The sequence below is a fragment of the Sphingobacterium sp. UBA7625 genome (assembly GCF_002484085.1).
In the GTDB taxonomy this organism is placed as follows: domain Bacteria; phylum Bacteroidota; class Bacteroidia; order Sphingobacteriales; family Sphingobacteriaceae; genus Sphingobacterium; species Sphingobacterium athyrii.
Genome location: NZ_DLJD01000024.1, coordinates 45,037 through 102,707 on the forward strand (window position 1 = coordinate 45,037; position 57,671 = coordinate 102,707).

The following is a 57,671-nucleotide window of genomic DNA, read 5'->3' on the forward strand; positions in this document are numbered from 1 at the left end:
TCAGAATTAGATAATCAATATTCATATATTGGGGCTTCTTCAGACCATAAAACACCAAGTATTGCATTTCAAAAAGCAGATTACCTTGAAAATTATGTTAGTAGAGCCTTGGTTGTATTAAAATTTCTTCGAAAACAAAAGTGGGCAGACAACTCAAAGTTAATTGTCGCAGGGCATTCGCAAGGCAGCAAAGTGGCCTCTTACATAGCTAATAAGGATAAACATGTATCAAAGCTTGGCCTTTTTAGCGCTAATCCTTATGGAAGAGTTGATGAACTCGTTCGTAATTACAGAAAACAAGCCGAACGAAAGGAAATATCCTGGGAAGAGGCTAACAAACAAATAGAAAAGCAATATCAGTTTTATAGAGATGCAAATGATCCAAAGAAAATCAGTAAATATCCTTTTTTGTTGGCATGGAAATCTTTTTCAGAACCACTCATTGACGATTGGCTTTCGTTTAATAAGCCAATTTATATGGCCTACGGGACAAATGACCTATCAAGTGATCTTTGCGACCTAGTACCTCTCCTATTTATTGGCAATAAGAAACAAAATTTAACTTATAAAAGATACCTCAATCTTGAACATAACTTTTTTGAAGTTGACAGCGCTGGCACGGTAAATCACTCCAAACCGCATTGGAAAGAAGTAATGTCATCTTTTGTAAAGTGGACGATAGAATAACCATTTCCTCCTTCGTATGTCATGTAATACTATTTTTTACCGGAACCCTAAGTTTACGCCGTCAATATCACATCCGGATTTACTGCGCTTATAATCTGTACAGTATAAGGTGCTCCATTCTCGCCATCATTTGCTCAGTGCAATATATATTCTATGCCGTCACCGCAAAAGTTTCAGGTCTCCTGTGAGTTTCGCAGTTAAAATAAACATATACCAGCATACAAAACTCAATAAAAGCACCTTTTTATACAAAAAAATAAATCGCCAGTAAATAAGTCCGGTATTTGGATCTTTTCAATATATTGTCTTCATTTCTCAAAATCAACTTTTTGCTGCTTAAAGCTGGAGTCATTTAAATTTATTTTCTTATATGATTTAGAACCTCTCGCATAACCACATGTAGAAATCTCTGCGCGGCCTCCCCTTACCTCTACAAAAATATCCATATTACTTTTTACGCGTCTCCCGCCTTGTGTGGCTGCCTTCCAAGATTTCCCTAAACCGACCGACCATTTTTTCAACAGATTCTCATAGATGCTATTATCACCGATAATAGTTTTAATATTATTTAGACTGCCATCCTCTTTCACAAGACCTTGGAATAGAAATACACTACCATCTTTAGGTATTTCACTTTTTTCCAGAATCTGCATAAAATTCGTAAAATCCTGCTGCAGTTTTTTACCTCCTCGCAAATAATTCGCAGAAAATGTAACCGCCATAGGTTCTCTAAAAGATGGATCGCTCTCAACTTCGGTTATTATTGTTTCATATTTAATGGAGTCACGATAAAATATTGCACGGGTGTCTGCTTTTCTTTTTTTTACTAGTTCCTTATTAGACGATGGAAGCATTAAAGTGGCTGTTGGGTAATCAGGAATATCAAATCTCCCAAAATCCAAATTCAATAAATAACGGTCACCCGGGAAATCAAGAAAATAAAAATCTTCAACAGGTCGTTTAATACCATCTAGATAATAAAAGCGCAGAGAAACAGGAAGACGCTCCTTGTATGCAATAATGACACTATCTAACTGTATATCTTTTTTTAGAAATGTATTGTAACCACCATTCTGTTGGCTTACATATACGCTGCCTATATCATGCATAGATTGAGCACAACAGCATTGAGAAAAAATTACGTAAAATACAAAAATGATAAAGCTTCTCATATCTTTTCAAGCTTTCTAATTATTAAAAATTGTATTTATAATCTGCTGTTTCATACGAATAGAGGTTTGGATCGCTAGGTGGATCTCTATCAATAAATCCGCCAAAAGTCGGTTTGAATCTTATATTAAGAGCTGAAAAAGTCAATAATATAAAATCGGCTACAAAAAAAAAGGCTTTTAAAGAGCTATTAGTCAAAATCGACCTCACATGAACTACGGAGCACCGATTTATTGATAATGCAGTATGATATAGTCAAAATAAAAGCTAATGCATTTTAATGAGCAAATTTTATGTGAAGAGCAATCCTTTCTTCTATCGGAACATCTAGTTTACGAACACAGACAGTAAAAAATTGAGCTGCTAAAAGTACTCATTCTAAAAATAGCGAGGCGATGAGAAAAACTGAAACGTGATTTCAAGAATGGATAAACATAACTACAAGATAATATTTATAGAAACATAACGAAATAATTACTTACAATTTCCTTTTTTCTCGTATTATTGCAAATAGAGATTTGCAGCAAAACAATTATAGCCTTATCTAAAACCTTTCTTTTAAATCATTATGGACAACAGCTTAAAAAGTAAATTTAAAATTTCACCAACTGCCAGCTTAGTACTTTGTTTAGCAAGCGAAATTTATCAAGATGGAAAAACATGCCAGGCATATTTAGAAAATATTGAAACATCAGAAGGGGAATTGCTTTTAAAGAGTTTTAAACAAATTTTCGAACACTCCGAATCAATCGCTGTGCTGAGAAAGAGATATATCCGCAATCTTTTCGACTATTACGCTAATGAATTCACACAATTTCAAGTCTGTATTTTGGGAGCTGGTCTCGATCCAATTTCACTCTATCTACTAGAACAATACGACCATCAAATTGAAACGATCTTTGAAGTTGATATTGAATTTATGGATGAAAAGCGAGCTCTCTATACAGAATTGATCGGTGATCAGAATAAAGTAAGGCTAATCACTCATGATGCTACTGATATTGACCCCTTGTTGGATGAACTAAAAAGATTGGGGCATCATTCATTAAGTCCGACGATATTCTTATTGGAAGGTTTTGTCTATTACATCAGCCGGGATAAGTTCAGTACATTGCTTGAAAAATTAGCTACCGCTGATGGAAAAAAAGTGGTCATACTAGACTACGTTTTACCATTTGAAACCATTCATGAAAGCAATCGGGAGAAATCCCGTCTCATGCTCCGTTCCCTAGAACAGGGCTTAGGCTGGCCAATCATGGTCTATCATAAATTTGATATCATCGGATTAATCCAATTTTTTAAAGGAGAAATCGTAACGTCTGATTCGACACAGTCGATGGAGAAAAAACTATATGGAGAAAACGAAATTTACATCTACCCAACTAGCGGCTTTATGGAAATGATAAGTTTTCAGTTTTCATAAAAATCCTGAATTTGACAAATTCAGCTGGGATGCCAGCTTTTTAAGGGTCGGATTATCCCTATCAATGAAAACCAAAGCAGCAACGGGCAATTTTAAAGCGGGCCGTCTCAAAATTTAGTGGGCAGCTTTTAGTACAATAGATTGGAAAATTTCAATTACTGCTATCGCAAAGACGAGGTACTGGTTGATGATGGCGCTATCCGAGGAAGACAATGTGTATGTATGCGGTATGTGGGAAGGAAATAAATTATCAAAAAATCATAGCGCTCAATTCGGCTAAATGCTGCCGTGAATGAAAAAACGTTAGTGCAGTATATGAGGCTGAAATTTAACCTAATATGATTTATCATATATAACTGACCATTAAATATTTGATGACTAAATTATCATTCAATCTCGCAATAATCATGTGATCACAAAATTTCAAATGCCAAGAAAAGAAACTATGCACCATTATTCTTTACATTAAAAGTGCAGTATAATGAGAAAGCAATACAACTTAGATTTTCTAACGGTGCACATCCGCTCGTGATTAAAGAGATGTTAAGTATTAAAGATAAATTAGATTTTAACTAGTATATGATGATCTTAACATTGAAAACCCTGATATACCCATCATGATCCCCATCATGATTAAAATACAAAGAGCACCACCCGAACTTTCAGATCCTAAAAGCAAAGTATCTCACGATCTATATAATTTTAAAGGAACACAAGCTTTTGGAGAGTTTGCTTTTACCCCTCGTTGTCCTTGTTGTGGTAAACGAATAAAATATTAAATAATGAAAACAATCAAATTTATACTGCTCATCCTCTATGTCATGATCAATAGCGTATACGCTCAGGACAAGGGAGAAATCGATAACTACAAGAAGTTTGAAAATTCTTTCCTTAGAAATTTCAAATACGCAGCTCAAGGTCTTATCTTTTATAATTAATATCTTTGGGGTATGAATATCGAACACATCGGACAGCCTTTCCTCAAAAAATTCCCTGGAGATTTTTCCAATAATCCTCTACAGAGAAATACGCCAAAAGTTTTGTTTGCCACGGTTAAACCTGCCGAGTTTTACAAGCCTCATTTAATTGCTTTTAACGAAACGCTTTCTGAGGAAATTGGACTGGGAAAATTTGAGGAAAAAGATCTTAATTTTCTTGTGGGTTCTCAGCTTCCCGACAATATGCAGACCTACGCTACAGCTTACGCCGGACATCAATTTGGTAACTGGGCGGGCCAGCTGGGAGATGGAAGGGCTATTCTCGCGGGAGAAATTACCAATGCAAACGGCAAGAAAACAGAGGTCCAGTGGAAAGGGGCCGGTGCAACCCCTTATTCAAGGCGTGCCGACGGAAGGGCCGTGTTGAGGTCTTCGGTACGCGAATACCTGATAAGTGAAGCCATGTATCACTTAGGGGTACCCACCACCAGAGCGTTAAGCTTGGCCTTTACAGGAGAAGACGTCATACGGGATATCATGTACAACGGCAATCCTCAGTACGAAAAAGGGGCCGTAATCATAAGAACGGCCGAAAGCTTCCTTCGTTTCGGGCATTTTGAGCTGATGTTTGCCCAGGGCGAACACAAGCTCTTGCAGGAGCTGCTTGATTTTACAATTGAAAACTACTTCCCTGAAATTGTTTCATCCGATCATCAGAAATATAAAGATTTTTTTGAAAACGTATGTACCCGCACGGCAGTCCTAATGGTAGAATGGTTCAGAGTAGGTTTTGTTCATGGTGTAATGAACACGGACAATATGTCTATCCTAGGTTTAACGATTGATTATGGTCCTTACTCCATGATGGATGAATATAATTTAAATTTCACGCCGAATACAACGGATCTCCCTGGAAGAAGATATGCATTTGGGAAACAGGGACAGATTGCACACTGGAATCTATGGAAACTTGCGAATGCCCTTCAACCGATAATCAACGATGAAAATTTTTTGGAAAACACGTTAAATGATTTTGGAATTTATTTTTGGGAAGCCCATGATAAAATGCTCTGCAAAAAATTCGGATTTGACGGGCTCAAGAAAGAGGACGCAGAGTTTTTCACCAACTGGCAGAGCTTAATGCAGGAGCTGCAATTGGATCACACGTTATTCTTCAATCAATTGGAAAAAATAACACCTGATACAAATTTAAATGAACATTTCAGCCCGGTCGCTTATACTGTTTTCAATGAAGAAAAAATCAATAAACTTGAAGACTTCATTGAACAATACCGATCCCGTCTGCATTCGAATTCGATTTCAAAGCAAGAGTCCCTGAAATTAATGGAAACGACAAATCCTAAATTTATACTGAGAAACTATCTACTCTACGAGTGTATCGAAGAAATTAGTAGTGGAAAAACAGAAATGTTAGTTAAACTAACTCAGGCATTAGAACATCCATACCAGGAACTATTTCCGGAATTTTCCAAAAAGCGCCCGTCCAGCTATAACAATACCGCAGGATGTTCTACGTTATCATGTAGCTCATAACAACAGAGATTTATTGTATTTGACACACTTAATGAGACAGCCTATTGTATGAATTTGAAATGGCGGCAGTCACACTCGGCATAGCCTGACTTATAAGTTTTAGGAAGCTGTCGTCAGCCATTTCAGGCTTCCAGTATCTAGTGAAAATTTATAACCGCCAAATAGCATTGCAATGTCCCAGTAAAATATTCGGCAATGCTAATATCAATAAATATAGAAGTTACTCATTTTAAATAGTTGTTTATTCAACTCGATACTTTAATAAAAATAAAATAATAATTCTGAATCGAACTAGATGTTGTTATGAATGAATTTATAAATTTTCAAATAGATCCAACAATGAGCACGCTGATCAAAATATAATCTACTGAAATAATAGCGCAGATTTTGCCTTTATGGTCGGAAATATATTACTGCTCATTCGATGGTTTTAAGTCGAAGAGAATTGCATTATCTTCCATCGAGGACGGGGCTCTGAATTGTATTCGATTAAATTGCCGCTTCTAAAATAAGATCTGGTACAAACCCAAACCAGGAGCAAAAAAATACGGCTTATCTTTTAATATTATGATTTTCGGCATGGTCATGTCATCGCACTTAAAGCGTTGTTTTTTCAGTTCGTAATAAGCCAAATAATCCGGACTGGGCAGTTTGCCATTATGCCAGCCAATCAAAACATCGTCATCGAATTTAGGAATTTCAGTTTTTGGTATATCGAGTTCGCTTTTAAAAAGGTCTGTTTGTCTAACGACCAAAGTCTGATTGATCACTTTAAATACATCGCAGCGCTCTGTATTCACGATCGTGTAAGGACAAGGCTTTAGCCCATACGGCTGCAGTATCTCCAGCTCGTATCTATTTAAAGCTTTCATCTGCAGACTATCGTTCAGATCTTTCAATTCTTCCGACTTTCTCCGCAGGCTATCTGTGATAACGACCGTTTTAAAATCTTCTTGTTTTTTATAATCCGGATAGAAAAACTTCTTGCCGTTGAGATATAAATTCCCTTGTGTATCAATATAAAATGGCTGTTCCCAGTCGTAAATCTTTTCAAACACAATATTTTTATCCACATCAATAATTTTTACGGGCGAATTACTGTTGCTGGGCTTTAAAAGTATTCTGTCATCATTTAAAAAAACAAGACTGCTTAAGCCTGTCATATCGGTAACTTTTCTGAACTTGCATTCGTCTTTTAGCAACTCGATCAGTTGAGGCACATCGGGGTGTTTATCTTTTTTAGGGATAGGATTACAGCCTAAAAACACAAGTAATACAAAGAAAGGAAGGTATCTCATCAGTTATTCTTTCGTATAATTTGATTTTCTGTTTATATCAACCGGCTCACCTAAATACTTTGGTCTTCTGTTTCTTATCACATCTAAAACGGCTTTGCTAACCGATAGTTTTTCCCGGGATGCATAGTATTTATAACCTGGATAAACGCCCCTATCTGCACTATAACCGAATGATTTTATACCCAATTTATCGCCCAGATAAATACATCTGTTCAGGTGATATTTCTGAGATACCAAAATTGCTGTATCAACATAAAAAATATGTTTTGCACGGTACATGGTCGAGTAGCTATCAAACCCAGCATAGTCGATGTAAATTTTTGTGGTATCGACGCCATTTTTCTGACAATATAACTTCATTACTGTAAGCTCATCGTATTCATCTCTACCGTTATCTCCTGACAGCAATATTTTATCCACCTTGTTGTTTTTGTACAGCGAAATCCCGGCATCCAGCCTATCTTTTAGATACCTGCTTGGCTGATCGCCGTTTATACCGGCACCAAAAATGATGGCGACCTTCGTTTTTGGCACATCTTTAAGTTCGGTGAAAATCAGCTTTTCTGTTTCGGCCGTTACGTTGCTGTTGGTTACTAAAACAACAAATAGCGCTATTAGGCATAGAATGATAAACGACAAAAGGAACTTTTTAATCTTTTTCATACGCTTGATTTTACAACAATTTATAAAAATCGGTTTTCTTTATCTCTCCGGCAAAACTATTTTCGTTTTTTTGAGACCCCGGCAGAATCCGCCCCCTCAAACCCCATAATGTATTTGATGTTTTCTTCTTCTACAGTAGTGATAAAAGGTGTTACATCTTTAAAATGGTTCCAGCGGTAACTTGGTTTTTTATTGAAATACTGATACCACTTCCCATCTTCCTTAAAAGCGTAATTGTAGCGGGCGTAAACTTCGTTACGCATTTCTGCAAGTTGCTGTTTACTGTATTTTTTCACGTCTGCCCATGTAAAAATACGAAGTGAAATATCCGTAAAATTCCCTTCAGGTTTCCAATAAACCTTCCTATAGAAACGCTCTCTAGCTACATCGTGAATACCGAATTTACTTTCTTTTTCACATTTGTATAGACGATAAAAATGAGACTTGTCTACTCTAAGATAGCTTTCATCCACAAAAAAATCAGAAGCCACATATTGTTTGTTAACTGCCTTTACAGGTGCGAAAATATGGGTACCGATCCAACCGCCATCATGTACGTTGGGCAAACTTTCGCACAGGGTGACCTGTTTATTGATCAGTCCTTGTTTGCTAAAGCTCAGGTGCTGATAGTAAACAAAAGTACAATAAGACCTTGGGTCGACTATGATTTTGATCTGATAAAGCGAATCGCGGTCTTCGGCAAGATACACACCGTTTACACTGTAAGCAAAGTTGTTGACATCGGTTTCTGTATCGTAGCCTTTTTCAAGTTCAGGTGTCCATACATTAATATCCGATTGGATTGTACACGGACAATTATTCACTTTTTTCGATTGAGCGAAAGTGGTAGAAACAAGTGGCAGCATGATGAAAAGGAGTTTTTTCATAGTTAAAGACTTTATGGAAAATACCGTACATGATCATAACAAATATGGTATCGGGTAAACCCAGGTGTGATGTTTACGGAAACCTCGCTCCCATTTCCAAAGAACTGATCTTTTTTCATCAAAAGCTATTTAACAAACATTCCAGAAAGCAACATATTATCATTAAAATTCAAGGTCACTTTATAAGGTGAAGTTTTAATTTCGATATAATTGGCAAAATCAACTGGGTGATAGTCTATTTTGAGCTTTTCCAGCAACTTGAGCACTTCATCAAATTTTAAACCCGGTTTTAAACCATTTTCAAAGGAGATCTCCACCTTTCTAAAGTCGTTGATGGCGAAGCCGTTAATGAAATTTTCCTTTTGATTATCGGGATTGCTGTTGCTTACAGCAAAGTAAAAGTAGAAATCATGATAGTTATTCTGATAATAGATTTCATTTGTTTTTGCCGTGGTCCCATCAATTTCTGCTATTCGTTCAAAACGCTTGTTTGTAGCTGATTTTAGAAAGTCTTCTTCTGTTGTTTTACCAACAATCAAACCATTAATGTTCCAGTTTTTATCAATTTTTATAGTAGGTTTCTCTTTAACATCTTCTGGCCTGGTTGCATTTTTCACCAAATCTGCCATGTACTTTTCATTATCGCATCCGCCAAAATCAATTAAACCATTCATAATATCCCAATAGCACGATTTGGACAGATCCGTATTGTTCAAAATGATTAATCTTCTGTAATCTGGAGCATAAAAAACAAATTTATTTTGAGCCTTTATATTCCAGTACAAACCGTTGTCAGTATTCGGATTTTTAGTGCCCTTACCGTATTTAGCCTCTAGTTTCTTTAAAATATTGGCCTGCAGTTCTGGCGTTTTCAACTCAATTCTTACGCCGTAGATCTTACTTTCAGCATCATAATTTTTTAAAGCCTCATTTAACTCATTGATATTTTTAGCCTGTTTGAGATCGATATGTCCACCGCCTAATCGTGTAATGCTATCTGTTTTCAGTTTCTCCGATTCAATTTGAAAAATAATCCGCTGGCCTTCCAGATCAATTCCGTCAAAACTGTATTTCTTCGATTTTTCAACCTCCAACAACAAACTAAAAGGATATTCTACAGTTTCTACACCGATCAATAATACGTCATCAAAACTGCTGATTTTTTCAATCGGCTCGTTTAAGTTCAAGGTTGCCAGATCTATTTTCTCTTGACTTTTACAAGAAAAAATTAAGGGTAAAATGGCTAATAATAGTCTATTCATATACGATTATTCTAAAATGGAATGTATTAGTTGATGATGTCAGCTTTATTCTATACTCAAATTTAACTGTAAAATCTATAAGAAATTAAACAAATTATAATTCGCTGGCGATGGGTTATCATTCGTAGGCATTTGCGGTTTTTTCGGAATTATCGCACCTTAAAAAATATATAGTTGCTTTCGCCGTATCACTTTCCATCTGAGTTAATGGCTGGAGTGAACATCTATACTTCCCAAACTTTTCACTACCTGCTGAATGGCTTCCTCAACTGTGATCCCTGAGCACTCCGCTATTTCTTGCATCATTCCTTTTGCACCATATTCCCTGCTTACCACCTAAAGTGGAAAATAGTCTCTTTGAACTTGACAAAACGTTAATTCCAGTAATTTCTATATTGGAATCACGGGGTGACGAAAAACAGGAACAATTACGCGAATTGATTAAAGTAAGTTCCATTCTCGCACATGAAGGCTGGTAAAAAAAACAAGAATCAAAATTAAATCAGCTTGGAAATATTCATCATGAGCTGAAAGTGTAATTTCTATTGACTTAAAAATGCTTCCGTCCGAATATTTCGTTTATGCATTTTCCCCCAATCCGAAAGTGCTAAAATAACGTTCTTAAGGGTTCTGCTGTAATCTGTGGAAATATACTCTACGACCACTGGCGTTTGCTCGGCGTGCACGACCCTTTTGACAAAACCGTTTAATTCAAGATCTTTCAATTCATTTGAAAGCACTCGCGCTGAGATGCCCCTAATATTTCTTTGAAGCTCATTAAATCTGATATTCCCGCTTTCCTGCAAAACAATAATAATCTTTAATTTCCATTTTCCGCCAATAACATAAATTGCATCTTCAACAGAAGAAAGATTTTCAGAACATTTTGCAGCCGTGATAGGCTCCGCTAAATCAATTGTATTTTCCATGGGATTCAACATTATACTAACCTAAAGGTTACTACTAACCTTTTGATTACTACTAACTTTTAATAAGCGAATATACATAATTTTGCTAAAGAAATTTTAACAAAGAAAAATGAAAAATATACTTCACATTATTTCAAGTCCACGAGCAGAGGTATCTGCAAGTAGAAAATTAGGAAATGCTGTTATTCAAAAAATTCAGGAAAAGTATTCCGATACCATTGTAAAGGAACGCGATCTGACAAAAAGTAAAGTTCCACTTTTGGAGGAGGTACATATAAATACGTTTTTTACACCCGCTGAAAATCATTCTGAAGAACAGCAATCAATTAGCAAATATTCGGAAGGTCTAATTACGGAATTAAAGGAAGCCGACATTATCGTCATTGATTCTCCAATGTACAACTTCTCAGTTCCAGCGACTCTGAGAGCTTATTTCGATTTTACTTCAAGAGCAGGATATACCTTCAAGTATGATGAAAATGGACCAAAGGGCCTGTTGAACGACAAGAAGCTCTACGTCGCTTTTACCTCTGGAAATATCTATTCGGAAGGCCCATACCAAATATATGACTCCAATATTCCTTACATCAAAAATATCTTTGGATTTTACGGTGTTTCTGACATCAGTGTTTTCCGCGCAGAGGGTCTTTCAATTCCCGGGATAATGGAGACATCACTAGAAAGAGCAATTGAGAATATTGCCATTGATTAATATAAAGATCTGATCGGAAATTAATCCTTGTCATTTAAATTTTGGCAAGGATTTTTATCTGGCAGAGAAATCAGCATTTAACAGGAAAATCGCAAATGTATTCAATACAGTTTCCTCTTTCCATAGAAATGCCGAGATAGGAAGCGGTCTTAACATAACTTTTGTTTAGGGAAGATAGCGGATCAGAAAATGGGAAAAATAAAAAGTCCACTGAAATCGGAAAGTTTTCCGGTAAACGTATTGTGGAATGCCGCTTTCAGAAAAAAGTCATTGATAATTAACAGGAAAAGAACAAAAATAAAAAGTGGCGAAACAAGATACTTTAAGCGTTCATACATATTTCAGCGTCTACGTTTTCTATTGATACCTATTTGTACAACTTGGCAACCTGCCAACTATACCTGACTCATTAAATAGCTAAAAAACGGAGGCCAGGATAAGCTAAATTTCACTGCTTCAGTAATACTCTTCCTCGATAACAATTGGCGCATACATTAAATTGATAACATAAAAATACATTCAATTTTTGCCCGTCATTAAAATTTAGCGAATTTATCCTATCTTTAATACTCGAAATATTTAAATTTTATGAAGGCACATACATACGAAACGCAGTCAACAATTACTCCTGAAAAAGCATTAGACTTCTTAAAAGAAGGAAATCAGCGCTTTGTCAATAATCTAAAAGCAAACCGGGATCTTCTCGAACAGGTAAATGCTACCCGTGAAGGGCAATGGCCGTTCGCTGTAGTATTAAGCTGTATAGATAGCCGTACTTCTGCTGAGCTTATATTTGACCAAGGTCTGGGTGATATTTTCAGCATCAGAATTGCCGGAAATTTTGTCAACCAGGACATTCTAGGCTCAATGGAGTTTGGTTGCAATGTAGCCGGTTCCAAACTCGTTGTTGTATTGGGCCATACCAAATGTGGCGCCCTGAAAGGTGGATTGGATGCTGCACAAATCGAAGGATTGGGCATGGACAACCTGAACCATTTAGTTAATCATTTTGATGCTATTATCAATGAAGTGATAGATAAAGACGAAGAACGTTCATCAAAAAATAGCGTATTGCTGGAGAAATTAAACCAGCAGAATATTAAACACGCCATTAAAGATATTCGCAGACAAAGTTCAACTCTTCGGAAGCTTGAAGAAGAAGGCAAGATCAAGATTGTCGGTGCCAATTACGATGTTGAAACTGGAAGCGTAAGTTGGCTGTAAAGCTATCGCTGAAATTGCTATCAACTCTTTTTGAATATAAAATTCTGATCATTAATTCAAAGGAACAGTATGCTATATAACTAAAATATACCTTATGCTATAAAAGAAAAATGGCCGCCGGGAAAGTATCCGGACGGCCATTTTTCTTTTATAACCTCAGGCTTTTTTTCCTGCGTACTTCTTCGCATACTCTCCGCATCCCGTTTATTCCTTAAACTTATATTACATTGTACATCTCACGTTCCTCATCCTTTAGTTTACCTTATCAGCCAGCTTAAGCAGTTTAAATTGGCATCCACAGATCAATAGAAAGCCCCTTCGATGAAGACCTATTTTAGGCTACACATGGCTGTAGTTTTACTGACCTTGGTATATTGATTAAAGCCTGTCGACCGCTACCTGAATAAGAAGTGACTTCCTTTTCCTCACTATCTCTCTTTTACATGCAGCCCAGTAACAGCGTCTTTCTCGCACTATTCGACCTGCATCCGAGCAATCAGGATTAGGTGCTGGCTTCGTTATCTCCACGATAAGGAAAGGCAATAGGAAAAAGTGGGCGAAAGATGATTTCACATCAATGAGTATCAACTTTTGAAATGAATAAATATTTGGTATATCAAAAAAGCTGTAAAGAGATTCTTTGCAGCTTTTTTGATGCAATTATATCCTTAGCACTTCGTCTTCCGGCTATAGATTGTTTCGAAGGTAACCCTGAAAGTTATCCTGAAACTGAAGGCCATTGCCCAGCCTATATTTGCTTAATTTGTTATTTAGCGCCAACCCCCAAAGGATGAACTCGCTCAAAAAATAACGATCTTCGGATTTCGTTTGCGGTTGGTATTGCTCAATCAATGTTTGGATAGCTGTCACTTGGTCCAATTGGCGTTTGTAATCTGCATCTGTAAGTTCATCGGACAGCTCAATGCCTTCCGATTCTGAAAACCAGCGAATAATATCGTCGTAAGGATAGCGCTCGTTGTCCCTTTCCAGTTTTTCAATTTTAGGAAATAAAATCGGGAATAGGCTTTTTACTGCATTTTCGATCAACTGCAACGCGACGGTAGCAGCTCCCTCCTGTTCACCTTCGTAAACGAGCTCAACTTTTCCGGTGATAGCCGGGACAATACCCACAAAATCGCTCAGGCGTACTGACGTCTTTTTTGATCCGTTTTTGAGCATGCGCAGTTCAGCTGTGCTTAATAGGTTCTGAAATGCTGTAATGCTCATCCGTGCGCTGACGCCACTCTTTTCATCAACATATTCGCTATTTCGGGCTTCAAAACTGATCTGCTCAATTAATTCACGGGCCAGTTCAGGAACGTATATTTGCTCTTTCTGTGCCGCCTCCAAGTTGGATTCCTGGGCAGTAATTGCCTTCGCGATCTCAACTGATTCGGGATAATGTGTCAATATCTGCGATCCTATCCGGTCTTTCAGTGGCGTCACAATACTCCCCCTATTGGTATAATCTTCCGGATTTGCAGTGAACACAAACTGTATATCTAAGGGTAGGCGCAATTTGAATCCACGGATCTGGATATCCCCTTCCTGCAAGATATTGAAAAGTGCCACCTGAATCCGGGCCTGAAGATCAGGCAGTTCATTAATGACAAATATCGAGCGATTTGCCCGCGGAATCATACCAAAATGAATCACGCGATCATCGGCATAGCTCAATCTCAAATTGGCTGCTTTGATCGGATCGACATCACCGATCAGATCGGCTACGGTCACATCTGGTGTAGCAAGTTTCTCGGCAAAACGTTCACTTCGATGAAGCCAAATTATCGCAGTGTCGTCACCTTTTTCCTTCAGGAGCTCCAGGACATAGCGGGATATGGGGTTATAGGGGTCGTCATTAATCTCAGAACCCGCTACTACAGGCACATATTCATCCAGCAGATTAACCATGAGCCTAGCCAGACGTGTCTTTGCCTGGCCACGAAGACCAAGGAAATTAATATTGTGTTTGGAAAGAATAGCTCTCTCAAGTTCGGGAATAACGGTATCCTCATAACCATGTACTCCGGTAAACACGGTTTCGCCCTTCCTAATTTTTGTAATCAGATTCTGACGCAATTCTTCTTTTATCGTCTTAGGCTTGTAACCTGAGTTTTTCAGTGCACCAAATGTTGTAATCTTTGTGTAATCCATGTCTTCTGATGATGAGGCGCAAACCTTGCGCAAGATTTATATTTTATTGCCGCTAAATGAATTGTTTATCGTATTCTTTTTTTGCGATTTTCTTCATAGTCTTCAAAAATCATTCCGCCCAGATCTCCAAGCCCAGTGTAATAAGCCTTGCCCTGATTTGAAGCCGTAAATTCGTCGATAAATTGCTGCAAATAGGGATCTGAGGTGATCATAAAGGTCGTAATAGGTATCCCCAATTTTCGGGCCTGCGCGGCCATGCTATAGCACTTTCCGGTGATAAATGGATCTAAGCCCATTGGATTCTTATAGTAGGTCCCATCCGGCATGTTTAAACAGCTCGGCTTGCCGTCTGTAATCATAAATATCTGCTTGTTTGCATGCCGCTTGCGCCGGAGTATATCCATTGCTAACTGTAAGCCAGCGACAGTATTGGTGTGAAACGGACCCACTTGCAGATAGGGCAAGTCTTTGATCGCTATCGGCCAGGCATCATTACCGAAGACAATAATATCAAGCGTGTCTTTGGGATACCGTGTAAGGATAAGCTCCGATAGGGCCATGGCTACTTTCTTTGCAGGGGTAATCCGATCTTCGCCATATAGGATCATGCTATGGCTGATATCGATCATCAGCACCGTACTCATCTGCGATTTAAACTGTGTATCTTCTACAACCAGATCATTTTCTGACAAACCAAACTCGCCTATACCATGATTGATCTGTGCATTTTTCAGGCTTTCAGTCAAAGCAATTTTCTCGAGGCCATCTCCATACTGATAATTTCTAAAATCGCCCATGTTTTCGTCACTCTGGCCTTGTTGGCTGGTTTTATGATTACCGGACTTTCCTTTTCGCATCTTCCCAAAAATCTGGTCCAATGCATTTTGTCGCAAGGCCTTTTCCATCTTTGAGGTAATGTCTACGCCACCGTTGCCATCAAATTCCATTTTTTCCCTGATATATCCCTTATTCTTCAGATCGGCAATGAAATCATCTATGGTATATTCTGGAGTGGTCAGTTTGAACTCCCGATCCAGTTCACGCAGCCAATCAATGGCTTCATCAAAATCACCCGAGGTATGGGTAATCAATTCTTTGAAAATATCAAATAATTTTTCAAAAGGTGTCTGGAACGGCTCGTCATATTGCTTGAAGAAAAATCCCCTATTTCGTTTCGTGCTGCTCATACGTTCATTTATTAGGATGAAGAAGCTATTCGCCTGTTAAAACCAGAATAGCTTCATAAGATAAATTTACGACATAATAATCCATATAAAGAGCCATTCCCCATTAACACTGGAGAATGGTTATCGTCTGCGGTCTGACAACAAGTGGTCGTTTATTTACTCGCTTCGTTTAAAAGGCCAATATCTTCAGCATCCAATGGCAGTTTCGGAGCAGCAAATAAGGTCTCCAGTTGCGACGCACTGGTTGCGCTCACAATCGGAGCAGTGACCAATGGCTTTGCCAGAAGCCATGCTAGCGCTACTGTAGCCTGTTTAGTATCGTACTTTTCAGCCACCATATCCAAAGCTTTCAATACACGTTTACCTTTGTCATCAAAATATTTCTTTATGCCGCCACCTCTGGCGGTATTGTCAAAATCTGCCTCGGTACGATATTTTCCAGTCAAGAAACCCGCCGCAAGAGACCAGTATGGGAATACACTCAAACCATAGGTTTCGGCTATCGGGGCGTAGTCATTTTCAAAACGGCTGCGCTCAACCAAATTATAATGAGGTTGCAATGCGACATATCGAGGTAGACCATTTTTTTCCGCACTATCAAAACTTTCAATAAGCCGTTCAGGAGAGATATTTGAGGCAGCGATAAACCGAACTTTACCGGCCTTTATTAGTTCATTGTAGGCTGATAAGGTCTCCTCAACAGGTGTAACGTTGTCATCAAAATGGGTATAGTATAAATCTATGTGATCTACCCCCAAACGCTGCAAGGACTCGTCAGCTGATTTCAAAATATGTTTCCTGGAAATATCAAAACCATGTTCCTTCGTCTCAGACCCAACCTTAGTCGCCAGTACAATGTCGTTGCGATTACCGCGATTTTTTAACCATTTACCAATAATTTCTTCAGATTGGCCGCCTTTCCCGTTTACCCACCAGGAATAGGTATCCGCAGTATCTATAAAATTAAATCCGGCTCCTACAAATTTATCCAGAATCTCAAATGATTTCTGTTCATCAAGTGTCCATCCGAAGACATTACCACCAAAGTTGATCGGAGCAATCTCTAAATCTGTGTGTTGTATTTTTATCTTTTTCATCAACATTAATCTTTTGTTGTTCGCTTGTAAAAAGGTGCTTCTCAGTCATCAATAACCAGTACCTAATCTAAAGTTACAGCAATTAAAATAAAAATAGGATATGAAGCTGGAACGATCACCATATATTGCACAAGATAGACATAAAGGTATCAAATCCATGCCTATTAGTTGTTGTTGCGATAATGTTCCAAAATAATAAAAGCCTTAGCTACAATAGCAGACTATTTTTTTTATGAATCCGTCAATCTGTTGCAGATGGTGTTCTCTCACATCGTCTATTGCCAAAGTTCCTCCAAGGATGAACATTTCCTTGTGCTTAAAGCGTTGCCCCAATCGGTCGTCAAGCATAATATGCTGCATACTCCGTGCAATCCCGATTTCCTCTAAAAAGTTGTTAGGATGGCCTGCTGTACAGATAACTAATCCATAGTTGATCGTTTTCATTTTTGGCAAATCTGGCTTTTGACCATAAGCATAACCAACTGCATATACCCGATCAAACCAACCTTTCATCATAGCCGGGCAATCGCTCCACCAAACGGGGTAAAGGAAGATAATACAATCTGCGTTTCCTATCTTTCGATGTTCTTCAAGCACATCTTTTGGGATAGGCAATAACGTTTGAGAAAACCCTTCTCGCAAGTATTCTTCTGCGGTCATATTGCTCTGAAAATTATTAGCATACAGATCGGAAACCTCAATATTCCAATTTTGTGCCGACAGAAGGGTCTTTAAATGGTTGAAGATCTCAAAAGTATAAGATCTCTCACTCGGATGACAGTAAACAATTAAAATATTCATAATATTCTGAGGATTACTTTTGTTATTCAAAATTTCATTATAAGTTCGAATCACTTTTATTTGATCAAAACAATATCGGCAACTGAACGCTTGCTATCATGATCAAATAATTTATTGTCTGAAGGATAATTAACAATTCCATTTGCCATAGCCTTTTTAATATAATAATGTTCGGCCCGAAAACTAAATTAACCATTTTTCAGGTAAAACAGAGTCGTTTCTTTACATACATACGGTCCGAACCAATCTGGTGCATGCCTATAAACTGAACTAGTTAAGGAAATTATCCAAGAAATCCTTAAAGCATCTGTTTATCTGTTTCATAAACCGACCATACACTGCATCCGGGACGATATAGGAGTGATTGCGAAGAGAACAATCACCCAGTATTTCGGATCCGTTACAGGTAAAATAATAGCCTCCGAAATTAAAGCACTACCAACCATTTGTTCCTAGCCGTAATGCTCGCTGCTTCAGTCGGCACCCCGAAGGTATTCGCAGCAAAATCAACATTCGCTTTTGTAATAATTTACTAATGACCCAAAGTTAACATCGGCTTCCTAAGTTATTCCGTTACGAATGAATCAGCCCACCAAGCTTAACCCTATAAAAAAAATGTTGTACAGCAGACAGCCAAGTTTTTAAGGATAAATTGTTATTTTAGCGATAGCATATAATAACCGGATGGGACAAAAACGGATGAGATACCGACACAAGTAAACATCTATAGCGAGCAAAACAGAGCTAGTCTAAAAAACTTATTATGATTTATGACTCAAATAAATTTATCAATTGAAATATTAAACTATGGCCTTCAACTATCTATGGAGTTTGGACAAAATTGGTTAAAACCAATTAACGAAAGGTTGGCTACTAAATTTCCAGATCTGCTCCCGCAGCAACTGGAGGAATGCAATACTCTCTGCAAAAAAGTACATCAAATTGCACACCGTTTTATAGTCGAGAATCCCATTCGCTCCGATACAGGAATTGAATTTGTAGATTTCTACCAATTTAAACAGTTTATATACAAAAAATATAGCTGGCTTTCTTCAGCAAATTTACAACGCCTTTACAGTCAAAGCTGTTATTACGCCTATAAATAAAAGCTTGGTCAATAAAAATTATTTCCGGGCACAATTTGGCATACGCCGTGGTCTTCGGCCCAAACGCCGCAGCCTTACTTCTTTTCTGTGAATATAGTTGCTTTACGTATGGTAAAAGGACTCGCATTTCGAAACTGGGACAATTTAAATGGGCAATGAAAGATATTAATATTTATACCAGCACAAATGGCACAAGCTGGACCTTGATTAAATCCGCCCAATTGAGCAAAGTCTCCGGTTCCTGGATCAATGTTAACCTGGATGCAACGATCAGTACCCGTTATCTTAAAGTAGAATCGGTGAATTCCTGGGGTGATTTCTTTTATTCACATCTTGCTGACTTTGGGGTCTTTTCTAATTAGTTTGCAGTAAAGTAAAGCACAAAGAGTAGCCATTATGAAGTAGCTGCTCTTTGTGCTTGATATAACAGTATATTTCCCAATCTATCAGTTTAAAACATAACGGCTAGAATGCCGTTGGAAATTGACAAAAACAGCGATAATGGAGTATAAATATAGGTGTCCCGTGAGGCAAATACAGTATTCCTATACTTCTTGAATACGCCGACATATTTCAGATCCCCGATAAATCGAACAAAGAAAATACCACTGATCATATACATGCCATAACCCGCGTAGTTGTTATCAAAAGGTCCTTTCAGAACGCCAATTGCACAGAGGTTTGTCAAAGCAAAAAATATTAATCCAATCGCAACCAGTAACGTACCGGGCCGGCCTGGATTAAATACCCTTCTTCCATTGAGGTCTGTGGGTATAGTAGCACTTATCCCCCACTTTCCCCCAAATACCCAAAAGAGATGAAGCAACGCTAACAAAATAAAAATAGTGGCAATCACAATTGATAATAAATGTTCCATTGAGTAAATATAAAATATTCTTTACGATCTTCGTACGATTCAATTTTTATTATTTTGACATTATGCGGTATCTTGTAGATTTCATCTTTCGTATAGTTATAGCCCGCTAAATTTGCATTTTCTTTACCAGGCTTTCTCTGAAGTTCAACAAAATAACGCAGTGTAATGGCATTGCCCAAACTGTTCTCCGTTTTCAAATCGGATTTTTCCAATCCAGTTGATGCGATGTCCACTCGAATAAATATTTCCCTGTATCCGAAATTTTAGATTTTCAGCAGCTTTGGAAAGCATAAAAATTTGGTACGGGAGCCGCTTTGCAACATTTATTTGTTACAGTTGGAAAGTTAACACGACAAAAACAACATCTAGCCGCACAGAAAAACAATTAGAAACCGAACTTTAACAACAGGTATTTCAGTCACTTATTGACAAAAATGCCTCTAAGACTACTTTATATAAAATACACGCATTGTTTCCAATATTTTTGTATAATAGCTATATTTTAAAAAAATAGCTAGGTAATGTTATCCATCGAATATTATTTCAAAACATATTTTCTACAGCTCTGTACATTTGCCTTTCCATGGGTCAACTCGGAGGAAATAGCTAAGGATATTGTACAGGATGCTTTTATTGTCTTGATGGATAAACCAGAGCTGTTGGAGAAGGGAGAACGTGTTATCAAAAGCTTTCTCTACACCTCAGTAAAAAATATGGCAATGAATGCCAAACGGCGAGATAGGGCATTTGATAAGATACGGGATGCTATTACCATACCGGAGTCTGACGATCGGAATATCTTAGACGATCTTATCAATGCCGAACTGATTGGTGCATTACACCGTGAACTCGACCAATTGCCTGAGGGCTGTCAGCGGATCTGCCGTTTAATTTATTTGGATGGTATGAAATATGATGAGGTCGCACAGGAATTAGATGTTTCCGTCAACACCGTAAAAACGCAGCGTATGCGTGCAATAAACCTTTTGAAAACCAAATTCCTGAATTTAGTATTGAACTTCCTTTTATTTTAAGGATCATTTGCCCTTCTATTTTTAAAAAAAATATTTTTTTTCATTTGGAGTCACCCATTTTGATTCCTCAAGTTATTTAGTTATTGAATTATGATAGAAACAGATAAAATAGTCTTGGCTGAATTAGCTTCATTACTCCTGAAAGACGGACAACTACCTACTGCACAAGAGAATGAACTAAGACGTTTGCTGGAAAAATATCCCGATGCAAAGGATAGTTTACGCCACCGGCTTGCCAATACAGATATCCATGTTCCATTTGATTTACGTACCACTGACCTGGATCAGGAGTGGAAAATTTTAAAAACCAAATACAATGAACGAAAAATTGCACCAAATTATCATCGGTTAAATGGGAACTGGAAACCCGCTATTAGAATTGCTGCCGCACTATTATTGCTCTTTACTTTTGTCTGGATCTGGAAATCTTATTTAAAACCTATCAATTATCTTATTCCGGACAAGGTCTATGGACAAAAAAATGATGTTCTTCCCGGAGAAAACGGTGCTATCCTGAAGATTAAAGGACAAGACGAAATTAACTTAATGAATAAACAAGTTGACGGAAGTCTTCCTCAGGGGATTATATTAAAAGATGGTAAATTGCTGTACTCACAGCTCAAAACCGAAGAGTCTAATCCGATCCACACCTTAATTGTGCCCAAAAGATCTACCATAGCACTAACACTAAGTGATGGTACACGGGTATGGGTGAATTCGGAATCGGAATTGACCTATAAGGCCAATTTCGAGAAAAACGAACGGAAAGTAAGATTAAAGGGTGAAGCCTATTTTGAAGTTGCCAAAGACACAAAGCGCCCATTCGTGGTGGAGGCCAATGACCTTAATGTCCAAGCTATAGGAACAGCCTTTGACATCAATTCCTATAAACCTAATGCTAAAGTTTTACTTACAGAGGGACGCCTAAAAGTCAATGGACAGGAAAATGAGATTTTTATAGATGCAGGAAATGGGGTAAAAATGATTAACAGTCAATTGGTAGCCTTTCCGATACCAGATATGGAAGAAGCAACGGCCTGGAAAGATGGTTACTTCTATTTCGAAAATAAGAGTATGCAACAGATTCTCGATGAGCTAAGCCGATGGTATGGTATCAAAATTGACTCCAACGTCTCATTGGATAAAAGACGTTACAAAGGTGGCATAAAAAGAGATGTGACCCTTGCAGAGGTCTGTAATCTACTAAAAGACCTGACTGGTTATCAGCTGACAATCGACAAAGAAAAACTAATCGTTAATAAGCTGATCGACAAAAAATAAATAAACTATCTAACCAAGAAAAGGAGGGCTTAAAATATGTAAGAAGAAAAATACCTAAATATTGTATAAAAAAGAATGCAGAAGTACTCCAATACTCCTGCATCTGATTGAATTAACAACTGATCGTAAACTATTAATTCTCTACCAAATTATGAATAATTTATTTTATTCAAAAGGAATTCTTTGTCCTATAGACAAGGGAAAATTTTTGAACAATCTAATCAAAATGAAACTGACAGGAATATTATTAGCAACATCCATGATGGGTGCCTATGCTTCAAGCTCTGCTCAGATTACACTGCACGCCAAAAACGCCAAGATCGAAACCGTCCTCAAAAACATCACCAAACAGACAGGAGTACGTTTTATCTTTATGGAGGGCTTACTGAACAATGAAAAAGCAAATCTTGAAATAACAGATGCACCCCTGAATAAAACACTTGATCAGCTATTTAAAAATAGTGCCTTCTATTACATGGTACATCGTGGCACCGTAGTCATAAAAAGAAAACAGGACGATGCCTCTGATGATCGGTCAGGCAGCGAAAAGCTGTATCAGCAACGATCCATCAGAGGGAAAATACATGACACAAAAGGGAATCTATTAAGTGCGGTCAGTATTTTGCTCAAAGGGACAAACATAGGAACCTCGACAAATACCAGGGGTGAATTTCAGCTTTCTCTACCAGACGGGAACAAGGGCACATTGATTTTCAGCGCGGTAGGCTTTAAACAGCTTGAAATTCCTATCAACAACAAAACTGAGCTCAATATCGTCATGGACAACGACGAAGTCGGGCTTGAGGAGGTTGTGGTGGTCGGATTTTCAGAGGTCGATAAAAAGCACCTGGCTTCCTCCGTATCCCAAATGGATATGGAAAAAGTAAAAAACCGGCCCATTTATAAAATGCAGGATGCTTTTTCAGGAACAATTCCCGGTGTTACAATGATGCGGGGAAATAGTCTTCCCGGCAGTGTCCCCGGGACGATTTCCATTCGTGGTATCAGCACCTTACAAAATGCCGATCCTCTGGTCATCGTGGATGGAATGGAACAAAGTATTCACGATATCGATCCTAACCAGGTGAAAAGTATTACCGTACTTAAAGATGCGGCTTCAGCGTCTATGTATGGCTCACGTGGTGCCAATGGCGTTATTATCATCGAAACAGAACGTGGGCAAACGGGTCAATTCAAGGTTTTTACAAATAATTGGTATGCCATAAACAAACCGATAGATCTTCCTGAATTTGTAGGGGCAGTTGATTTTATGAAATTGCGAAATGAAACACTGGTCCAACAAGGACAACCTGCGATCTATTCGGATGAAACAATTGAACAATATGCCAGCGGAAAAATAAAAGGGGTCAATTGGTTGGACGAAGTAATGGAACGAACCTCCACAGCAATTAACAACAACGCCAGTATTTCCGGTGGCGGCGGTGTGGGGACCTTCAACCTTATGTTGGGCCATATTAAGGAAAATGGACTTAATAACATCGAAGGAACACAGAAATTTTCGGCACGATTCAATACCAATATCAATATTGCTGATAAATTCGTCCTCATGGCTGACTTCTATGCGCATCGCTTGCAAGTAGACCGTCTCATGGCAAACGACGATGGTCACGGGCTTTACCAACAAGCCTGGCGCCTGAATCCAACACAACAGATTTATTATAATGCTGACAGACCCGAACCCTTCATCCTCCATAACAACATTAATCCTATAGCTTCGATTAAACATGGGGGAACCAAAAACTATATGCATGATCGCAGTACCATTAATCTTCGCCCCAAATACAATATCAACAGCAATCTAAATATTGAAGGAAACGTGTCATACATGATCAACAAATCTGCTGACAAACAAAGGCGGTTAACCTACAAATTCTTTGATGAAAAAGGGGCTCCGATCAGCATATGGGGAAATGATGTGGATGCTTCACAAGGTGTAAGTGAGAGCCAGCTGACCGCGAGGGCGTTGGTAAATTATAACAAAGAACTACGTCAGGATAAAGACAAAATCTATCTCACTGCCGGTTCTGAGATCATGAGCTATACCTTCACTGATTTTAGAGAAATTAGCAAGGCTTCTTTTTTCGGTAAACTGAACTATTCATTTGATAACCGTTATATATTTGAATTAACAGGTCGATCGGATGGAAGCAGTAAATTTGCACCGGGTCGTCGCTGGGGATTCTTTCCATCGGGAGCTTTTGCCTGGAATTTACATAATGAACGCTTTTTCAAACCTATTCTCGAATCCGAGGCGATCAGCAATATTAAGATTCGTGCGTCATACGGGTTGATTGGTAATGAAAATGTAGCGCCTTATTTATGGCAGGAATCTGTCAATACCTGGGGATGGACGATGCGCGTCCCTAATTCTAATTTTTCCTGGGAGAAACAAAAACAATGGAATCTTGGCCTCGATATGAATGCACTCAAAAATAGACTTTCTCTTACAGCGGAGGTATACCATAAGAATTCGTATGATTTAATCTATGATCAATTTGCTGTCCCACCATTAACGGGTTCATACACCTTAGTATCCGCAGTAAATATTGGCGCGGTAGAGAACGATGGTTGGGAAGTCTCGGTAAACTGGTCTGACAAGAAAGATGATTTCTCCTATAAAGTCGGTGCAATGCTTTTTAACAATCGTAACCGCATACTCAAGGCTGGCTATAATGAAAATGACCGATTGATTTTCAAAGGCAACAATGACCAGATATGGTATAAAGGGATCCCGATCAACAACTATTACGGTTTTCAATCAAATGGTTATTTTCAGAGTCAACAAGAAATTGATGAAACCGCAGCGAAAATGCCCAATTCCAGACCTGGCGATATCCGCTATGTCGATCAAAATCAAGATGGTTTAATTAACGACAATGACCGCGTTTACCTCGCGGATCCACTTCCGTATTACAATTACGCCATCAATATGGACCTACATTATAAACGCTGGGATTTTTCAGCACTGGGTCAAGGTGTGGGCAAAAGAACTGGCCGATTAGCCGGTCAGGAAGCTTATCCAGTTTATGTCGATGGAAACAGTAATGACCTGGGGGCACCACGTGTTGAATATGTTGCCGACCATTGGAGCCCAGAAAATCCAAATAGCCGCTTCCCGCGTCTCTGGACAGGCTCCACGCCCAATACCCTTTTAAGTAATGTATGGCTCAGCAATGCAGCCTTTTTTCGTGTTAAATCACTTCAACTCGGCTATACTTTTCCATCCATTGGCAAAAGTGTTAAAAACTTACGGATTTATGTAAACGCGCAGGATGTATTCACCATAACAAAGTGGGAAGGTTTGGACCCTGAGCGGATCGAAAGCGGTAATGGAAATTATCCGCGGATGGCAACATATAGTTTTGGATTAAGCGCGAGCATTTTTTAATATCATCACAATGAAAAAGAAAATTATTACCCTTATAATAGCTTTGGCAACCCTCAGTAGCTGCGAAAAATTTCTTGATAAACGAGATCCAACAGCAACTTCTTTTGATGAGTTTTTTAACACAGAAGAAGATTTGCGTCGCGTGGTCTACAGTAGCTATTTAGATGCTTTTATGGGGCCAGGTGAACGTCGCCTCCTCTTTTACATGACCGAAGGTCGTTCGGACAATGCCTATGCCCGCATTGAGACAGATCATCACATGATCATCGCCAACGGCAATATGACTAGTAACTCCGCTTTGGCCGTTTATTACTGGAATTTACACAATCAGCATATAGGCCGTATTAACACCTATCTGGCAAATGTTGGGGTGCCATATGTCGAAAATGAATCTACGCGACAACGGTATAAAGCAATTCTCGAAGGTTTGCGCATCTGGCATTACTTCAGGATTACAGAGTTCTGGGGTAACGTCCCTTTTGTGCTAACTCCTGTCAAACTGGAGGAAGCAACACCACCGGTGACACCTAAAGCCGAAATCCTTGACAAGCTCTTTGAAATGAGTGAAGATGTTGCCAATAGACTTCCAGAAAATGAAGGCACCACAAACGCATATATGTTCAACAAGTATTCCTTTAAAACATTGGTCATGCGCTACGCACTCTATAATGGAAGGTACGAACTGGCGGCAAGACTTGCTAAGGAGATTATGGATAGCGGGAAGTATCAACTTCATCCCCAATACGCCAATCTATTTAATTATCAAGCAGATAAAACCAACAAAGAATTTATTATCAAGTTTGATATGGAGAGCCATAACAATTCAGCAACGGCGTCATTTCAGCATCTCGCTCCACAATACCGAACCGGAAATGGCCAATCCTATGTTGTTCCCTTAAAAGCGCTCGTGGATAGTTATTGGACGTTACAGGGCCGATCAATTGATAAATGTCCGCTACATACTAAACAAGAATATGAGCTTAATCCAAAATTAAACCGTGACCCACGGTATGAAGCTAGTGTATTCGGTCATGGCGATCTCTTCAACAATGAAAAAATAGATATCTATGATGCTAAAAGTGCTTTTTATTACCAAAACCTACGTAGCAGTAGATCAGGATACTGGTTCAAGAAATTTGTCGACCAAGCCGATGCGTTTCGTACTGGCGGAAATATGCATTTTCCCTTGGCTCGCTATGCTGAAGTCCTGTTAACCTATGCCGAAGCAAAGATCATGTTGAATGATATAGATGAACTGGCTAAAAGTTGTATCAACCAGATTCGTAAAAGAGCCGGACTCGATATGACCATTGCTGATGTCAATTTAACAGCAAAATCACAACAGGAATGGATAGTGCTCATCCGCAACGAAAGGAGAACGGAATTTGCTGGCGAAGGATTACGTTATAGCGATATCTTGCGATGGAAAACAGCAGAAACAGTCCTTAATCAACCCGCTCTCGGTCATATGCGTCTGAATGGAGGTGGACAATCCGAAATACTCAAAATTGAGGACCGAAAGTTCTTAAACCATCAGTACTTATGGCCGTTTCACGAAAGTAGTTTTCAGGTGGAGCCCAACTTGGTGCAAAATCCGGGCTATTAATCAAATACAACGATATTCTTTTGTCCAATATTGCAAGAGCGGTATTCCTTAGGGAATGCCGCTCTTGCATTTTTTTTTGTTAAACACAACTTTTAACAGGAATAGCCTACCTAAGTGAAAAGATAGATATTTCCTATAAATGGCAGGAAGTAGAACACCCTTATATGCGCAAATAGCATAGAATTCTTTATTTTTTGCCAATAAATAAACCATCAAGAAAAAGGTATCTGTCTCTGAATTTCTCTGGAGATGCCTGCGCTTCGATATTGAGGTCAAGTATATTCATCACCTTGTCTGTTGCTGTAGTTTTTGGCCACACAGCAAGATTTTTCCCATTCGGATTACCAGTCTTAATAAAATTGATGAAGTAGCGCTGTCCCAGTAGTGAAGCTTTGTAGTCATCCTTCGTCCAGGCAAAAACATCGTTGCTCTTCAGATTTCCCAATAGATATTCAATATCACTGGCATGGAACGCTCCTGGGAGGACGGGTGGCAGATTCTCTTTGTCTGCAGTGGTAGATTTTTTCTTATCCCACCAGCAAGCCCTGTCTCCACATTGTTATAAGCTGCTTTCATCGGTGGCCGTGCTTTGCTAAAGGTGTAGACATAAACAGGTTGGCCGCTGTTTATTCGTTGCAAATCGAGCCATTTCCAAGTACTGTAAACAATAAAATTATCACTGGCTAGCGCGGTCGCCGATGTGATGACTTCACTTTCTGTTTTCCCCGGATACAATTTGAGCACTTCATCAGCCCTAGCACCGAATTGCTCGCGTACTAATCTCTCATAGTTGTCCGGTGATGGATAAGACTTGCCGGTGAAGGCAGTATAAGGAGCCTCTGTAGACGTCCAGCCTGCAAGTAGAGAAACTTTGGACTGCTCCCCTGCTTCAAATATTCCCAACGGTGATTTGGGGAGAAAATAACCATCTATGATCAGACGTGTCATAAAGGCGCCGGGCTCACTGGCCCGGTCAAGTAGTTCTGCGGCGGGAATTTTACGCAATTGGTCAAGGTTGCCTACATTGACTTTGGTAGCAAAAGCTACACCTTGTTGTTCTTGCTCCCCAAGGGAAATAGTGCCATATCTTAAATTAAAAACACTTCCGCTCTGACCGATAGCACGCTTAAATAACCCTTTGGAAAGCAGACTACTCATCTGGGCGGAAACAGACATGCTTCCGGCAGATTCTCCACCTATGGTAACCTCATCAGGATCACCTCCAAAGGCAGCTATGTTCTTTTTGACCCATGCTAATGCCGCATATTGATCCAGGAGACCATAGTTCCCTGACGCATTTTTTGGTGATTCTTGGGTTAGTTCCGGATGCGCAAAGAAACCAAAGATGCCCAGACGATAATTGACGGTAACGACAATAATGCCTTCCTTGGCAAAACTCTCCCCATCGTAACGATTTTCTGATCCATCACCGGCATTGAAACCGCCACCATAAAAATAAACTAAAACAGGAAGTTTATCGGAGCCCCCAGCCTTTGGTCGCCATACATTCAGGTAGAGGCAATCTTCACTGATACCCGGAGAGCGAAATCTCATGTCCCCATAGATCGGTTTCTGCATTGGTGAATTTCCAAAGCGATCTACCTTGCGGATCCCTGTCCAATGATCGGCAGGTTGTGGTTCTTTCCATCGTAAATTGCCAACCGGTGGTTTTGCAAAAGGAATCCCACGGAATGCCTGCACGCCGCTGGATAACGTAATTCCTTCCATTATACCCTCTTCAACCTTTACTTGGGGCTGTTGGGCAAAAACAAATGATATAACCAGGAACGCGGCGACGGTAAAAAAAGTCTTTATCATAATAATGTTGTCAATATTTTACACGGGACTGTTCCAATTAAATATAGAACATTTTTTGCATTTGCCCCAACTAGCTAAATGTTGCAATTGCACGATTGCGAATCTCTGAAACATTCAATCCCGCACCTTCAAGTTTTTGTGAAGCCTGTTTTTCTATTAAATCTTTTAACATGACAAAGGTCTGATCAAATTGGACATGCCTACCAATCACAAAAGACAAATCGTATTCGATCTCCTCCCAGGTAGAAATATCAGCATGATTATGCTGCAATTGAACTTCTAATTTATCAATAGCATTAGCCACCTTTGCTTCGAAGGTATTCTTCTCCTCAAACTCATAAAAAAGATCATATATCTCCTGACCATTACTTGCTGTAAGCAGCTCTCTAATTCTAAGAATTGCCTTCTCTTCATTTTGTTGTTTGATTTTTTTGATCTCTGGGTTGCGGATCTGATCCAATACCGATACGTCACCAGCTTCGGCTTCAACAAGATCATGGATAATAATCATTTTCAATAGGCGGGCGAGATCAACTTTTTGCTCTAAAAGCGGTTCAATCAAAACGGCCATCAACGACATCCGCCAAGTATGTTCTGCAACGCTCTCCTGACGACCATTAGACAGCCAGCTATGTCGCAATTCGAATTTTAGTTTTTCAGCCAGCTTCAGGACATCTAATATCGCCGATAACTGCTCCAGTTTTATTTTATTAATCATCTTATATATATGAAACTTTACTTCCAATCTGATATATTTATATTCTAATTATCAACAGCTAATTTAATATTTCTTACTTAGGATAAAGTAGATCTTCAACGAAAAAAGCTGTTGTCATCAAATACTGACACAAACTTTCTTGTTTTAATCGCGTCTAAAATCGACTAATAAAATTCTTGGAATAGTTATTTAGAACAGACACCTGAGACTATTTATAAGAGCTATTATTCACATTCAAATGCACTCTCGATAAGAGAATATTACAATTGCCACCGAATTGCCGATTACTCTTCCTACCTTTGTTTTCAAATTAAACACATATGCCAAAAGAAACAAAAGCGGGACTTTATCAAGGAATCATAGAAAAAGATGCAAATGGAAATTACTTTTGTGGCCCTTATCTATTAGATTACCAAACCGTAGAAGCTTATTTTAAATTGGGTGATCGCGTCAGCTTAAAAAGTATTATCAAAAATACCAGCCGCATGAGTATGGAAACTTATCCTCAAAAATCAATTAAGTTTTCATTTGCAACCGAAAATCATGACAATGATTAGCACAATGTAAGCTAGATCTTAGAATACAGAATTCATATTGAATTCAATTGTCTTTATATGCGGTCACTTAAGAGCATATGAAGACAATTGAATAAAATCACCATGGTGTAAGCTCTCCGCGCACGCATAAATTGACATCGACTTTTGGAGACAACAATATCCGGATAAACAATTTCGAATGTATACTGTTAGTTAGAGAATAGATTATACTACTAATGCCTCATTTTATTATAGACTGTTCGCAAGATATTCTTCAGACAATCGCTCCTGCTGAGCTCATGGGAGCTGTATACGAGACAGCTGCTGCTGCAGGAATTTTCGCTGCTAATGACATAAAGGTTAGAATTCAGCCTTACCAATATTATCGACTCGGAAACAATAAGACTAATTTCTTACATGTTTTCGGGTATATTATGGAAGGACGAACTATGGAACAAAAAGCAAATCTTTCAAAAACAATCACTGCCAGACTAAAAAAATTGCTTCCTTCAATCTCTTTCCTTTCAATGAGTATCAGCGAATTTGAAGCTGCAACTTACTGCAACAGTTCGTTAATAAATCCTCAGAATATTAATCATGATCGCCATTTTGAATTGTAGGATTTAATCCGTTAATCTCCCCGCGAAATGATCCAGCTCATTTACGTTGGAGATATAGATCACATCGATAGCAGATCATTCTTTTTACCTTAGTATATACAAAAAAAGAAGACAAACATGGCAAATACTATGAAAGCTGCACGTTGGTATGCTGCTAAAGATATTAGGGTAGAACCAACAGAAATCCCTGAACCAAAGGCTGGTCAGGTTAAAATAGCTGTCCATTTCGCCGGAATATGCGGATCTGACTTACATGAGTATGTACATGGCCCGCAATTAATCCCGGTAGATCAACCCTACCCGCTAAACGGACACCAGGGAGTCACTACGCTTGGACATGAGTTTTCGGGTGTGGTGGAGGCCGTAGGTGAAGGTGTACAACATGTAAAAGCCGGTGACCGCGTGGTCGTTGAACCGATTTTTAAAAACTTTGATAGTCCCTTTATTGCAAATGGCGCATATAATTTGTCCGAACCCTTGGGATTTATCGGGCTTTCCAGTAATGGCGGATTTGCTCCGTATGTTGTCGTTGAAGACTACATGCTACACAAAATACCGGACAGCATGTCTTTTGAAAAAGGCGCATTGGTGGAGCCTGCCGCTGTCGCGGTATATGCAGTGCACCAAAGCGGGCTTAAAATCGGTGAATCCGTATTAGTCTCTGGTGCTGGCCCCATAGGTTTACTATGTGTTCAGGCGGCACTTGCAGCAGGTGCGACAACAGTTATTGTCACGGATATCGCAGACAAACGTCTAGAGAAGGCAAAAGCCATCGGTGCAACACATACCATCAACGCGAAAGAGGAAGGGATTCCACAAAAAATTAAGTCCATTACAGGACTTGGTGTAGACGTATTTCTGGATTGTGCTGGCGTACAGGCCTCCTATTCAACAGGGATTGATAGTTTAAAAAATGGTGGAACAGCGGTTTTAGTAGCTTTGTTTGGCAAGCCGGTTACCACGAATGCGCTGGATCAGGTACTGCGGGAAATCACGATCAAGGGTATTATTGCTTATCGTAACATCTTTCCACAAGTTATTGCGCTTATCGATAGTGGACGTATGCCAGTGGAAAAACTTGTGACAAGCAAAATAAGCTTAGAAAATATCGTTTCAGAGGGATTTGAAGCTTTGGTTAATGATCCTACTGAAGTCAAAATATTAATTGATATACAGAAAAAGTAGTATCGTCAGTTGATACTGCAATGGCCTGTTTATATCAGAAAAAATATGCTGATCCATTCATGAACAATGTCTTTCGGGATATCCCGAAAGACATTGTTCATGAATGGATTGACCTCTAACTGCGCTTATTCGTCAATGGGAAAATTGCACTTTCAACATGGGCCTTCTAATTCAGCTGACGCAATTCATGCACCTTTTTTGGATTGCCATTAGCAAACATTGTTCTGTTCTTTTGGATGTTGTTTGAGATCATACATTTCTACTGTTGGGTTACCGCTCATTACTTTCTGTAAAATAAGTCTCTAGTCTCATTTCCGCAGGATTTGACGCAGTCTATCGACAATTTGACCTACATAGGCATCCATACGAGTTACCATGCTAGCATACATCACATGCGGTCCTATGCATTTAAGATTTTAGTCTTTATCGCAAAGCTTCTGATACCGCATAGCTGTCTTCCAATAAGGTGTATTCGATAATTTTATTATTGTGTACCTTCATGTGGATAAAGAATATGGAGCTGACGAGCTTACCTGTTTCTAGCATCTTAGAGGTAAATTTCCCTTTTAAAATAGCCTGATTTCCATTAGTCAATATCGTCTCAATTACCGCTGTCACCGGTTCTACCGCAAACCACAGTAATTTGAAAAGCTGTTCCACTTCTGGCTTTGAGCTTCGCTTCCCCAACCATTTTATCTGAGCCGTATTACCTGGAATTTCGAGTTGAAATTCTTCCGCAAAAAGGTTTACTAAATTTTCTAACTCCCGTCGTTGTAAGTAACCTAAGAAATCATTTATCAATAGATCCATATTTTCCATCTTAAATTCTGTTTAGATTTTTATGCTGTAGATAAACCATCATTCCGACCCATCCCGCGACCGCTAGGATCATAACAGATCCAATCGTGCTAATGGAAGAAAACAGGGCGATGACGCTAGCTATAACCCAAGTAATATCTAGTGTGATGATAAACTTGGTCCAGCTGATCGGGATACTTTCCTTCATAGCAGTGGCTAAAACAAATATCGAAAACACAATGAGGAAAACGCCTACCGGGATAAATGTTGTATTATTTCCAGTTTCAAATAGCTTTGTAAATACAGAAGGCATGGTTACCAATAAAACGCCTGTCATTCCTGAGCTGATCGCATTGGTCAGCAATACATTTTTTAGTGTCATAATTTCTTTTTTTTATTACTCAAAAGTACAACTGCTTACAAGGCTTTGGGCTACCAATAGACGACAAGATATTGACATTATACGACAATTTGATACAGGCTGCAAAACATATCAGTACATTTACAATATGAATTATAAACAGACCATGTTGCAAGCCTTAATTGCTTTTTGTGAGGATCGAGGTTTGGATAGCACTAAAATTGTCTCATTATCGGGTTTTTCAATTGCTCAGTTAATGAACAGTCGCCAATTTGAGATCACTGATCAGCAGATTGAAAACGTATGGAGGAATATTGTACAGCTTTCAAAGGATCAACTGATAGGCCTGCATTTTGGAGCAACCATGCAACTAGCAGCCTTAAATATCGTTGGGCAGATCATCCAAACAAGCTGTACCGTGAGGGACGCACTGCTTCAAGTGCGATCGCTCATGCATTTCGTCACAGATCTTTATACAATGGAAATAGACTTAAAGCATAAAACATGCGTCATCGAATACCATAAAAATGGAGGTTTTGATCACTTGCCTATTACCCAAAGACAATTCGGAGATTTCTTAATAGCATTCACAATCTATGAATTAAAAGGGTTACTCCTTAAAAATTTGAGCCCTACCATGGTAGGGCTACCTAACTTCCAGCGGGAAAGCAGTTCGGCTTATGAAACGATCTTAAGATGCTCGGCAAGAAAATCAACACATTATACCGTAGAATTTCCAAAGGAATACCTGGATTTTCCGATAATTACAGCCAACTACGAGATACAGACTTTGCTCATTAACAAGATAAATCAATTACAAAACCCGAACGAACTGATGGGATCTCTTTCAAAAAGAATATTTAACTATCTTATCGCCAATTCTTACCTCTATTCCCTCTCCATAGAAGCTGTAGCTGGAAATTTCAATGTAAGTGTAAGGACTTTACAGCGTAAACTCAAAGATGAAGGAGCTTCTTATATACAAATTGTTGAGGAGGTTCGTAAATCTCTAGCCATAAATTATATGCAGAACACGACCTCATCTGTAAAAGAAATATCAATCATTTTGGGCTATGCCGAACCGAGTGCCTTCGTTCGTGCCTTTAAAAAATGGACAGGAGAAACACCCACTGGCTACAGACTATCCAGTCATTAAGTTATTCTTGTTTAGAATAATACTATACATTTATGCTGTTACAATACTACTTCCTGTAGCGCTTCTACATTCTTCTCTGTCAATTGATAGTCTACGATAACATTCTTATTTTGCGAAGTAATATAAATTGAGCTCTTAATTTACATTGTAAGACTTTCACTAACACTTCCTTTTGGTGTTTGGGCAAACAATGCTTGCAAAAAATAAACAAGTCCAATGATAATGATTGTACCTAAAATAAATAACACGTTAAAATAAATAGATTTCTATTCGGTGATCAGCGATTATATATCAAGCTGTACGCCAAAATTGGCCATAGTTCCACGGCCCTTTATATAGTAGCGTCCCTCATTGGTAGCACCGCGCACCTCAGCATGAGTTGGATAATAATTGGCATTGAAAAGATTGTTGATCGAGAATAGAAAGGTAAGTTTTGAGTAGAAAGCTATATTGTCCATATTCATATCTGGGGTAACCAGATCATCCTTCATCGTTTTCTGTACCGTATGATCTTTCAGCAGGTCTACTCCATAGATCAGAGATAGCGGAGTAGATGTCCCCAGCTGAAAAGGAGTGTTAAAATTAAGCCTCGCCCCTTGATGGTCAGAGTAGGTTTGATTATATGTCTCAAAAACCGTATTCATATCTTCGTAATAGAGGCTTAAACTTGCAGCAGTCTTTCCATATTGGCCGTCATATTTTAGGTGAAATGCCTTATTATAGGGAGTATCACCGTTGATTACCGTATCTGATGACCAAAATCACCAGTAGTACCCACATATTTGCTATCCTGTGTTTCGACCAAACGATAAAGCCTTAAAATAGAGGATACGCTTACTAAAACAAGAATTAAAGTCATCGTTCGTAGACAAATCTTCGAATATAATTTTCAACATCAATAATATCAAAAGGCTTAGCTAAAAACCCATCAGCTCCACATTCCAACGATATACTTCTTCCATCGGGACTTCCAGAAATCATGACAACAGGCAGCCTATGATGTTTATCCGAAGCCCGTAATTCGCGAAGTATTTGATCGCCATCTTGGTTAGGCATATGGATATCCATAAAAAGTATGTCAGCTTTTATAGCATCCAATACAGCAGCTAAGGCCGAGGCGTTAGCAACCGTTGTTACGACAGTCTGATCGTCTTCTAAGATCATAGAAAATGCATTTAAGATCTCTATATCATTGTCACAAACCACAATTTGTCTTTTCATTGTTATATTTTTAAAATCATACAATGAGCATAGATTAATTCATAAGCGACATAGGTCTTTTGTTAGCTATTCGTCAGAATACAAAAAATTCCGATTGTTAATGATAGATCTTCGCTTTGCTGGTCTATGACACATTTCCTAATGCCCACAACAGTACAATTACTCTGTTGCAGCTATGCAAATTGGTTACTTTGATGGCCCAATACCATTCTTTTAATATTTAAAATGTCGGACTTTTTTCTCAAGAGAACAGTTCTCAATGTATATTAGTTCACCTAGAACGAATTTGATTGACACTTAAGGTATATACACCAGGGATAAAGAAAAAATCCTCTTTTATTTATTTTGTGTAGGAATATTACAAATAATTTTAGTAAATTAAAAAAAGGAAGGCTCAGTAAAAAAACGTGTACATTGAAATCTATATATCACTGGGCATCGAAAGAGAACGCTGCGTTTCCACTAGATAAAATACAATTGCTAACTCAATAGTTGAGAAACGGAGGGACATTTATGAATACTAAAATTATTGGGTCGGGCAGCTATCTTCCGGACACTATAATAAACAACACACATTTTGAAAATCGTGTTTTTTTGGATGAAACAGGCGAGCCAATCAAATATCCCGAGTCCATTATAGGCAAGTTTAAAGATATTACCGGAATTTCCGAACGTCGTTATGCTGCGGAGAATCAAGTGGCCTCTGACCTTGCATTTATTGCGGCAGAAAGAGCAGTCGCAAATGCTGGAGTAGATCAAGAGACACTCGATTATATCATTGTAGCGCATAATTATGGAGATGTACGTTATGGAAAGACTCAATCGGATACCGTACCTAGTTTAGCCGCTCGGGTTAAGAAAAAATTAGGAATAAAAAATCCGGGCTGTATCGCTTACGACCTTCTATTTGGCTGTCCGGGCTGGAATGAAGGGATGATACAGGCGAATGCATTTATCAAATCGGGAATGGCCAAACGTTGTATGATTATTGGTACCGAAACTCTCTCCCGAGTCGTAGATCCCTACGATCGTGATTCGATGATCTATGCTGATGGTGCGGGTGCAGTTATTGTAGAAGGAACAGCTTCGGAAGCAGGATTGCTCTCCTATCAGAGTGCAAGTTATACTTTTGATGAATCCGATTACCTTTATTTTGGCAATTCCTTTAACAGCCAACACGAACCAAATACATACTACATAAAAATGAAAGGGCGGAAAATATATGAATTCGCACTCAACAAAGTCCCTTTAGCCATGCAGGCCTGTATGGAAAAAGCTAATTTAGATATTACTGCAATAAAAAAAGTATTAATTCATCAGGCTAATGAGAAAATGGATGAGGCTATTATTTCACGATTCTATGGTTTATACCACATGCAGCCGCCAAAAGATATCATGCCCATGTCTATTCATAAATTTGGAAATAGCAGTGTCGCAACAATTCCAACGCTTTACGATTTAATCAGACAGGGAAAAATGAATGGTCATTCCTTTCAAAAAAATGACATTATCTTATTTGCTTCGGTAGGTGCCGGAATGAATATCAATGCTTTTACCTATAAGCTTTAGTGTTAATGACTCCTGAAATTTTTATTCCTCTTCTGAAGAGAATTTAAACACTTGGTCTTAATCGAAAAAAGTTTAATTAATGAGGCGAGCATAAAAAATTTGCACATAAAAAAGCGAGCAAAAGCATGGTCTAATACTCCATCCTTTATACTCGCTCCAAATTAATAATCTACCATTATTTTAAGACAAGCAATCTGCTACACGGCTTATTTCTTTTTCTTTCGGAAGACATTATCTGTTAAATCTTTTGAAACCGAGTCTTTCTCTTTTTGATAAGAAGACTGCGTTTTTTCTTTGGTGCTTTTTTCCTTTTTTTGATCTTTACTCATGACCTATGAAATTTATATTGTGAAGATACCCGATAACCATAAAAACATTAGCAGCGGGTGATTAAAATTATGTGCGGTTGGTTCTAACAGAAAATTTCGCGATTGGGTGATTGGGGAAATTTAAAGATAAAACAAGAAGCTTTTATCATATTTGGCTTACCGAATGGGTTATGTAAGTAGTAAACCTTATTCCTAAAGATACGAATAATAATTCGCATTAAACCATTTACGAAAAAACAATTATATACACCGGAATTAATATAATTTAAACGGTCGTCTTTTAAAGGCCATTCGCATCCGTATTCATTTATTGACTTTAAAAAGCTGATACCTCAGTCAAATAATTTTTTCATTGTCAGCGCTCTTGGCGCGTAAAGTTTGGATAGCGCAAATTCAAAGAAGACAGCAGATAAGTCATTTAAATACTTGTCTTAGGACAAGTATTTAAACCAGAATATCTTTTAGTTTTATAACACAAATCTGTTTTTCTATGCACGTTCTTTTTTCAGTTTTCACCTTAGCATGTATCGTTTTATTTGGACTCGCGTCCCCTAATAAAATGATCATCATTCCTATGATGATATGGTCATTTGCACTTTCAGCAGTCTCATCATTTAATATTTTCCTATCATTTCCACCTTCTTTTGTGCTCATCCTTGTGAGTGTTCTCCTGCTCAGTATAAGCTACTATAGATTATCAAAAAATGTAGGGTTGAACGTTTATTACCTGTTGGGTATCCATATCATTAGAATCCCGATTGAATTCATCATTTTCCAACTTTTCAAGCATAAAATGCTCCCCATCGAAATGACCTTTCTTGGTTGGAACTATGATCTATTTTTTGGTGTCACCGCCATTTTATTTTTAGTATTCAGTAGCCTAAATCCCAGAATATTGACATCTGCACTTTTCAAAGTATGGAATATTTTAGGGATATGTTCGTTATTGCAAGTCGTTGTTATTGGTATATTATCATCGCCACTACCTTTACAAACAATGGCATTTGATCAACCCAATATTGCTGTACTACAATTTCCATATGTCTTGCTTCCAACTATCATAGTACCTATTGTCATATTATCTCACTTTCATCTTTTGAGGAAAGCCATCAAAGTAGAAAAAAGGTAGGATGCTGCAAACATCACTTAACTTGTAATTATCATGTTTTTTGCAAATTAAACACTGTACCCGCAGGGTCAGTTATCCAGTGCATATTTTCTGGAAGTTCCTCGATTTCGTCACAGGTTTCCACTCCATTTGATAACAGATAATCGGTTGCCTCCGAGACATTAGGAACAGTAAGCTGCAACCAAGTTTCGGAATGAGTATAATTATCCACGCAATCTAACCAAATGATATTGTGTCCAAATTTCACTTCATGTGTCCTCGAAACCGTCGGGTTATTGATTGGCTTCTCCTCCACATCCAATTTCAGTATATCCCTGTAAAATGCAACAGTCTTTTCGTATTTATTTTTGGGAATTTTTATAGCGATATTAATCCCCGCTTCAAATTTTATGTTCATATTTTTGTTCTTAAATCACAAACAAAATAGTAAAATTAATTAGTCAAAACGCTTGTCCTATGACAAGATTTAGCTTTGGTAGCAGGACAAATCCATATCAGGATTAACATAAAAAATAGTACTTTAGATATAATTAATCAATTTTCGACTTATCCCTTAACAAGGTAAAATTTTATATGATCCCACAGTTATACACTTACCTAAAAATTATCGTTATATTTCTTCTTTTTGACGTTTTAATATACTTAAGGTTACGCAGACTGGCTGTATGGAAATCACAGCCATTAGTTGCAAACATCATCTGGTGGCTATTGAGTATTTCCTCTTATGTCTGTATATTCTTAAATTTATTTTTTGAATGGAGCAATTTTATCGCTGTTTGTTTCATGTTCTTCCCTATTTCCCTGTTATTGGGAAAAGCGATCCTGTTTCTATTTATTGGCGTTGATGTACTATCGGCGTTCATCATAAATATTTTTAGACGGCCAACAGAGAACAGCATGGTAGTGGATTCAAATGGTAACAGCGCGCGCATGGGAAGATCTGATTTTATTATCAAAAGTGGACTTTTGATAAGCAGTATTCCATTGGTGGCGTTGACCCGTGGGTTTAAGTCCAATCTTTATAATTACCGGGTCAAACATGTTAACCTGATTTTACCAAATCTTCCTAGATCTTTCGATGGTATTACTATCGCTCAGATTTCAGATATACACGCCGGGAGCCTTTATAATTTAGATGCAGTAACAAAAGGTGTAGCACTACTGCTTGCACAGAAACCGGATATGATTTTTTTTACAGGAGATCTAGTAAATGATTTTGCTGAGGAAATGGATGATTACCTCCCCATTTTTAACAAGCTAAGCGCCCCGCTCGGCATTTTTTCAATTTTGGGAAATCATGACTATGGAGACTATCATTTTAATAGATTTCATTTCAACAATAAACATACCTCGACAAAGAAGGAGAATTTAGTCAATGTAAAAGACATTCATCGTAAACTTGGTTGGCAGCTCCTTCTCAATGAATCAAAAGAGGTCAGCCTAAATAACGAAAAAATCACCCTCATCGGTGTCGAGAATTGGGGCGTAAACAACCCGCACAACTATGGTGATCTTGATCTGGCTATGTCCAAAATGGATCCCTCCTCAGCAGTCAACCTGCTGCTTTCACATGACCCCTCACATTGGAGAGCTGAGATATTACCAAAATACCCCATGATTGATGTCACCTTTAGCGGACACACGCATGGCGGACAATTTGGGTTTAGCCATCCTGACTATCAATGGAGTCCAATCCAATACGCATATCGTGAATGGGCTGGCCTATACCAAGAGAAACATCAATCGCTTTATGTCAATGTTGGTTTCGGCTACCTCGATTACCCAAGCAGATTGGGGATACTGCCTGAGATCACGATATTCCATTTAAAAAATAAGGTGTAGCCCCATAAATATTGAATTATGGAACACACCTTATATAAATTAGAAAGTTTTATCAATAAAAAACTTTCGCTAGACTAAACGACTTACTTAAAATGTCGAAATTCGTTCCTGCCTCCCCTACCTCGGATATAGTATATCAATCTAGGGTCGTAAGTGGTATGCTTTGGGCTGAACGAATGCCCGAATTCCCTGCGCGGATAAGGTTGATCCCAATCCTGAGTTTTTCCGCCCCGACCAAGGGACATTTGGACTTACCCTATCGCAGCAATTCCAATATACTGTTCCCGTATCCATTTTTTCGAGGATGGTCATGGCCCGCTCTTCGTCACTGGAAAACACAGCCGCGGTCAAACCGTATGTGGTGTCCTGCATTAAACGGACTGCCTCATCATCTGAAGTTACCTTCTGTATGCCGATCAATGGCCCAAAAGTCTCTTCTTTCATCAATTCCATTTCATGGTTACAGTGTTCAAATACCGTAGGCGCATAATAATATCCGGTTTTTTCTAGTGCATGCCCACCTAGGCGCAACGTCGCTCCTTTGGCGAGTGCATCTTTTACTTGTGCATCAAGCACAGTAAGCTGGGCGGCTCTGGTGAGGGGCCCGATAAATACATCCTGCATCATCGGATCTCCAATAGTATAAGAGGCTACCTCTTCAATAAAGGCTTCAACAAACTGATCATAAATCTTATCCGAGACATAAATGCGTTCTACAGCACAGCAGCTCTGCCCATTGTTGTAAAAAGCACCTTCTGCGGCGAGAATCGCAGCTTTCTTAATATCAACGATATCATCGGTGACATATAATGGATCCTTCCCCCCTAGCTCCAGTTGAACCGGAACCAGTTTATGTGCTACTGTGGTAGCAATATGGACACCGGTCTTATACGAACCTGTAAAAAAATAACCAGCTAAAGGCAGCTCCAACAACCGTTGTCCAATTTGGCCATCTCCGACAATACATTTAAATACGTCTTCAGGAATCCCCGCTTGATATAGGTATTTTTCAAATCGTATGCCTGTAACGGTAGCGAACTCGGATGGTTTATAAAGCACGGCATTTCCAGCCGCCAACGCATACAGGAATACATTAAATCCAACGTTATATGGGAAATTCCATGCCGATATATTGGCGATCACTCCCAATGGTTCATACACGATCTTTTCATGTGTTGTCCCTTCCGTCGTAATGAGTTCCTCCGAAAGCCATCGGCTGGCGTTTGCTTTAAGATGCTCAATACGGTTTTGTGCACCCGCAATTTCGTTCAGCGATTGCGTTATAGGCTTTCCTGTTTCCCTTGTCAGAATTTCAGCAAGCTCCTGTTTATTGGCCAGAATTAACTGACCAAATTCAATTATGCAGTCTAAACGTTGTTGTAGTGGTACTTTTGACCAGGAACGTTGCCCCTTTTTCAAAACGTTAACCGTTACATCCAATTCAGCAGCCGTGATGGCAGGGATCACAGCGTCCACCTCTCCTGTGGCAGGGTTTCTAATTTCTATGTTGTTTTGCATGTTCAAGAAAAACATTAAAAATCAATTCTTCATCCAAAAGCTCGCCAGCTTGCGTGCCGGAGAACTCTGGGTGCCATTGTACTCCCATAACTTTACCGGCAGCTACTTTGGTATATCCAAATGCTTCTATAAAACCATCGTCTGAACGAGCATATACTTCCAAATCCTGTCCCAGTTGTTTGATCGCCTGATGATGTACAGTGTTTACCTTAGGGTTAGAAACATGTCCATACAGATCACCAAACAAGGTTCCGGAAACAAATTTAATAGGGTGATTAATCGTATCGTATAATTCCGCCGATCGGTGGACTCCCGCAACGGGTACCTGTGAAGGAATATCCTGATAAAGCGTGCCACCAAAATAAACGTTCATTAATTGAAAACCCCGACAAATCCCCAATATTGGCTTCTCCTGCTTAATCGCGTAATCCAGTATTTTTAATTCATACTGATCCCGATAAGCATCTCCTTTCCATCGACCTATTGGAACTTCACCATAATGCCCCGGAGCGATATCACTTCCGCCCTGGAGGATGATACCATCCATCTGATCAATGATTTCCGTCAACAAGCTATCATCCAAATCGGGGAGCAGCACCGGAAGTATGCCCTTTTTCCCGACCCAACGTGCCATGTCATTTTCCATATAGCTCAACGATTTGGGCCCAAAAACAGCACGATCCTTGTCGGGATAAAAAAAGCATGCGCTTATACCTATTTTGATCATACTATTTTTACTAAAATGCTGTTTCATAAATAGCTTGAAAGTCTTCTGTTGTAACCGGCTTAGGATTTGAGGGATGACAGAAATCTGCGTATGCTAATTCCGACAATGGTGCAAGATGTTGCTTTTGCACACCTATGGAGGATAAACGCGTAGGTAAATTCAAACGTGTATTGAGTTCAAATAAATAGTCTACGACTTTATCCCCAGCATTATTACCGATACCAAGCGCAACTGCAATCTTATCAAAACGATCTTCGAATCCTGCATAGTTAAATTGCATGCCATAGGGTAGATTAATCGCATTTGCAAGCCCATGATGTGTGTCCAACAAAGATGAAAGCGGATGTGCAAGGCTATGTACGATACCCAGTCCCTTTTGAAAAGCCACAGCTCCCATGAGTGAAGCTAAAAGCATCTTGGAACGCGACTGTAAATCAGATTCCTTGGTTGCTTTTTCAATAGACCCGGCTACCATAGCCATCCCTTCTAACGCAATACCGTCACACATTGGATGATATCCTTTTGCCAGATAAGCTTCCATATTATGGGTGAGTGCGTCCATCCCCGTTGCTGCCGTAACAAATGCCGGAAGGTCCATGGTAAGGAGTGGATCCGCAAAGACTATTTTCGCCATCAATCTTGGACTGAACAGAATACGCTTTTTCTTGGATTCGTCTTCGGAAATAATGGCACTTCGGCCGACTTCACTTCCGGTACCGGCTGTAGTGGGTACCGTGATCAAGTGAGGGATCTCATTGGTCACATAGATATCTCCCCCGATAAGATCGTCATAATCAAAAAGATCACGGTGATGATGCGCGCGAAGTGCTATTGCACGGGCAACATCAAGTGCTGCTCCGCCACCTACACCGATAATAGAATCTCTATTGTTGTCCCGATAAACATCACCGCCCTGCAGTACATCAGATTTAACGGGATTTTTGTGCAGATCGTGATACACGACCACATCAATTCCTCTGCTCATCAATTTACGCTGGATATCCTTAAAAAAAGGAAGCTCAGCAATAGTTGGATCCGTTACTAATAAAGGCCGAATAAGACCATTATTCAACAGATAATCCGGTAATTCATTGATTGCTCCTGCACCGAAACGAATGGGTGTAGGAAAATTAAAGCCATAAATTTTAGCTGTATCCATCTTGCAGTTAAATAATTTCAAAATATCTTTTTGTTTCCCAATCTGTTACTTGTTCCGAAAACTGACGCCATTCCCAAAGCCTTGATTTGCAAAAGTGATCAACAAATCGTTCTCCAAACAATTCCGAAGCGATTTCAGACTGTGCCATCCGACCGGTAGCTTCATAGAGATTCCTCGGCAGAATACCATGTTGTAAATCCTTATAACCATTGCCAACAGTATTCGGATTATCCAATGATAGCTTGTGTTTGATCCCGTAGAGCCCACTGGCCAAACAGGCGGCGATGGCAAGGTATGGGTTGACGTCTGAGCCGACAACGCGGTGCTCAATACGAGTCGCCTTCGGTCCACCATCAATAACACGGAGTGCAGTAGTTCTGTTATCAATCCCCCAGGTTAAGGTCGTCGGAGCCCAAGCCCCTTCCGTGAGTCTTTTATAGCTATTTACAGTAGGAGCAAATAAGGGTAGAACATCAGGTAAACAATATAGCTGCCCAGCGAGAAACTGCTTCATCAATTCACTCATACCCCGTTGGTCATCTGCGTCATAAAAAAGATTTTTCTCCTGTTTGAGATCCCACAGGCTTTGATGTACATGTCCACTACAGCCGGGCAATTCTTTAGTCTGTTTGGCCATGAAACTGGCAACGATACCATGTTTTTTACCGATCTCTTTTACGGCTGACTTAAAGAGTGTGGCCCTGTCAGCAGCTTCAAGTGCATGACTACATTGAATAGCAGCTTCCAGTACACCAGGCCCTGTTTCTGTATGCAATCCTTCCAAAGGGACACCAAACTGTTCGAGCATCGCCAACAGGTCCTGAAAAAAGCTGTAATTGTCAGCCATCCGCAATATGGAGTATCCAAACATACCGGAGGTGATCGGTGTCATGTCTTTAAAACTATTTTGGGAAGATCCATTAGTTACTTTTACAAAATTAAACCACTCAAATTCCTGTGAAAAAATAGGTTTGTATCCCAAATCCTCCGACTGTGCAATGATATTTTTAAGAAGTGCCCTTGGACAGACATTTTTGTCTGTAGCTTCTGACGTCTCAAAATCGGCAAGAAAGAAAGGAATATCTTCTTGCCAGGGTATCTTACGGAAGGTGTTTCCATCTATACGTGCAGGAAAATCGCCATAACCAGTATGCCATCCTGTAATTTCTACATTGTCATAAACCTGATCATTGACATCCCATCCAAATACCACGGAACAAAAACCAAATTCACTGTCCAATGAAGAGATAAACTTGTCCCGATGCATAAATTTGCCACGCAATACACCGTCGATATCCGCTACTGCGACTTTGACATGTGTACTCTTACTTGTCTTTAATTTGGAAATAATTTCTTTTTTGTCTATCATAATTTGACGGTTTTATCCTTGTCAAGGAAGATTAGGAAATAAAGATATGATAAGATGACAAGCCCAAAGAATAATAAGGCTGTCAATGGGTTATAAAATATCATAGCAACCAGACAGATCACGGCAATGATCAGTGCGAGCATCGGAAATACGGGATATAAAGGAACTTTAAAGGGGCGTTCCAATGAGGGTTCTTTTTTACGTAAGGCGAAAAAAGACCACATGGATATGATATATAGACTGATTGCTCCAAAACAGGCAATGGTAATAATTCCTGCTGTCTTACCCGTCAGTAGTGCAACAATACCAACCGCCATATTAATCAATAATGCATTAGCCGGCGTTTTAAAGCGGGAATGAACTTTTCCCAAGATGGATGGTGCATACCCTACCCGTCCAAACTCAAAGGTAGCACGCCCCCCAGCCAAGATAATTCCATGGAAGGATGCAATAAGTCCAAGCAGACCCACGCCGATAAGCAGTTTGTAAAGGATGTGTGAACTATTCATAACGTTGGCAATGGCAAGAGGTAAGGGCGAATCCGAAGCTTCGGTGCTGCCCGGAGGATAGACGACAGCTTCCCAGCCCGCGACACCGACTGCCGATAAAAATGTAATGATACACAACACGACCAAAGTGACAATAGCCGATCCAAAACCGATCAACACATTTTTTTGTGGATTGATAGTTTCCTCGGCGACGTTGGCAACACCTTCAATGGCAAGAAAAAACCAGATGGCAAAGGGAATGGACGCAAAAATGCCAGAATAACCATTCGGAAGCGCATTTTGCTGTAGATTGGAAAATTCAAATGCCGGCAGTGTCACACCAGCAAATATCAGCAACTCAATAACTGCCAGAACCGTAACAACCAATTCAAAGGAAGCGGCAAGTTTCACCCCTAGAATATTCATCGTCGTAAAAATCAGATAGGCTCCGATAGCAAAAATTAGGTAGTCAACATCGGGATGGAGCAGATGTAGATAAGCCCCTATCGCCGCCGCAATGGCTGGCGGTGCAAACACAAATTCTATATTTTGAGCAATTCCGGCAACAAATCCCAAGTGTTTTCCAAGTCCTCGATTGGCATATTCAAAAGCTCCCCCAGCTTTTGGTATGGCACATGCCATCTCTGTATAACTGAATGTAAACGTTAGGTACATAATAATAACAAAAATCGTTGCGATGGCTAACCCCAATGTCCCTCCTTCTGCCAGTCCGAGGTTCCACCCAAAATACATTCCTGAAATAACATACCCTACACCCAATCCCCATAACATAACGGGGCCAAGGACTTTCTTTAATTGGGGATCACTCATAATTCTTTTTCTAGGTTGGCAACTGATATTAAGCAAGATGAATTTACTACTTTAATTTAAATTATAGTATTTAAAACCTATCATTATCTTTATTTTAGTAAAATAATATTGAAATATTATTATTTTTGGATGTAAAAACCTAACGATACGCTTATACCCCTTTGTTTTTAGATTTAAATTACTACGACAATGAAATTAGATGAAAAAGATTTGATGATCTTGGACCTTTTGCAACAGGATGCCAACATGAGTAACAAGGAAATTTCCGATCGCGTCAACTTATCCATGACTCCTGTATACGAACGGATAAAAAAATTGATGACAACAACTGTGCTCAGGCAAAAAGTATATCTACTGGATCGGCGAAAACTCGATCTGAACCTTATGGTCCTTGTATCCATCAGTATGGAAAAACATTCAAACGAAAGCGCTTTGCTGTTTATGGAAGAAATACAGAAATTTCCGGAAGTGGTCGAATGCTTCCACGTGACCGGTGCTTTTGATTACCAGCTCAAGGTTATGGTCAGGGATGTCGACCACTATCATGAATTTAACTTCAATAAACTGGCGACGATTAAAGGAATCCGGCATATGGAAAGCTATTTTGTGATGAAAGAAATTGTTAATACTACACGACTGCCACTTTTCCTTTAAGTTGCCCTGCCTTGCAAATTAAAATTTAGCTGTAAATTTCCGGAGCATGATATGCACTTACTTGACGAAAGGTGCAGTCCCTACAGCTTATTAGCCTTCCATTGCTGGTATCTTTTGCGCATACAATGGCCACAAGGTCTATATCCATTGCTGATTGCCGCGGTTTCATCTTTAAAGAAAATCCGATGCTCGACTTTCATTCGTTTACCGGACAGGCAGTCTAAACGGCCATAAATCCTCGCCTTTTGATAGCCACCCAAAGTAATTTCGCCCTTTCGAATGAAGGAATTTAAGGACTTCTTTCTATCGGCAGTTGTCTCTCCCAAATCTATATGTCTGACCATTGTGTAGGACTAGTTTTTTATGATTTAGCGTCATGAAAGATCAAGCCTAAGGTATGCCGATTGCCACTATGAATAGTCGATACACCATGCTTCATGGTCACGCGGTAGTAACCCTTTGCCCCTTTAACCGGACGGAAATTAGTAGCGAACACAATAATATCACCCTTTTTTGGCTTAATGACATGCGTACGGGATTGAGCCATCGGTATATTTTCAGTTAAAATAAACTCTCCTCCCGTATAGTCTGTATCGATATCATCCAAAAAAAGAACAAGCTGCATCGGAAAGAAAATCTCCCCATAAAGATCCTGGTGCATGGTGCAGAATCCACCGGCACCATACCCAAGGATTAAGGCTGTAGCCTTCTCCTGACCATTCTTCCTACATTGTTCAATAAAATCCTGATGTGTTGTCGGATACCGTCTAGCTATTTTTAAAACTTCCATCCATCTGTTGGCAAGAGGCATCAAATAACCGTAAAAGTTTTCTCTTAATTCGGTTAGGATACCGGGCAATGGATAATGAAAATACTTATAAACGCCACGGCCAAAACGGTAGCGCTCCATGACAACGGTCTTCCGATAACGATATTCACTCTTAAACTCTCCTAACAATTCGGCACATTCCTGATCATCTACAACATCGGGAACAACCGCGAACCCCTTGTCGATCAATGCGTCAAGAATAAGATCCCATTGTTTCGTTTTTAATCTTTCTTCTATTGTGTGCATACCTGTTATCTAAATAGTCTATTTTACCTACCTGGCATCCGTTAGCTAAGTCCGTCATGGAATATAATGCCAAGGCTATGCCTCATTCCGCTGTGCAATGGGCTAACGCCGTGTTTCATATGGACACGATAATGGCCTTTAGTTCCTTTCACTGAGCGAAAATTACTCGTAAAGACGATCATATCACCGCGATTGGGTTTTAAGACATTGACCTTCGATTGCGCTCGCGGTATCTGTTCCGTGATCACAAATTCACCGCCCGTATAATCCTGATCCACCTGATCTAGCAACACCACGATTTGTAAGGGAAAATAGATTTCACCGTACAGATCCTGATGTAATGTATTAAATCCGCCCACATTATACTTTAAAATAAGGACGGTCGGTTCCAGCTGTCCATGTTGCTGACAAAGATTTCGCATGGCAGCATGCGAAGCCGGAAATCTTTTATCCATATTGAGTTCCTGCATCCATTGATTGGCAACCGGAGCGATCATACAGTATACTTTTTCCCTGATTGCCGTGATCAGTCTCGGCAATGGATATTGGAAATATTTATATTCCCCTAGACCAAAACGGTAACGCTCCATCACGATCGTCTTTCGATACCTATTATCAACTCCGTACGCTGCAACCAGTTCATCACAGTCTTCTTTATTCAGTATATCAGGTACAACCACAAAGCCCCTATCATGCAATTCCTCGGTGATCAACTCCCAATCCTTGTCCAAAAATCTTGATTCCATATTTTCCATGACGATAATTTTCAACAGTTCAAAATTACCCCCAGCAAGCAAGATAAAAAATCCGAAATATGCTATTTTCTCTTTTTTAGAAATAGGATATCAATTGTAAAAAAACACAACGAATTATCATTTGTATCGCTTATCGAAAACCAGTGAAAAGAACCACTTAAACAGCTATTTTTCAGTTGTAGGTACACGAAAGTTTATTTAAGGCAGATCAGCAACACATTAATTACTAAATATTTAGTTAATTATTTCACCGTTCCCTTCGGTCCGCCGCTCACGAAATCTTTGAAGATCTTCCAGGCTCGGTCTGTCCCAATCTTCTACTTCACCAACAATTTTCAAAGCAGCTGTGGACCGGTATGAACGCGTCGGATTACCCGGGAATTTTTTATCTGTTAGATTTGGATCATTTTCAAAGATTCCCGTCGGTTCAATAATATAGACACGCTCGCGACCTTCTCCTTTTGCCAAAGCAGCAGCGAGTCCTGCACCGCTAACTAGCCCCGTAAAATAAATATGATTCATGGTCAGTTCAGGCTGATAATTCGATTTCCCGCCAGCAGTCAATAGGTCGCCTACTTTCAAGTCAGCTTTGGTGCCATGGTAAAAAGGTCCAGTATCCGATGGTTTTTCGTTCAGGATTGTAGACAAGTCAGCATATTTCACTGATTTTTGGCTATCTCCCAGATCTCCGTAACATTTGGCAAGCTTCTGATACAGGTTCGGTAGCGCACTTTTAACTGTATCGTCATTTAGTTTTAAGGCATGGCTCAAGGCCTTTTCGAGCCATATCAATCTATCTGAAACAGTTTTTTGCTGCCGGGCTACATAATAAGCTGCGAGAAAGCATTCGTGATCGTTGGTAGCTCCGCTCCAGGCCTGCATAAATAGTTTAAGGGCTTCTTCAGGCTGTTTTGCTTCTTCCATGCTCATGCCCTGAAGACAAAGTTTAACAACATTGTTGAAAGGTGAAAATTCCATATATGCATTATTTTTCTTACATCGCTGAATTGCCGATAGCACATGGAGACTTCAAATCCACATGTACAGCTAACTTATGGATTAAAGTTACGCATTCCACCCTTATATTGTCGCGATTGCACCGCATTCGTATTTTTAAACTTCGCTAAATTTGGATTAATAAGCAAACACTTGAAACAATGAGAAAGATCAGAATTTTCGAACACATCTCGCTCGACGGCGTCATCGAACACGATGGAGATTACACTTATGGCGCATGGACAACAGCCTATAGAAGTCCCGCAGGAGCGGAAATGCTCTTTCAGACCTATGGTCCGGACTTTGACCTTCTTTTGGGCCGTCATACCTATGATATCTTTAGCAGCTTCTGGCCCAATGCAGGCGATTTTCCAATGGCCAATGCAATAAATGCTGCTACGAAATACGTCGCAACTCACCGTCCCAACAGTTTAATCTGGGGGCCTGTCAAAAATTTAGGCAACAACATTGAAATTGCTATTCATACACTTAAATCAACAGACGGTCCCGATCTGATCGTTGCGGGAAGTTCCGCACTGACCTCCCTTTTACTTGAGCAAGGTCTCGTTGACGAAGTCGTGCTCATTACTTACCCTGTTCTGTTGGGGCATGGCAAACGTTTACTGTCAGACAAGGTAAATGCGCAAAAACTCGCTTTTATCGATTCAAAGGCAACTCCTACAGGCGTTTTCATCAATAGTTATAAATATATTGGATTATTAAAAAAATAATAGTTCGACAGGAGAAATAAGGCACTATGCGATTCAAATGTATATCGGTTAAGCATACTTCGAGTTAGTTTTATGTTTCAAAAGGCTTACGCTCAGTGACCTGCAGCGATAAACTATGGGATCACGATGTTATTTATTTAAATATGTCCGGTTTCTTGTATATTTGATTTAAAACAAATCATTTCTATGAAAAGAACCTTATTATTCGTTGCTATTATCTGTAGCTCTTCCTTTGCCTTTGCGCAAAAAACAACCTACAAAGTCAATACACAAACATCAACGATCAAATGGGAGGCAAAGAAAGTCGTCGGTGGTCATGTCGGTACCATAGCCTTGAAAGAGGGAACGATCCAAACTGATAAAGGTAAAATTACAGGAGGCGGATTTACCATTGATATGAATTCTATGGCCTGTACTGATGCGCCGAAATTAACCGGTCATCTTAAAAACGAAGATTTCTTTGATGTACCTAAATATCCAACGGCAAAATTCGTTATCGCCAAAGTGGATAACAGCAAGACTACTCCAATAATCACAGGTAATCTTACAATTAAAAACAAAACGAAAGCCATATCTTTTCCAGCAAAGGTAACTAGCACCGCCGATGGGCTTTCGGCTGAAGCATTGGGTGTAAAAGTAAATCGACTGGATTTTGATATCCAATATCGTTCAGCAAGCTTTTTCTCTGATCTTGGAAACCGGGCTATTGAAGACGAATTTACTTTGGATATTCAGATCAAAGCCACAAAATAACTTTCAGAACAAAAGAGGTTATAGCAACCTCTTTTTAACCTGCTATCATTGATTGCTTAAATCAATTCAATTCCCTGTGCGATATATTTATTCATCTGTGGGCTCGTTGAATCGTTCTCCGTGACGATGATATCAAGCTTTTTGGTCTCATCAATGATAAAATTTGACTCCGTATCAAATTTATCCGATGTACACAATCCAACGATCCGGACGCTCTGTTTCATCATCGCCCGCTTTGTTTCAGCATCCTCCTGATAATTGCACGATAAATTTTCGGGAGTAATCGAACAAACACCCAAGAAATATAAATCAGCCCTAAAATTAGCGATACTTTCCAACGTCGTATTGCCAAATGTTGTAAAGGCCGATTTGTAAAGCCTGCCTCCCAAAAATATCATTTCTATCAAAGGATGGTCCTCAATCACACTCGCAACAGGAAAGCTATTCGTAATGATCGTAACCTTAAGATCCTTCGGTAAAATTTTAGTTAACTCTAAAATGGATGTACCTCCATCGAAAAAAAGTACCTGATCATTTTTAATCAATGATAGTGCTTTTTGCGCAATGATCCTTTTCTGTTCCAACCCCGACTTCTCGCGATCACGATAATGGTATTTTTTTTGAACAATGCTGTGCGCTCCCCCCCTTACCCCGCGAAGAAGATCCCGATCATTCAATTCCTTAATATCTCTCCGTATGGTATCTTCGGATACCGAAAGCTTTTTACTCAAGGTCTGAAATGAAACCGACCCCTCCCTATTGGTGATATCTAAAATGGTTTGTAGACGATCGTACTTTAGCATAGGAACAAATATATAGATTTAACAGAATAAAATAAATTGCAAAAAACTGCTATAATTGCAATATTTTGCAATTATATGATTACATTTGTGCCATAATAAAAATAAAAATTATGATAAAAAAGACAATTTCCATCGATATGGACGGTGTACTCGCAGACATCCAACGGCATTATCTTTCACATTATTTTGATGAAACTGGTATACGGATAAATGAGAACGATATCGTGGGACTAAAAGAAGCGGATTGTTTACCTGATAAAACGGCAGTCTTAAGATATTTGCATAAACCGGGCTTTTTCCGCAGCATTCCCGTTGCACAAGATGCACAAGACGTGGTGAAAGAATTACAGCATTATTACGATATTTTTGTTGTATCCGCCGCGATGGAATTTCCAAATAGTCTTTTAGAGAAACGGGAATGGCTACAGGAATATTTTCCATTTATTTCTTGGAAAAACATTGTGTTCTGTGGGAGTAAAGGGATTATAGACACCGATTTTCTCATTGACGATCATCTAAAAAATTTAGACAGCTTTTCTGGAAAAGGGCTTTTATTTGATACATTTCACAATGTCAATGAGCACCGGTTTGAAAGATTGAAGAACTGGACGGACGCACATCGTTTTTTTACCGCTGATCTGTAAAATAAGACGTCCAACGGTTAAACTACAGCTGGCCAATCGCAAGATTAATTTGCCAGCAATAGCTTACTGGATTTTATTTTCCAGTCTGGAATTTCCAATAGATCCAATAAGAAACTGAAAGCAAAAGCATAAGAAAAGCCACCACCATAAGCGAAGTTGAAATTCCATAAAACTGTGCGACTCCGCCCAGCAAGGCAGGTCCCAATAATTGCCCCGAATGCCCTAAGGTTGACATCACCGGAATACTTGCCGAAGCCCCTACTCCTTTTAAATTTCCGGCATGACTAAATAAAATCGGAACGATATTCGCAGCCCCGAAACCCAGAAGAATAAATCCTACCAATGCCCCCCAATAAGAGGGTGATAAAACAGCTATCAACAGACCGAATACCGCTAAGAGTCCCCCTCCGACCACAACAACACGATGATCTAACCAAACGACAAGCACGTCACCAAAAAGTCGCATTGTGGCCATGGCGATAGAAAATGCCGCATATCCTATACCCGCAATTTCAAGCGGTGCTTTTTTTTCCTCATGCAAAAATACGGCACTCCAATCCAGCATCGAACCTTCGGAGAGATAAGCACAAAAACAGAGCATACCCAGAAATAAAACATGTAAATTGAACCAACCTGCCCATTTGGACTGGCCCACTGCCATTTCCTTATCGTCGTGATGGCTATTAATGCGCGTTTCATCATCATGCGCACACAATCTACGGTACATGACAAACATAATGATAACAATCAATAAGGAGACCGACAACATGGCATAAGTTGCCTGAAATCCCAGCTTTATCAATAGTCCTAAACCAAGCGATCCCGTTAATCCCGCAACGCTAAAGATGCCATGCAAACCGGATAAGATTGGCCGGTCAAAAAGTTTTTGGATCAGGATCGAATGTGCGTTTGCCGAAACCTCTATTCCTCCCATGCACATACCAAAACAGAATAACGTAATCCCCATGGTCATTATGGAATTAGCAATTAACAACATCGGCAAGATCAGTCCAAGTGTGATGCCCGAAATAAAGATAATTTTTCTTGTTCCAAACTTATTTAGAAGAACAGTCGAAAATGGCATGATAAAAAGGGCTCCACCGCCGATAAGAAGCATCAAAAGCCCCAACACACCATCATCTATACCGAGCCTCTGTTTAACATAAGGAACGACAGGCGCCCAACTGGCAAGCCCCAGCCCGCACACAAAAAAGATAAACCTAACAGCATTTCGCGCTGTATCCGGACGAATGGGCAATGATTTAATTTCCATATAAATTGAGATAAACTAAAATAGTATAGCGATAGACTTGTCTAGGCTCAGTACACAAAACTATCAATAATAAAGCATATTATTGCATAATGTTGCAAAAAATGCAAATTAAAGCAATAGAACAATTGATATAAATCAATATTACCAATACTCATGTGGCCCCCGACCAGAACTACGATTTCCAAAAAATGATTTTACACCTTATGTTGGAGGACTATTTTGCCATAATCATGATTTATCTTTAAATTACTGGCATAAACAACGTCTTTCCTGCAAAAAGGCTTTATAGTGAACCATAAAAAACAGCTATTTCACGAAATGAATTATAAAACTATAGGTTATTTTCTTGCATCAACGCTAATTATCGGATTACTTTATACGAATGGCTGGTTTGATGTATCTTACGCATTCCGACAGTTTCTGGGGATTATATTCCTAATACTGTATTTCGTAGGGACGGTCTTTCTTGTCAAAAGACCGATTTTAAAGGATAGAAAGTTAAGAAAACATCTCTTGGTCAGATTGAGTGTCCTCTTATTTATTGCCCTGATCATCGTTATTTCCCAATGGTTTATAGATAAAGAAACTGATCGTCTGGGCGCGGGTTATTTACTCTATTTTGAGCTGCTCGGTTTTGGAATACCACTTATTATTTATACTGCGATAGAATCAATACGATTGCTTGCTAAAAAGAATTATGCAGCATTATGCATCAATCTCTTCTTAGTGATAGGAATCTATTGTCTTGTTATTTTCAGCGGACTCTTCGGTTTCTAAATAAATAGCATTTTCCGTGACCTTACTCACAAACCTTTAAATTACTAAAAGTAAATAGATTAAATAGTTAAATCTGCACTAAAAATATGCTATTTAATGTATTTTCCAAGGCATCTAGAAAGTCGTATACCCGAAATTATAAAATATATAAGAAAGATTGCCAATTTTACTACATGTAAAATCTAAAGGCGTACGGTTCAACAAATATCGGATCAGGTAGAAATTTGGAACAGCTGATTTGTTATGAACTTGTCACGCAGACAAATTTTTCGTATATTTTTGATATTCGCCGCTCCGAATCTTTTGGAAAAAAGATCAGCGACATGCAGCCGGCAAATAATAGGGCAGTATTTATCAATAAATTTAAACGCATGCAAACACGTGAAGAAAAATTAAGGCAAATTATTGATTGGTCGCAAAACAATCCGGATATCTGCGCAGTCCTCCTGACAAGTTCATTGGTAAATCCTCTGGCTCCAATCGATGAATTAAGTGATCTAGATATCGAACTTGTATTTGATGACAATACAAACTATATTCTGGATAAGAATTGGATAAATAACTTTGGTACCCCTATTGCCATGGTTGAAGAGGATGAAAGCTACTTCGAGTACAAACACGCAATGAAGATGGTTTTATACGCTGATCATACAAAAGTTGATTTTAAATTATACAGTAAATCAAATTTTTTAGAAGAGGTTCACCAAGAGCACTTACCTGAAGACTGGGATATTGGCTACAAAGTACTTATAGATAAGGAAGGCATAACACAGACGCTCCAAAAACCGACATATCAGGTATCAGTCATCAAAAGGCCTACAGCACAAAAATTCGAGCAGCTGCTCAATGACTTTTGGTGGGACTGCACCTATGTAGCCAAGTGTCTCGTTAGAAAGGATATTTTTTATGCGAAATTTATGTCCGAAGATAATATACGTACCAGTTATCTGGTACCATTAATTGAGTGGGATATAGCCAGCCAGCATGAATGGAACATCACAACCAATAAACACGGGCGTCTATTTGAGAAATATTTACCCCGGCAGACCTGGGAGAAAGTAATCCAAACCTTTTCAGGCAGCGATATAAGCGAAAACTGGAAGGCATTATTTGCAATGGCAGACCTCGTCGCAGCGATCGGCAGGGAACTCGCAAGTAAGTTAACCTATGAATATCCCACAAAACTTGAAGCGGATGTCAGAATATATCTCAATGCTTTAAAGACAAAAGAAATATCCCGTAGTCCGTCAATATAGCGATAGTGGTACTCAAAAATGCATCAGACGCTTAGGCTTAGTTATTGTTAACAACTGGAATCGAGAGCAATCTCAGCCTATTTTGCCATTCTTTTCTTTTTGCTCATTTGACTGATTTTTTAATATCTTTAATTATAATATTTTCAAAATTTAATAAGATCGTTATGACACTAAAAACACTAACATTGAATATGTTCTTCTTGCTATTGACCTTAAGCGCATTTTCGCAAAACAATGCAGGTTTAAATTCGCTATTAAATAAGAATTCAGAATTTATTTTTCCGCAAACAGCACAGAAGATTGAAACTGCATTAAATACGAAGACCGTTTACTACGAAGATGCAAATGAAGAAAAATATGCCAAATGGCTAACAAAATCCGGACTGGAACTGTATGCTAGTCTTGGAAAAAATAATACTATTAATGAAGTATCTTTTGATATTCCGGACGATAAACCACTCATTGTAGCGGGGCTTCCTTTCAATCTTGTGATCAACAAAACAACCCTAAAGGAGAGCAAAGCAAAATTTAGCGTATATGCTGCTAAAACAGAAAAAATGGAAGCTGGAAGCACATTTCCAGGTGGTACAAAACTCACCTTTAAAAAAGGAAAGCATTATGCTACGCTAATTTTTGACAGCAATGACTTACTGCGATTTTTAGGACTTACAACCGAACTTATCGCCGCTGGAGTAAATTAAGCAACCTTAATTTGATTCATATCAAAGCCTATATCGGAGAGAGATGGCTCGCCAGATGTGATTTGCTAGATCCTGATCTAAATCATTTTGGAGAAAAGACCATCTCTCTTTTTTCTTTACCAATGTTTGTAGCCCGCCATCTAACAATACTTCCAGCGCTGTTTCGTCTTTGGTAGGGCTTTTTTTTAAGAGCTGAACCTGAAAATCCTTTTCTTTAAATGTAATGCGAAATATCTGCCCTTTATAGGATGTATCTAACTGTCCAATCGTCTCTTCCATGACAAGCAACTCAAAATTTATTATTCTATCAAAAAAATGTTCGGCTTATCTAAAGCTCATAAACAAATATGGGTTCCCTAATCTATCGCTGCCACCAATCTAACAATAAATCGATCAATAGCACTATAGTGCAGCAAATGGAACATGTAAATATACAAAAGAAAACATTAAAATACTAATTATTTTAGCCATCAATAATATATCATCCTCTTCAAGACCTTCAAGTCTATAAAAATCAATAGATTGACCAAACGACAAGCAAATTCTGCGACAGTTGCCCTTGGCGCATCAGACTTTTTTC

Annotated in this window: 59 protein-coding genes; 25 read left to right on the forward strand and 34 right to left on the reverse strand. The window is 39.0% G+C overall.

Annotated elements, in window-relative coordinates:
* Window positions 1-687: hypothetical protein (locus B4G94_RS09385; protein ID WP_286858515.1), on the forward strand; the 687-nt coding region annotated here is incomplete at its 5' end.
* Between the two features lie 308 nt (window positions 688-995).
* Here the strand turns inward: B4G94_RS09385 and B4G94_RS09390 are convergent.
* Window positions 996-1,859, reverse strand: a complete 864-nt coding sequence (locus B4G94_RS09390; protein WP_286858516.1) for a hypothetical protein — start codon at window positions 1,857-1,859, stop codon at window positions 996-998.
* A gap of 566 nt (window positions 1,860-2,425) precedes the next feature.
* Between B4G94_RS09390 and B4G94_RS09395 the strand changes: the two genes are divergently transcribed.
* The 3 genes from B4G94_RS09395 to B4G94_RS09405 all read left to right on the forward strand — a co-directional run bounded on the left by B4G94_RS09395 (window position 2,426) and on the right by B4G94_RS09405 (window position 5,772).
* Window positions 2,426-3,280 (forward strand): class I SAM-dependent methyltransferase, encoded by an 855-nt coding sequence (locus tag B4G94_RS09395; RefSeq protein ID WP_286858517.1) that lies wholly within the window; start codon window positions 2,426-2,428, stop codon window positions 3,278-3,280.
* A 782-nt stretch (window positions 3,281-4,062) separates the two neighbouring features.
* Window positions 4,063-4,218, forward strand: a complete 156-nt coding sequence (locus B4G94_RS09400) for a hypothetical protein (RefSeq protein WP_165307951.1) — start codon at window positions 4,063-4,065, stop codon at window positions 4,216-4,218.
* A gap of 12 nt (window positions 4,219-4,230) precedes the next feature.
* Complete coding sequence (locus B4G94_RS09405) at window positions 4,231-5,772, forward strand: protein adenylyltransferase SelO (RefSeq protein WP_286858519.1); 1,542 nt, start codon at window positions 4,231-4,233, stop codon at window positions 5,770-5,772.
* Window positions 5,773-6,275: 503 nt separating this feature from the next.
* Here B4G94_RS09405 and B4G94_RS09410 read toward each other — a convergent pair.
* The 5 genes from B4G94_RS09410 to B4G94_RS09430 form a co-directional block, all read right to left on the reverse strand.
* Window positions 6,276-7,070, reverse strand: coding sequence for a hypothetical protein (locus tag B4G94_RS09410; RefSeq protein WP_286858521.1), 795 nt, complete (start codon window positions 7,068-7,070; stop codon window positions 6,276-6,278).
* Between the two features lie 3 nt (window positions 7,071-7,073).
* Complete coding sequence (locus tag B4G94_RS09415) at window positions 7,074-7,733, reverse strand: SanA/YdcF family protein (RefSeq protein WP_286858522.1); 660 nt, start codon at window positions 7,731-7,733, stop codon at window positions 7,074-7,076.
* Window positions 7,734-7,789: 56 nt separating this feature from the next.
* Window positions 7,790-8,620, reverse strand: coding sequence for a YARHG domain-containing protein (locus B4G94_RS09420; RefSeq protein WP_286858523.1), 831 nt, complete (start codon window positions 8,618-8,620; stop codon window positions 7,790-7,792).
* A gap of 125 nt (window positions 8,621-8,745) precedes the next feature.
* A complete protein-coding gene (locus tag B4G94_RS09425; RefSeq protein WP_286858524.1) occupies window positions 8,746-9,882 on the reverse strand; it encodes a hypothetical protein in 1,137 nt (378 codons plus the stop codon).
* A gap of 542 nt (window positions 9,883-10,424) precedes the next feature.
* Window positions 10,425-10,811, reverse strand: coding sequence for a winged helix-turn-helix transcriptional regulator (locus tag B4G94_RS09430; RefSeq protein WP_286858525.1), 387 nt, complete (start codon window positions 10,809-10,811; stop codon window positions 10,425-10,427).
* 109 nt (window positions 10,812-10,920) lie between these two features.
* Here B4G94_RS09430 and B4G94_RS09435 point away from each other — a divergent pair, with 109 nt between their 5' ends.
* Together B4G94_RS09435 and B4G94_RS09440 are read left to right on the forward strand one after the other, a co-directional pair.
* A complete protein-coding gene (locus B4G94_RS09435) occupies window positions 10,921-11,523 on the forward strand; it encodes an FMN-dependent NADH-azoreductase (RefSeq protein ID WP_108633326.1) in 603 nt (200 codons plus the stop codon).
* 588 nt (window positions 11,524-12,111) lie between these two features.
* On the forward strand, window positions 12,112-12,747 hold the full coding sequence (locus B4G94_RS09440) for a carbonic anhydrase (protein ID WP_108633324.1): 636 nt from the start codon (window positions 12,112-12,114) through the stop codon (window positions 12,745-12,747).
* A gap of 687 nt (window positions 12,748-13,434) precedes the next feature.
* On the opposite strand, the gene B4G94_RS09445 is transcribed toward B4G94_RS09440, so the two are convergent.
* The 4 genes from B4G94_RS09445 to B4G94_RS09460 all read right to left on the reverse strand — a co-directional run bounded on the left by B4G94_RS09445 (window position 13,435) and on the right by B4G94_RS09460 (window position 17,986).
* Window positions 13,435-14,901 carry a magnesium chelatase gene (locus B4G94_RS09445; RefSeq protein ID WP_286858527.1) on the reverse strand — a complete coding sequence of 489 codons (1,467 nt, stop codon included), beginning with the start codon at window positions 14,899-14,901 and terminating at the stop codon, window positions 13,435-13,437.
* A 65-nt stretch (window positions 14,902-14,966) separates the two neighbouring features.
* Window positions 14,967-16,088 carry a vWA domain-containing protein gene (locus B4G94_RS09450; RefSeq protein WP_108633322.1) on the reverse strand — a complete coding sequence of 374 codons (1,122 nt, stop codon included), beginning with the start codon at window positions 16,086-16,088 and terminating at the stop codon, window positions 14,967-14,969.
* 152 nt (window positions 16,089-16,240) lie between these two features.
* Window positions 16,241-17,185 carry an aldo/keto reductase gene (locus B4G94_RS09455; RefSeq protein ID WP_286858529.1) on the reverse strand — a complete coding sequence of 315 codons (945 nt, stop codon included), beginning with the start codon at window positions 17,183-17,185 and terminating at the stop codon, window positions 16,241-16,243.
* A 204-nt stretch (window positions 17,186-17,389) separates the two neighbouring features.
* Window positions 17,390-17,986 (reverse strand): NAD(P)H-dependent oxidoreductase, encoded by a 597-nt coding sequence (locus B4G94_RS09460; protein ID WP_286858531.1) that lies wholly within the window; start codon window positions 17,984-17,986, stop codon window positions 17,390-17,392.
* Window positions 17,987-18,756: 770 nt separating this feature from the next.
* Here B4G94_RS09460 and B4G94_RS09465 point away from each other — a divergent pair.
* The gene (locus B4G94_RS09465) at window positions 18,757-19,092 is read left to right on the forward strand and encodes a hypothetical protein (RefSeq protein WP_286858532.1); all 336 of its coding nucleotides are present in this window, start codon (window positions 18,757-18,759) and stop codon (window positions 19,090-19,092) included.
* 155 nt (window positions 19,093-19,247) lie between these two features.
* Window positions 19,248-19,454: a hypothetical protein gene (locus B4G94_RS09470; RefSeq protein WP_165307970.1), complete on the forward strand. Its 207-nt coding sequence runs from the start codon at window positions 19,248-19,250 to the stop codon at window positions 19,452-19,454.
* Between the two features lie 89 nt (window positions 19,455-19,543).
* Here the strand turns inward: B4G94_RS09470 and B4G94_RS09475 are convergent, their stop codons facing one another.
* Entirely contained in the window at window positions 19,544-19,969 is a 426-nt protein-coding gene (locus B4G94_RS09475) for a DUF3995 domain-containing protein (protein ID WP_286858533.1), read from the reverse strand.
* Window positions 19,945-20,202, reverse strand: coding sequence for a hypothetical protein (locus B4G94_RS09480; protein WP_108633317.1), 258 nt, complete (start codon window positions 20,200-20,202; stop codon window positions 19,945-19,947). The genes B4G94_RS09475 and B4G94_RS09480 overlap by 25 nt, the downstream gene beginning before the upstream one ends.
* Window positions 20,203-20,490: 288 nt before the next feature.
* On the opposite strand from B4G94_RS09480, the gene B4G94_RS09485 reads away from it, so the two are divergent.
* The 4 genes from B4G94_RS09485 (at window position 20,491) to B4G94_RS09500 (ending at window position 27,299) form a co-directional block, all read left to right on the forward strand.
* On the forward strand, window positions 20,491-21,003 hold the full coding sequence (locus tag B4G94_RS09485; RefSeq protein WP_286858536.1) for a sigma-70 family RNA polymerase sigma factor: 513 nt from the start codon (window positions 20,491-20,493) through the stop codon (window positions 21,001-21,003).
* A 90-nt stretch (window positions 21,004-21,093) separates the two neighbouring features.
* Entirely contained in the window at window positions 21,094-22,284 is a 1,191-nt protein-coding gene (locus tag B4G94_RS09490; protein WP_286858537.1) for a FecR family protein, read from the forward strand.
* 151 nt (window positions 22,285-22,435) lie between these two features.
* Window positions 22,436-25,693, forward strand: a complete 3,258-nt coding sequence (locus B4G94_RS09495) for a SusC/RagA family TonB-linked outer membrane protein (RefSeq protein ID WP_286858538.1) — start codon at window positions 22,436-22,438, stop codon at window positions 25,691-25,693.
* A gap of 10 nt (window positions 25,694-25,703) precedes the next feature.
* Complete coding sequence (locus B4G94_RS09500; protein WP_286858539.1) at window positions 25,704-27,299, forward strand: RagB/SusD family nutrient uptake outer membrane protein; 1,596 nt, start codon at window positions 25,704-25,706, stop codon at window positions 27,297-27,299.
* A gap of 187 nt (window positions 27,300-27,486) precedes the next feature.
* Here B4G94_RS09500 and B4G94_RS09505 read toward each other — a convergent pair whose 3' ends face one another.
* The 3 genes from B4G94_RS09505 to B4G94_RS09515 all read right to left on the reverse strand — a co-directional run bounded on the left by B4G94_RS09505 (window position 27,487) and on the right by B4G94_RS09515 (window position 29,835).
* Window positions 27,487-27,795, reverse strand: a complete 309-nt coding sequence (locus tag B4G94_RS09505; RefSeq protein WP_349681862.1) for a carboxylesterase family protein — start codon at window positions 27,793-27,795, stop codon at window positions 27,487-27,489.
* Complete coding sequence (locus B4G94_RS09510) at window positions 27,732-29,117, reverse strand: carboxylesterase/lipase family protein (protein WP_286858540.1); 1,386 nt, start codon at window positions 29,115-29,117, stop codon at window positions 27,732-27,734. The genes B4G94_RS09505 and B4G94_RS09510 overlap by 64 nt, the downstream gene beginning before the upstream one ends.
* 70 nt (window positions 29,118-29,187) lie before the next feature.
* Window positions 29,188-29,835, reverse strand: a complete 648-nt coding sequence (locus tag B4G94_RS09515) for an HD domain-containing protein (protein WP_286858541.1) — start codon at window positions 29,833-29,835, stop codon at window positions 29,188-29,190.
* A gap of 320 nt (window positions 29,836-30,155) precedes the next feature.
* On the opposite strand from B4G94_RS09515, the gene B4G94_RS09520 reads away from it, so the two are divergent.
* From B4G94_RS09520 to B4G94_RS09530, 3 genes are all read left to right on the forward strand, one after another.
* Window positions 30,156-30,392 (forward strand): hypothetical protein, encoded by a 237-nt coding sequence (locus tag B4G94_RS09520; RefSeq protein WP_286858543.1) that lies wholly within the window; start codon window positions 30,156-30,158, stop codon window positions 30,390-30,392.
* A 215-nt stretch (window positions 30,393-30,607) separates the two neighbouring features.
* On the forward strand, window positions 30,608-30,991 hold the full coding sequence (locus tag B4G94_RS09525; protein ID WP_165307988.1) for a 5-carboxymethyl-2-hydroxymuconate Delta-isomerase: 384 nt from the start codon (window positions 30,608-30,610) through the stop codon (window positions 30,989-30,991).
* A 117-nt stretch (window positions 30,992-31,108) separates the two neighbouring features.
* Entirely contained in the window at window positions 31,109-32,176 is a 1,068-nt protein-coding gene (locus B4G94_RS09530) for a 2,3-butanediol dehydrogenase (RefSeq protein ID WP_108633309.1), read from the forward strand.
* Between the two features lie 423 nt (window positions 32,177-32,599).
* Here B4G94_RS09530 and B4G94_RS09535 read toward each other — a convergent pair whose 3' ends face one another.
* Window positions 32,600-32,995, reverse strand: coding sequence for a nuclear transport factor 2 family protein (locus B4G94_RS09535; protein ID WP_286858545.1), 396 nt, complete (start codon window positions 32,993-32,995; stop codon window positions 32,600-32,602).
* Between the two features lies 1 nt (window position 32,996).
* The gene (locus B4G94_RS09540; RefSeq protein ID WP_286858546.1) at window positions 32,997-33,356 is read right to left on the reverse strand and encodes a hypothetical protein; all 360 of its coding nucleotides are present in this window, start codon (window positions 33,354-33,356) and stop codon (window positions 32,997-32,999) included.
* Between the two features lie 127 nt (window positions 33,357-33,483).
* On the opposite strand from B4G94_RS09540, the gene B4G94_RS09545 reads away from it, so the two are divergent.
* On the forward strand, window positions 33,484-34,491 hold the full coding sequence (locus B4G94_RS09545; protein ID WP_286858548.1) for an AraC family transcriptional regulator: 1,008 nt from the start codon (window positions 33,484-33,486) through the stop codon (window positions 34,489-34,491).
* Window positions 34,492-34,775: 284 nt separating this feature from the next.
* On the opposite strand, the gene B4G94_RS09550 is transcribed toward B4G94_RS09545, so the two are convergent.
* Together B4G94_RS09550 and B4G94_RS09555 are read right to left on the reverse strand one after the other, a co-directional pair.
* Window positions 34,776-35,135 carry a hypothetical protein gene (locus B4G94_RS09550; RefSeq protein WP_165307995.1) on the reverse strand — a complete coding sequence of 120 codons (360 nt, stop codon included), beginning with the start codon at window positions 35,133-35,135 and terminating at the stop codon, window positions 34,776-34,778.
* 211 nt (window positions 35,136-35,346) lie between these two features.
* Window positions 35,347-35,712 carry a response regulator gene (locus tag B4G94_RS09555; protein ID WP_165307997.1) on the reverse strand — a complete coding sequence of 122 codons (366 nt, stop codon included), beginning with the start codon at window positions 35,710-35,712 and terminating at the stop codon, window positions 35,347-35,349.
* A gap of 513 nt (window positions 35,713-36,225) precedes the next feature.
* On the opposite strand from B4G94_RS09555, the gene B4G94_RS09560 reads away from it, so the two are divergent.
* Entirely contained in the window at window positions 36,226-37,281 is a 1,056-nt protein-coding gene (locus B4G94_RS09560; RefSeq protein ID WP_286858550.1) for a 3-oxoacyl-ACP synthase III family protein, read from the forward strand.
* Between the two features lie 206 nt (window positions 37,282-37,487).
* On the opposite strand, the gene B4G94_RS09565 is transcribed toward B4G94_RS09560, so the two are convergent.
* The 3 genes from B4G94_RS09565 to B4G94_RS09575 form a co-directional block, all read right to left on the reverse strand.
* Window positions 37,488-37,610 (reverse strand): hypothetical protein, encoded by a 123-nt coding sequence (locus B4G94_RS09565; RefSeq protein WP_277603180.1) that lies wholly within the window; start codon window positions 37,608-37,610, stop codon window positions 37,488-37,490.
* Between the two features lie 444 nt (window positions 37,611-38,054).
* Entirely contained in the window at window positions 38,055-38,264 is a 210-nt protein-coding gene (locus tag B4G94_RS09570; RefSeq protein ID WP_108633304.1) for a hypothetical protein, read from the reverse strand.
* A gap of 506 nt (window positions 38,265-38,770) precedes the next feature.
* Complete coding sequence (locus B4G94_RS09575) at window positions 38,771-39,136, reverse strand: VOC family protein (RefSeq protein ID WP_286858552.1); 366 nt, start codon at window positions 39,134-39,136, stop codon at window positions 38,771-38,773.
* A 386-nt stretch (window positions 39,137-39,522) separates the two neighbouring features.
* Here B4G94_RS09575 and B4G94_RS09580 point away from each other — a divergent pair, with 386 nt between their 5' ends.
* Window positions 39,523-40,581 carry a metallophosphoesterase gene (locus B4G94_RS09580; RefSeq protein WP_286858554.1) on the forward strand — a complete coding sequence of 353 codons (1,059 nt, stop codon included), beginning with the start codon at window positions 39,523-39,525 and terminating at the stop codon, window positions 40,579-40,581.
* Window positions 40,582-40,722: 141 nt separating this feature from the next.
* Here B4G94_RS09580 and B4G94_RS09585 read toward each other — a convergent pair whose 3' ends face one another.
* Genes B4G94_RS09585 through eat form a run of 5 tightly spaced genes read right to left on the reverse strand, consistent with a single transcriptional unit; the run spans window position 40,723 to window position 46,673 of the window.
* Window positions 40,723-42,099 carry an aldehyde dehydrogenase family protein gene (locus tag B4G94_RS09585; RefSeq protein WP_286858555.1) on the reverse strand — a complete coding sequence of 459 codons (1,377 nt, stop codon included), beginning with the start codon at window positions 42,097-42,099 and terminating at the stop codon, window positions 40,723-40,725.
* A complete protein-coding gene (locus B4G94_RS09590) occupies window positions 42,077-42,853 on the reverse strand; it encodes a gamma-glutamyl-gamma-aminobutyrate hydrolase family protein (RefSeq protein WP_286858556.1) in 777 nt (258 codons plus the stop codon). Before B4G94_RS09590 ends, B4G94_RS09585 begins: the two co-directional genes overlap by 23 nt.
* Window positions 42,837-43,985: an iron-containing alcohol dehydrogenase gene (locus tag B4G94_RS09595; protein WP_286858558.1), complete on the reverse strand. Its 1,149-nt coding sequence runs from the start codon at window positions 43,983-43,985 to the stop codon at window positions 42,837-42,839. The genes B4G94_RS09590 and B4G94_RS09595 overlap by 17 nt, the downstream gene beginning before the upstream one ends.
* A gap of 7 nt (window positions 43,986-43,992) precedes the next feature.
* Window positions 43,993-45,354, reverse strand: a complete 1,362-nt coding sequence (locus B4G94_RS09600) for a glutamine synthetase family protein (protein ID WP_206531778.1) — start codon at window positions 45,352-45,354, stop codon at window positions 43,993-43,995.
* The gene (gene eat / locus B4G94_RS09605; protein WP_108633298.1) at window positions 45,351-46,673 is read right to left on the reverse strand and encodes an ethanolamine permease; all 1,323 of its coding nucleotides are present in this window, start codon (window positions 46,671-46,673) and stop codon (window positions 45,351-45,353) included. Before eat ends, B4G94_RS09600 begins: the two co-directional genes overlap by 4 nt.
* Window positions 46,674-46,862: 189 nt before the next feature.
* On the opposite strand from eat, the gene B4G94_RS09610 reads away from it, so the two are divergent.
* Complete coding sequence (locus tag B4G94_RS09610; RefSeq protein WP_108633297.1) at window positions 46,863-47,327, forward strand: Lrp/AsnC family transcriptional regulator; 465 nt, start codon at window positions 46,863-46,865, stop codon at window positions 47,325-47,327.
* Between the two features lie 80 nt (window positions 47,328-47,407).
* On the opposite strand, the gene B4G94_RS09615 is transcribed toward B4G94_RS09610, so the two are convergent.
* The 4 genes from B4G94_RS09615 to arr form a co-directional block, all read right to left on the reverse strand.
* Window positions 47,408-47,671 carry an Ada metal-binding domain-containing protein gene (locus B4G94_RS09615; RefSeq protein ID WP_286858560.1) on the reverse strand — a complete coding sequence of 88 codons (264 nt, stop codon included), beginning with the start codon at window positions 47,669-47,671 and terminating at the stop codon, window positions 47,408-47,410.
* A 17-nt stretch (window positions 47,672-47,688) separates the two neighbouring features.
* Window positions 47,689-48,402, reverse strand: a complete 714-nt coding sequence (locus tag B4G94_RS09620; RefSeq protein ID WP_286858562.1) for a 2OG-Fe(II) oxygenase — start codon at window positions 48,400-48,402, stop codon at window positions 47,689-47,691.
* 41 nt (window positions 48,403-48,443) lie between these two features.
* Window positions 48,444-49,157, reverse strand: a complete 714-nt coding sequence (locus tag B4G94_RS09625; protein ID WP_286858564.1) for a 2OG-Fe(II) oxygenase — start codon at window positions 49,155-49,157, stop codon at window positions 48,444-48,446.
* A gap of 234 nt (window positions 49,158-49,391) precedes the next feature.
* Window positions 49,392-49,820, reverse strand: coding sequence for an NAD(+)--rifampin ADP-ribosyltransferase (gene arr / locus B4G94_RS09630; protein ID WP_286858591.1), 429 nt, complete (start codon window positions 49,818-49,820; stop codon window positions 49,392-49,394).
* 494 nt (window positions 49,821-50,314) lie between these two features.
* On the opposite strand from arr, the gene B4G94_RS09635 reads away from it, so the two are divergent.
* Both B4G94_RS09635 and B4G94_RS09640 read left to right on the forward strand, forming a co-directional pair.
* Entirely contained in the window at window positions 50,315-50,884 is a 570-nt protein-coding gene (locus tag B4G94_RS09635; RefSeq protein WP_286858565.1) for a dihydrofolate reductase family protein, read from the forward strand.
* A gap of 186 nt (window positions 50,885-51,070) precedes the next feature.
* The gene (locus B4G94_RS09640; protein ID WP_108633292.1) at window positions 51,071-51,637 is read left to right on the forward strand and encodes a YceI family protein; all 567 of its coding nucleotides are present in this window, start codon (window positions 51,071-51,073) and stop codon (window positions 51,635-51,637) included.
* Window positions 51,638-51,693: 56 nt separating this feature from the next.
* On the opposite strand, the gene B4G94_RS09645 is transcribed toward B4G94_RS09640, so the two are convergent.
* Complete coding sequence (locus B4G94_RS09645; protein ID WP_286858567.1) at window positions 51,694-52,440, reverse strand: DeoR/GlpR family DNA-binding transcription regulator; 747 nt, start codon at window positions 52,438-52,440, stop codon at window positions 51,694-51,696.
* Window positions 52,441-52,550: 110 nt separating this feature from the next.
* Here B4G94_RS09645 and B4G94_RS09650 point away from each other — a divergent pair, with 110 nt between their 5' ends.
* Window positions 52,551-53,084 (forward strand): 5' nucleotidase, NT5C type, encoded by a 534-nt coding sequence (locus tag B4G94_RS09650; protein WP_245935797.1) that lies wholly within the window; start codon window positions 52,551-52,553, stop codon window positions 53,082-53,084.
* Window positions 53,085-53,157: 73 nt separating this feature from the next.
* Here B4G94_RS09650 and B4G94_RS09655 read toward each other — a convergent pair whose 3' ends face one another.
* A complete protein-coding gene (locus B4G94_RS09655; RefSeq protein WP_286858570.1) occupies window positions 53,158-54,357 on the reverse strand; it encodes an MFS transporter in 1,200 nt (399 codons plus the stop codon).
* Window positions 54,358-54,675: 318 nt separating this feature from the next.
* Here B4G94_RS09655 and B4G94_RS09660 point away from each other — a divergent pair, with 318 nt between their 5' ends.
* The 3 genes from B4G94_RS09660 to B4G94_RS09670 all read left to right on the forward strand — a co-directional run bounded on the left by B4G94_RS09660 (window position 54,676) and on the right by B4G94_RS09670 (window position 57,091).
* Window positions 54,676-55,134 carry a hypothetical protein gene (locus tag B4G94_RS09660; protein WP_286858572.1) on the forward strand — a complete coding sequence of 153 codons (459 nt, stop codon included), beginning with the start codon at window positions 54,676-54,678 and terminating at the stop codon, window positions 55,132-55,134.
* 371 nt (window positions 55,135-55,505) lie between these two features.
* Window positions 55,506-56,390, forward strand: a complete 885-nt coding sequence (locus B4G94_RS09665) for an AadS family aminoglycoside 6-adenylyltransferase (RefSeq protein WP_286858592.1) — start codon at window positions 55,506-55,508, stop codon at window positions 56,388-56,390.
* 164 nt (window positions 56,391-56,554) lie between these two features.
* Window positions 56,555-57,091, forward strand: coding sequence for a hypothetical protein (locus tag B4G94_RS09670; protein WP_165308019.1), 537 nt, complete (start codon window positions 56,555-56,557; stop codon window positions 57,089-57,091).
* 21 nt (window positions 57,092-57,112) lie between these two features.
* Here B4G94_RS09670 and B4G94_RS09675 read toward each other — a convergent pair whose 3' ends face one another.
* Window positions 57,113-57,370: a hypothetical protein gene (locus B4G94_RS09675; RefSeq protein ID WP_108633288.1), complete on the reverse strand. Its 258-nt coding sequence runs from the start codon at window positions 57,368-57,370 to the stop codon at window positions 57,113-57,115.
* Between the last annotated feature and the right edge of the window lie 301 nt (window positions 57,371-57,671).

Bases quoted from the DNA above. Each gene is read 5' to 3' on its own strand.
- B4G94_RS09570 (WP_108633304.1), bottom strand. From the start codon at position 38,264: ATGAGCACAAAAGAAGGTGGAAATGATAGGAAAATATTAAATGATGAG.
- B4G94_RS09615 (WP_286858560.1), bottom strand. From the start codon at position 47,671: ATGGTCAGACATATAGATTTGGGAGAGACAACTGCCGATAGAAAGAAG.
- B4G94_RS09470 (WP_165307970.1), top strand. From the start codon at position 19,248: ATGAAAGATATTAATATTTATACCAGCACAAATGGCACAAGCTGGACC.
- B4G94_RS09475 (WP_286858533.1), bottom strand. From the start codon at position 19,969: ATGGAACATTTATTATCAATTGTGATTGCCACTATTTTTATTTTGTTA.
- B4G94_RS09510 (WP_286858540.1), bottom strand. From the start codon at position 29,117: ATGATAAAGACTTTTTTTACCGTCGCCGCGTTCCTGGTTATATCATTT.
- B4G94_RS09520 (WP_286858543.1), top strand. From the start codon at position 30,156: ATGCCAAAAGAAACAAAAGCGGGACTTTATCAAGGAATCATAGAAAAA.
- B4G94_RS09625 (WP_286858564.1), bottom strand. From the start codon at position 49,157: ATGGAAAATATGGAATCAAGATTTTTGGACAAGGATTGGGAGTTGATC.
- B4G94_RS09620 (WP_286858562.1), bottom strand. From the start codon at position 48,402: ATGCACACAATAGAAGAAAGATTAAAAACGAAACAATGGGATCTTATT.
- B4G94_RS09545 (WP_286858548.1), top strand. From the start codon at position 33,484: ATGAATTATAAACAGACCATGTTGCAAGCCTTAATTGCTTTTTGTGAG.
- B4G94_RS09525 (WP_165307988.1), top strand. From the start codon at position 30,608: ATGCCTCATTTTATTATAGACTGTTCGCAAGATATTCTTCAGACAATC.
- B4G94_RS09485 (WP_286858536.1), top strand. From the start codon at position 20,491: ATGTTATCCATCGAATATTATTTCAAAACATATTTTCTACAGCTCTGT.
- B4G94_RS09535 (WP_286858545.1), bottom strand. From the start codon at position 32,995: ATGGAAAATATGGATCTATTGATAAATGATTTCTTAGGTTACTTACAA.
- B4G94_RS09595 (WP_286858558.1), bottom strand. From the start codon at position 43,985: ATGGATACAGCTAAAATTTATGGCTTTAATTTTCCTACACCCATTCGT.
- B4G94_RS09610 (WP_108633297.1), top strand. From the start codon at position 46,863: ATGAAATTAGATGAAAAAGATTTGATGATCTTGGACCTTTTGCAACAG.
- B4G94_RS09640 (WP_108633292.1), top strand. From the start codon at position 51,071: ATGAAAAGAACCTTATTATTCGTTGCTATTATCTGTAGCTCTTCCTTT.
- eat (WP_108633298.1), bottom strand. From the start codon at position 46,673: ATGAGTGATCCCCAATTAAAGAAAGTCCTTGGCCCCGTTATGTTATGG.
- B4G94_RS09450 (WP_108633322.1), bottom strand. From the start codon at position 16,088: ATGAGCAGCACGAAACGAAATAGGGGATTTTTCTTCAAGCAATATGAC.
- B4G94_RS09490 (WP_286858537.1), top strand. From the start codon at position 21,094: ATGATAGAAACAGATAAAATAGTCTTGGCTGAATTAGCTTCATTACTC.
- B4G94_RS09660 (WP_286858572.1), top strand. From the start codon at position 54,676: ATGAATTATAAAACTATAGGTTATTTTCTTGCATCAACGCTAATTATC.
- B4G94_RS09460 (WP_286858531.1), bottom strand. From the start codon at position 17,986: ATGAATATTTTAATTGTTTACTGTCATCCGAGTGAGAGATCTTATACT.
- B4G94_RS09555 (WP_165307997.1), bottom strand. From the start codon at position 35,712: ATGAAAAGACAAATTGTGGTTTGTGACAATGATATAGAGATCTTAAAT.
- B4G94_RS09465 (WP_286858532.1), top strand. From the start codon at position 18,757: ATGACTCAAATAAATTTATCAATTGAAATATTAAACTATGGCCTTCAA.
- B4G94_RS09435 (WP_108633326.1), top strand. From the start codon at position 10,921: ATGAAAAATATACTTCACATTATTTCAAGTCCACGAGCAGAGGTATCT.
- B4G94_RS09670 (WP_165308019.1), top strand. From the start codon at position 56,555: ATGACACTAAAAACACTAACATTGAATATGTTCTTCTTGCTATTGACC.
- B4G94_RS09430 (WP_286858525.1), bottom strand. From the start codon at position 10,811: ATGGAAAATACAATTGATTTAGCGGAGCCTATCACGGCTGCAAAATGT.
- B4G94_RS09655 (WP_286858570.1), bottom strand. From the start codon at position 54,357: ATGGAAATTAAATCATTGCCCATTCGTCCGGATACAGCGCGAAATGCT.
- B4G94_RS09415 (WP_286858522.1), bottom strand. From the start codon at position 7,733: ATGAAAAAGATTAAAAAGTTCCTTTTGTCGTTTATCATTCTATGCCTA.
- B4G94_RS09440 (WP_108633324.1), top strand. From the start codon at position 12,112: ATGAAGGCACATACATACGAAACGCAGTCAACAATTACTCCTGAAAAA.
- B4G94_RS09665 (WP_286858592.1), top strand. From the start codon at position 55,506: ATGCAAACACGTGAAGAAAAATTAAGGCAAATTATTGATTGGTCGCAA.
- B4G94_RS09530 (WP_108633309.1), top strand. From the start codon at position 31,109: ATGGCAAATACTATGAAAGCTGCACGTTGGTATGCTGCTAAAGATATT.
- B4G94_RS09600 (WP_206531778.1), bottom strand. From the start codon at position 45,354: ATGATAGACAAAAAAGAAATTATTTCCAAATTAAAGACAAGTAAGAGT.
- B4G94_RS09410 (WP_286858521.1), bottom strand. From the start codon at position 7,070: ATGAGATACCTTCCTTTCTTTGTATTACTTGTGTTTTTAGGCTGTAAT.
- B4G94_RS09515 (WP_286858541.1), bottom strand. From the start codon at position 29,835: ATGATTAATAAAATAAAACTGGAGCAGTTATCGGCGATATTAGATGTC.
- B4G94_RS09635 (WP_286858565.1), top strand. From the start codon at position 50,315: ATGAGAAAGATCAGAATTTTCGAACACATCTCGCTCGACGGCGTCATC.
- B4G94_RS09500 (WP_286858539.1), top strand. From the start codon at position 25,704: ATGAAAAAGAAAATTATTACCCTTATAATAGCTTTGGCAACCCTCAGT.
- B4G94_RS09580 (WP_286858554.1), top strand. From the start codon at position 39,523: ATGTTCTTCCCTATTTCCCTGTTATTGGGAAAAGCGATCCTGTTTCTA.
- B4G94_RS09425 (WP_286858524.1), bottom strand. From the start codon at position 9,882: ATGAATAGACTATTATTAGCCATTTTACCCTTAATTTTTTCTTGTAAA.
- B4G94_RS09405 (WP_286858519.1), top strand. From the start codon at position 4,231: ATGAATATCGAACACATCGGACAGCCTTTCCTCAAAAAATTCCCTGGA.
- B4G94_RS09400 (WP_165307951.1), top strand. From the start codon at position 4,063: ATGAAAACAATCAAATTTATACTGCTCATCCTCTATGTCATGATCAAT.
- B4G94_RS09560 (WP_286858550.1), top strand. From the start codon at position 36,226: ATGAATACTAAAATTATTGGGTCGGGCAGCTATCTTCCGGACACTATA.
- B4G94_RS09585 (WP_286858555.1), bottom strand. From the start codon at position 42,099: ATGCAAAACAACATAGAAATTAGAAACCCTGCCACAGGAGAGGTGGAC.
- B4G94_RS09495 (WP_286858538.1), top strand. From the start codon at position 22,436: ATGAATAATTTATTTTATTCAAAAGGAATTCTTTGTCCTATAGACAAG.
- B4G94_RS09540 (WP_286858546.1), bottom strand. From the start codon at position 33,356: ATGACACTAAAAAATGTATTGCTGACCAATGCGATCAGCTCAGGAATG.
- B4G94_RS09455 (WP_286858529.1), bottom strand. From the start codon at position 17,185: ATGAAAAAGATAAAAATACAACACACAGATTTAGAGATTGCTCCGATC.
- B4G94_RS09395 (WP_286858517.1), top strand. From the start codon at position 2,426: ATGGACAACAGCTTAAAAAGTAAATTTAAAATTTCACCAACTGCCAGC.
- B4G94_RS09565 (WP_277603180.1), bottom strand. From the start codon at position 37,610: ATGAGTAAAGATCAAAAAAAGGAAAAAAGCACCAAAGAAAAAACGCAG.
- B4G94_RS09675 (WP_108633288.1), bottom strand. From the start codon at position 57,370: ATGGAAGAGACGATTGGACAGTTAGATACATCCTATAAAGGGCAGATA.
- B4G94_RS09575 (WP_286858552.1), bottom strand. From the start codon at position 39,136: ATGAACATAAAATTTGAAGCGGGGATTAATATCGCTATAAAAATTCCC.
- B4G94_RS09590 (WP_286858556.1), bottom strand. From the start codon at position 42,853: ATGAAACAGCATTTTAGTAAAAATAGTATGATCAAAATAGGTATAAGC.
- B4G94_RS09445 (WP_286858527.1), bottom strand. From the start codon at position 14,901: ATGGATTACACAAAGATTACAACATTTGGTGCACTGAAAAACTCAGGT.
- B4G94_RS09650 (WP_245935797.1), top strand. From the start codon at position 52,551: ATGATAAAAAAGACAATTTCCATCGATATGGACGGTGTACTCGCAGAC.
- B4G94_RS09420 (WP_286858523.1), bottom strand. From the start codon at position 8,620: ATGAAAAAACTCCTTTTCATCATGCTGCCACTTGTTTCTACCACTTTC.
- B4G94_RS09645 (WP_286858567.1), bottom strand. From the start codon at position 52,440: ATGCTAAAGTACGATCGTCTACAAACCATTTTAGATATCACCAATAGG.
- B4G94_RS09550 (WP_165307995.1), bottom strand. From the start codon at position 35,135: ATGAATACGGTTTTTGAGACATATAATCAAACCTACTCTGACCATCAA.
- B4G94_RS09390 (WP_286858516.1), bottom strand. From the start codon at position 1,859: ATGAGAAGCTTTATCATTTTTGTATTTTACGTAATTTTTTCTCAATGC.